This window comes from Pseudoalteromonas sp. UCD-33C (genome assembly GCF_001306895.1).
Taxonomy (GTDB): domain Bacteria; phylum Pseudomonadota; class Gammaproteobacteria; order Enterobacterales; family Alteromonadaceae; genus Pseudoalteromonas.
Map to the genome: position 1 here is coordinate 57,672 of NZ_LJTB01000004.1, position 57,671 is coordinate 115,342.

Here is a 57,671-nt window from a genome sequence, read left to right on the forward strand (position 1 = left end):
TTTTATTGTTATTTTATATGAAAAAGCTATTAAAGCTGTGGTTTCTATTGCACGCATTAAGTGTATTTAATTTATATGCCAATCCAACTAAGCAACTTGAAACCGCATTTGCAACATCGTTGGTTTTAACGGATGGGGACAGTATTACCTTAGGTATGGGTGATTTTGACCCACAAACACTGTTTGACCCACAACATAGCAGTAAAGATGAAGACAGTATCGCGCTTAGAAAAAAACTCAGACTCTACAGTATTCCTTATACTTGGCAGCTTGATAAGCCAATTTATCAACACAAACTAAGTTTGACCAGCAGGGTAAGCTATTTGAATCAATCAGATTTCATTTCGCTATTTGATAATGTGGCTGACGACTATATTTCAGAAACTGTATATAACGGCATGATCGGTTTTAATGCCGAAAAAGCACTTGGCTCTAAATGGTCATATCAATTTGGCTTTAACACTCACTACTTACATTACAACAATGACTATGAGTATAACTCTCCCGAGTCTAGGCGTAACTTTAAGCCTTTAACCGAAAATCTTTACACCAACCTCAATAGTAATGCACTGGTGTTAAACCCAAATGCGACCATGATCTATCGCTTACCTAGGCATTGGGGCTATTACGAGTACAAGCTTAATTTTAATTATTACTATGGTTGGGCACTCTCTCACCCTGATGGGATAAGCAATGCAACACCTGAAACATGGCGCACACTTAATGGTATCAAAGCTAAATTTAACATGTTCAAAATTGGGCTTTTTGAGCAAGCTTTTTACATTAAAGGACAGCGAATCGATTTAGGCGGCGATAGTCGCGCAGCGTTTGGGACCGATCACTTTTATGAATACGGTATCGGCTTTTTATGGGATAGTAGCAAGTGGACCTCGTGGTTTGACAACTTTGGTATCGGCATCAATATTCACAACGGTAGTAGCCTCGATGGTGCAGCTATTGTCTTGTACTTTAACGAAATTTAATACTATTTTTTAAAGACAAAACTTTTAAACAGACTATATTCCTAGACATAATCAAAATTCATGGAAGATTTATATGAAACATCACCTCGCAATCGCTTGTTCAGTACTTGCCTTAACGGCTTGCGATAACCCCCCTGAACAAACAGCTAAAACCCTACCACTGCAAGTAAGTGCAGCAGATACCATTTATTATGGTGGCGATATTCTTACAATGACTGGCGACAAACCCGAATATGCACAAGCAATCGCTACCCAAGGTGAAAAAATCATTTTTGTGGGTGATAAAACTAAAGCACTTGAGCATAAGTTTGGCAAAACAAAGCTGATTGATTTGCAAGGCAAAACCTTAATGCCAGGCTTTGTTGATGGCCATAGCCATGTCTATGGTGTTGGTTTGCAAGCCATGGTAGCCAATGTATTACCTAGCCCAGATGGTGATGCCAATAGTGTTGAGCAAATCGTTAATATTCTTACCGCAGCACAAAATAACCCTGACTACACCACATTTATTGAAAAAACGGGTGCTATTTTAGGCTTTGGTTACGATGATGCTGAGCTTGATAGATACCCAACTAAAATGGACTTAGACCGCGTTAGCACCGAAAAGCCAGTGATCATCATTCATACTTCGGGGCACTTAAGTGTTGCAAACAGTAAAGCCTTAGCCATGGCCGGCATCGACGAAAACACAGACAATCCTGACGGTGGGCTAATTCGTCGTATGGCCAACTCACAAGAACCCAATGGGGTGCTCGAAGAAAACGCGCACTTTGGTTTACTGTTTAAACTCATGCAGTCGTTTGATCCTGACTTACAAGATTTAATGCTGCAAGAAGGGCAAAAACTCTACACAAAATACGGCTACACCACAGCACAAGAAGGCCGAGCAACTCAAGAAGCTTATGATTCGATGGTAAGAGCATCCAAAGCGGATAAGTTTGTCATTGATGTGGTAGCCTATGCCGATATGGCTACCAGCAGCAGTTTTATGGACTCACCCTATAACAGTAAAAACTACACAAATCATTTTCGTATTGGTGGTGTAAAACTTAACTTTGATGGCTCACCACAAGGAAAAACCGCTTGGTTATCTCACCCATACTTAAAAGCACCTGAAGGCCAAGAGCAAGGCTATGCAGGCTACCCTACTTTTAATGATGAACAAGCCTATCAGTATATTGAAACTGCCTTTGCCAATGACTGGCAAGTGATGACTCATGCAAATGGTGATGCCGCTATTGAACAATTTTTAAATGCTGTTGAAAATGCTAATAACAAGCTTGGTAAAAAAGACCGCCGCCCCGTACTTATTCATGGTCAAACTATTCGTCAAGATCAGGTAAACCGTCTTAAAGAATTAGGCATATTTCCATCGCTCTTCCCAATGCATACCTTTTATTGGGGCGACTGGCATGTAAATTCGGTGCTTGGTCATCCCCGCGCCGATTTTATTTCGCCCACCCATGCAGTTCGCAAACAAGGATTAATGTTCAGTACCCATCATGATGCGCCTGTAGCTCTGCCCAATGCACTGCGTGTATTAGATGCAACGGTTAACCGTACAACTCGTACAGATCAAGTATTAGGCCCAGATCAACGTGTTTCTGTGTATACTGCACTACAAGCAATGACAACATGGCCTGCGTATCAACACTTTGAAGAAAGCTCAAAAGGGCAATTAAAACAAGGGATGCAAGCAGATTTAATTATCCTTGATAACAACCCGTTGAAAATAAAGCCTGCAGAGCTACATAACTTACAAGTGATAGAAACCATTAGCCGTGGTGAAACCGTCTACAGCAAAAATTAAACACTTTTCAAGGAGTAACATGAATAAGTTTATACAATTAGCCTGTGCTGCGCTGCTGTCATTTTCAGCATTAGCAGCACAAACAGCTGCTACGCAACTGGATATTTTGAATCTTAAGGCCCAATCTGAGCATGTGCTAACTTCAGGTCAGCCAAGTCAAACCGATTTTGCCAAGCTAAAACAACTTGGTGTTGAGAACATCATCAACCTTCGCGGTGATAACGAAACGAATTGGTCTGAGCAAGAGTTAGTCACTGAGCTTGGTATGAACTATTACCATATCCCTGTGCAATCTAAAGCTGATATTACCATTGAAAATGCTACGAAACTTCAGGCTTTGCTCAATGAGCACCAACAGCAAACCACCTTACTTCACTGCGCGAGCAGCAACCGTGTTGGCGCTCTTGTTGCGCTATACAATGCCATAACCTTGAAAAAGCCAGTTGATGAAGCTGTTGAGATTGGTAAGCAATGGGGCTTAAAAAGCCTTGAAGGAGTGGTAAGAAGTAAAGTAAACGAAGAAGTTGGTCAGCCATAAGCTGACCAACATACTTGCTTTATATTGCCTTTTTCTGGCTTTCTTGTTGTTTCTTGGCTTCAACTTGCTGGAACATTGAATCAACTAATTCGATGATTTTATCGTTTGCATCAATAAACTTATCTAAACCACCACCCGTACGATAGCTTGCCTGAGCAATTGTTTTAGTTTGGTCAACATTAGTGACCCAAATATTGGCATATGCCATATATAGGGCTAAATCCCAATGCCAGTTAGCAACATAAAATGCAATCGCATCACAACCATATGTGTTAGCAGCTGAAATGTCTGTTTGATACGCTTGGTGTTTCATTACATAATTGGCAGGGATAACACGCGTTTGCACATTATGTTTTGCAAAACCAGATTGTAGTGATGTTACAACACCTTCTTTAACTGCTTGGTGCTCTGCAATACACACGGTTTTTGGTTTTTCCGCTTCAAAACGACTTACATCTTGTTTCGCTGCACAACCCGCAAGTACGGTCGCTGCAACTGCAACAGCTGATATTTTTGCAATATTCATTATGATTTTCCTTTTTATAATTTTTTTAAAGCTGCCATGCATAGCTTAGCTTAGTGAAGAAGGTACGTTGATCACGCTCAAGGTTCTTCAATGAATCATCTTGATAACCTTTATCAGAATACCCTAAATAAAACAGTGTCTGCGAGTTAATCTTGTACGAATACACTAACTGACTGCCATAATCGCGGTTAGTTTGGCTTACATCAAATCGATAAGCTTCATTGTTTCGATCGACATCTTCAAACTGCAAAACGAGTTTCAGCATCGAGCGCATATTAAATTTATAATAAACACGCAGATCCGTTAAATTTGCAGTATAAACACGTTCATTTTGCTCGTTATCTAAATAGCTGTAGCTGTGCTCTAGTTGCACCTGCCAATGATCGTTTATATCCCATGTCATCTCAGGTTCAATGCGAACCATAGTACCTAAAGCTGCATTACTATAATCAATTTTGCTGCCATATTGAGCATACAATAAAAAGCTAATGTCACGAATGGGTCTAAAACCGCCATAGATATAACCTATGTTTTGATTAAAAAACTCGCCGGCATAAAACTCATTACGATGAATAAAGCCAATTTCTGTTTGCGACTGCATCTTACCTTTAAAGGTAAAAAAGCCATCGTATTCTTCTTCGAGTAGGTCGCCATTTTGCGCCCATGTTTTATCCCACTCAACATTGTAGCTGTACTCTGTGATTGCATCATCAGCATCGCGATACCATGTTTGTCCACCGCCTAGTTGTACTTGCTCGTAATCAACTTTAGCTTGATAACCCAAATCTGAGCGGTATTCTTTACCTATATTTTCGTAGCTAGCATAGACTTCGTAATCACGCTTAGTTCTTGTAAATTCAATGGCATAAGCTTGATCTGATTGATTTTTATCAATGCCATAATAATCAACTAAAAATTCTGAGTTAGTGGTATCTGTGCTTGCTACTTGATACTGCAAACTATCTGATTGATTAAACCAGTAGCTGCCATCTAAAGATAACACCGTATTATGATAATCATCATTTTCACGGTGAGTGCTCATCACACCAATTGTGCCTTTTTGGCCAATATCAAACTGATAACGCCCCGCTACTGCTTGCGTTTTATCTGCTAGATTAGCAAAGCCAGAACCTTGATTCGTCGGAAGTAAGACACTGGTATTCTGATCGTCAGCGTACATAAAGCCATAGCTGTGCGCGCCGGTTTTACCTGTTAACTTTAAACCCACATCAGGTTCAGCAATCATTCGCGTATATAAAAGTTCTAGTTGGCTGGTATCAAAATAAGAGGCGCCATCTAAAAAGAATGGACGCTTTTCAGCATAATAAATTGAGTAAGTAGTATTTACATCAAGTTCAAGTGAATCTGCCTCGACCTGCGAAAAGTCAGGATTAATGGTGGCATTAATAACCGCATCTTGCGTCACCCCCCAACGTAAGTCCAAGCCCGCTTCAGTATCAATATCACCATTTTGCCAATCACCCGGCACTGTATCTTTGGTATCATGGCGAAGCGCCGTTAAAGTGGGCGTAAGCTGAATGTTTTGGCTCTCTGTCATGTTGGCAAAGCCTGTGAGTTTATCAAACTGGCAAAAGCTACATTTTACATCTCGGTCAAAACCAACATTCGACATTTGATAATACACATCACGCGGATAATTTCGCCAAACGGCAAAACTCCAGGTTAACTCTGTTTGATCTTTTGGAAAGCGTAGTGCAGTGAATGGAATACGCATTTCAACCACATAACCGTCGTCGGTAATTTGCCCTGCACTGTCCCAAATGGCATCCCATGATGGATCTTCCACCCAATCATCAATATCCGTCATGCGCATATCGCCTTGCGCACCAAGAGGGTTTACATAAAACTCATAGCCGGTTCGTTCATCATTGAAGGTATCAATCATCAAGGCAACATTGTCGTCTTGCCAAAGCGTATCACGATCTCGAAGGGCGGCACGAATTTGCGAAGGGTCATTATCTTTTGCAATAAAACCAACATACAAGTATTTACCATCTTCATACATGTAGGCATCGGTTTGTACGAGCGGCGTGCCTTTTTCGGTTGGCTCATTCTGATATTTTAATGGTACTTTTGTGGCGTATTGCCAATGCGACTCATCCATCACACCATCAACGCTAATAGACTCTTTAATATGGGCAAGGGAGAACTCTGCTTTATCAAATGCATTGGCAGAAAAAGGCATACAGGCAACACTAAGTAAAAAAGTAGGGGCGACTATTTTATTTATTATTCTTTTTATGTACTGCATAAACATCCATTTAGACACTGACGCGCTAGAAACGCTACTTGACTGATTTCAAAGCGATTGTAATTCAGTAAGGTACATTTGTTAATCTAATTTTCGGTTTTATGTCATAAAATTTAACAAAATACTCCATTTGTACTACTAACAGGGCCAAAAAAGCCCCATTGCCAAACAGCAATGGGGCTTTTTTATACGTTTGTTATCGGAATTTATTACTTTTTAAGGCTTAATTTATTGCCTTTCAAAGATTTGCGAACATTTGCGATTCGTGAACGGTTCTTTGCACGCGCTTCACCCGTTGCCTGACCCGAAGCCTTATTTGTACGGCTACGACGTAAATGCGACGGCTTTTTACCAATTTTATCAATCAGTACTTCACGGCTGCTTACTTCGTAACCTGGTAAAACAACACGCTTGATGCGCTGTCCGATTAGCTTTTCGATATCGAATAAAGTGTTTTCTTCCTCACGGCTCACAAACGAAATTGCTTGACCCGGCTTACCAGCACGACCTGTACGGCCGATACGATGCACGTAGTCTTCTGCAAGCCAAGGTAGATCGATGTTGATCACACGTGGCAACCCTTCAATATCAATACCACGAGCAGCTACTTCAGTTGCGACCAGCACGCGAACTTTACCTTCTTTAAACTCGCGTAAAGCGCGGCGGCGGTTACCTTGGGTTTTATCACCATGACAAACAACAGCAGGAATCCCGTCAAGATTAAGCTCTTTTACAAGCTCATCAGCGGTTTCTTTCATGTTTACGAAAACAAGTACCTGCTGCCAGTTTTTCTTACCAATCAATTCAGATAAAAGCTCTTGCTTACGGCGCTCTTCAACTGGATAAACAACATGTTGCACTGTTTCTGCAGTACTGTTTGTTTGATCAACACGAATGATTTCAGGCTGCTTTAGTACTTTACTCGCAAATTGTTTAATTGCCGCCGGGAAAGTGGCAGAGAACAATAAGATTTGACGCGCTTCATCACAACCATTAATAACAATTTGCATATCGTTGATAAAGCCCATGTCTAGCATACGGTCAGCTTCATCAAGCACTAAATGCTTAACATTAGCTAAGCTGATGTTACCTAAACGCAGATGATCAAGTAAGCGCCCTGGCGTTGCAACCACGATGTCGACACCTGCTTTCAAATCGTTAGCTTGACCCGCTAGATTGATACCACCAAACAAGCACACTGTTTTGAGTTCGGTGTATTTTGCAAACGCTTTAAAATTATTAGCAATTTGCTCAGCTAATTCGCGGGTAGGTGCAAGCACTAATGCACTTGGTGCATTATTTTCACTAACCGCTGACTCTGATAATTTTTGGATAAGTGGTAAAGCAAATGCAGCGGTTTTACCCGTGCCTGTTTGCGCACTAACAAGTACGTCTTTGCCTTTTCTTACCGCAGGAATTGCACTACGTTGAACGGGAGTAAGCGTTTCGAAATTAAGCTCTTCTAATGCCTGTAAAAGCTCAGAAGAAAAACTAAATGATTTAAAATTCATGCTGTATAACCTGCGGCCATCATATCAAGGGTCGCAAATTATACAGAAAAAAAATGACTTTAGTTAGTTATAACTTAACTAAAGTGCCTTTTAATGCCACGCCAGCAACAAATGTGCCCGCACCACATTGATATTCGGTTTGGCTAACGAACTCACGTTTTTTGTAGTACGACTGAATATTTACAACTGCATTCATGCCTTCACGAACAGCACGCTCTTGTAATGCTTTTAAAGCACTAAGCATTACCCACTCACACGCTTCTCGGTCAGTTTTATTAAATGCGTTGGTTTTCTTGTTGGTGATCACTTCACCATAATTAGTTTTAATGCTGTTATGACTTTGATCAGCGAAATATAGCGGAATATCTAACAGCGCTTGTTTCGCTTTGGTGGTTTCAAGTAATGCTTGTACAGGTAGCGTTTGTATATCATCACGTGCAAAACTGTTTGTTGAAAACAAACAAGCCGCTAAAACACATGCAAGGGTCAATAACTTCATTTAAAAATTCCTTCTATAAAATTTCCATGCAACACCAAAACCAACCGAAACATTATAATCTTGCTTCACGAGTGGGCTTGCATCTTGTTGACTGTTAGCAAGGTGATGATATTTAACAAAACCACCTAACCAATACTTTGGTGTGTCAAAATGTACCCCAATTGATACATCAGCGCCAGAAAAACCTGAACGACTTGAGTATGCTTGGCGAGTTTCATTGCTATGTAAGTCACTCACTCCATAGTAGTAATCAAGGTATTTATCGCTAGCAAAGTTGATATTGCCACGAAACGCTAATGAAAATTGTGAATCCGCTTTTTCGATGATCGGCACTCGATAATACACACTTGGCCCATAACGCCAGCCAATATCATCAATACCTGAGAAATCTGTCGCAATGGCTTTGCGTGCAAACAGGCTTAAATACAAATGCTGTTTAGCGTTTGGTTCACCTATTAGGTAGTAATTAAGTGAAGGCCCTAATTCAAACACCCAATCTAGATCATCCATACCTTCTCGGGCTTTGTTGTCTTCACTGTCAACTGCAAGACCTACGTTGGCAGATAAATCTAAATGGAGATTTTCTTGCTGCCACAAAAAGCCAGTGAAGTTATTACGGTCGATGGCCATTTTATCGCTTTGATAACGAAAATAAGGCACAGGCAATAGGTATTGCTCACTTTCATCTGAACCTAAATAATGCGGGATATCTGCATAAAAAAGGCCTGCACCGAACTCCATTTTTGCAGTGCCCTTTTCTACACTGTCTTGTGCAGCATAAGCATTAAAAGTTAGAATAAATAAAATACTTATGATGCAGCGCTTGATCATGCTTGCCACTTTTTAAAAATTAACGAGGTATTGATGCCACCAAACGCAAAGTTATTGCTCATAATGTAATCTGTTTGCATTTCACGGCCATTGCCCTTGATATAGTCTAAATCAGCACACTCAGGATCGACATCCGTTAAATTGATAGTAGGTGCAAACCAACCATCATTCATCATATTGATACTTGCCCATGCCTCAATGGCGCCACACGCTCCTAAGGTATGACCTAAATAACTCTTTAATGAGCTAATAGGTTTCTTGCCAAGGGCATTGAAAGTCGCCAGAGACTCCGCAATATCACCCCGATCTGTTGACGTACCATGAGCATTCACATAGCCAATTTGGTCGGCAGTAAGCTGTGCATCATTAAGTGCCATTTCGATAGCCACTTGCATAGTTTCTGCGGTAGGTTGCGTCACATGTTGACCATCTGAGTTACAACCAAAACCGACCAGCTCCGCATAAATAGTCGCTCCACGGGCTAGGGCATGCTCATACTCTTCTAAAATGAGCGTGCCTGCACCTTCACCAATAACCAGACCATCACGATTTTGATCGAATGGTCGTGGCGTACTTTTCGCAGCATCATTTTTTGTGCTCGTCGCGTATAAAGTGTCAAATACCGCAGCTTCTGTGATGCATAACTCTTCTGCGCCACCAGCCACCATGGCTTTTTGGCGACCATACTTAATCGCTTCATAAGCATAACCAATACCTTGCGAGCCTGATGTGCACGCAGAGCTGGTAGTGATCACCCGACCTTTTAAGCCAAAAAAGACACCCACATTCACAGGCGCTGTATGCGCCATCATCTGGATGTAACTGGTGGCCGTTACGCCTGTCATTTCGCCGGTTTCCATCATTTTTGCAAAAGCCAATAATGGTGGCGTTGACCCCGTTGATGAGCCAAAAGCAATACCAGTAGAGCCGTCGGTTAGACTTGAGTGCTCTAATAGCCCAGCTTCTTCTAGAGCAAGCTCTGTAGTACGGGTCGACATCATAGCAACACGCCCCATTGAGCGAACTTGTTTACGCTTATAGTGGCTTGGTTTACTAAAATGAGTAACAGGTGCTGCTAGTCGAGTGTTTAGTTCTGGCGCCACATCCCAGTCAGTCATGTACTGGACGGCATTTTCACCTTTTTGCAAAGCGGTTTTAAATTCACCCCAGGTATCACCTAATGCAGTAATGGCAGACATGCCTGTAACAACAACGCGCTTCATTACACCATACCGCCATTCACAGAAATAACTTGGCGGGTGATATACGCGGCGTCATCTGAACATAAAAACGACACAGTACCCGCGACTTCACTAACCGAACCCATACGTTTTAATGGGATCATTTTTAGCATTTCATCAACCGGTAAATCGTCTGTCATTTCGGTTTCGATTAGCCCTGGAGCTACGCAGTTAACGGTGATCTTACGTTTTGCAAGCTCAAGCGAAAGCGCTTTGGTCGCACCAATAATGCCCGCTTTAGCGGCACTGTAGTTAACTTGCCCGCGATTACCGGCAATCCCTGACACTGACGCCATAGTGACAATACGGCCACCTTTACGACCTTGCACCATTGGCATCACCGTTGGATGAACCACATTATAAAAACCGTCAAGGCCAGTACGGATCACTTTATCCCAATCATCACCTTGCATCGCTGGGAACGCCATATCATTCGTGATACCGGCATTACAGATCACCCCATAATACGCACCGTGCTCGGCAATATCAGCTTCAATTTGTTGTTTTGCAAGCTCTCTATCGCAAACATCAAATTGCAATAAGCTAGCATGACGACCAAGCGCACTGATTTCTTCACAGGTTTGCTCTGCTTCAGCCACACCACTGCGACAATGAACAGCAATATCAAAGCCATCGTTAGCTAATCTAAGTGCGATTGCTTTGCCAATACCACGGCTTGAGCCGGTGACTAAAATACGTTTTGTCATTGATTTTCTCTTATAAACTGCATTGGGTCTTGTGGTTGAAACACATTAATTTTTGCTTCTGCTAAGCATGTTTCATCGCTATGTATTTGACACTCAAATACACTTAACCCTGATTCTTCTTGATATAATTTTGTCACCGAGACTTTAAGCGTTTGCTCGTTTTTAAATACCGGTGCATAGGTTTTATATTTGCGCGTACCAATTAAAAAACCGATTTGTACTTCATTTCCTTTGTCTTTTGCCAGCGCACCCGCATAAGCTGCGATAGTTTGCGCCATATATTCACAACCAATATAACTGGCAACCCCATTTAAGCTCTCGTCATAAAACGGGCTTTGTGAACTAATATCCACTTCACAGCAACCTGACTCTTCGCTGTAACTAGATAGGCGATTGAGCAATATCATTGGCTCACTATGAGGGACTACTTGCTCAATTTTATAGCGATTCATTTAGATGTCCTAGTACTACACTGACATTATTGCCGCCAAAGGCAAACGAATTTGATAAACAGGTGTTAATTTCTGCCGTTTCTGGTTGTGTTATTAAGCCAATTTCAGCCAATGATTCGTCTTTTATAACCTGATTGCATACTAATTGATTAAACTCTGGGTAAGCCAAATAAAGCCAACATAAGCCCGCTTCTAAGGCACCTGCAGCGCCTAGAGTGTGGCCGGTCAAATGTTTAGAAGAGCTCACTTTAGTATCTTTGCCAAATACCTCACTGATTGCCAGAGATTCCATCGCATCATTTTGCGGTGTGGCTGTTCCATGGGTATTAATGTAGTCGATATCTGAAGGCGTTAAATTCGCGTCTTGCAACGCCGTTGTCATAGCAGCAATTGCGCCAGAACCGTCTGCAATCGGTGCTGAAATATGGTGGGCGTCGGAGCTTTCACCACCACCTAAAAAGGCAATGCTCTGTTTTGTATGCTGCTCTTTACTCATAACAAATAACGCTGCGGCTTCACCAATATTGATGCCTGCTCTGTCGCCACTAAACGGCTTACAAATTTCATCGCTGATAGACGATAACGAATCAAAGCCATTAATAGTGAGTTGGCACAAGCTATCTACCCCACCACAAATTACCACATCGGCTAAATCGGCACTGAGTAAGGCGCGCGCACTAATAAGCGCCTTGGCACTTGAACTACACGCAGTTGAAATGCTGTAACTTGGCCCCTTCGCAGCGAGTTTTTTGGCAATATAATTGGCAGGTGCGACGAGCGCTTGGTCGTAATAATCAAACTCCTCTGGCCACTTTCCCTTAGCTGCATGGGCAATTCGACCTCTTTCACCTTCTTGAATTGCAGCAGTACTAGTACCAATCACCACAGCAATACGGCTGCTCGGAATGTCTATGTTTGCTAATGTGTCAGCAATTTGCCCCAGCGCTAAATCGATTAGCTGATAAAATCGCATTGATGCTGTTAATGGCAGTTCATTAACCAACCCCACAAAAGTTGGGCGCTGCTCAAATGCAAGCGACGTCACCTCTGTGAGTGTTTGTTTAGGTTGTAAGCTGATACTTTGCATTGTTTGTTGATGACCAACCCCCAATGCACTAACAATACCTAAGTCGTTAAGCCAAAATGGCATAATCAATTAACCCTTTGAAATTTAATTTTGTAATCTCGCTGAAAGTTTACAAGTTCTGTTGCACCGTCTAAATAGCGAATTTCACTAATTAACTGTTCACCTTGATATAAACGCCGTGTCGAGCCTTGTTCAACCAAGTTCAAATTATAAAGTTGCGAGTTCAGCACAGTAACCGGCCAGTGTACTAGCATGATATCAGCAAGAATATAGCGAGGATCAACCGCGTTGATAGGGAGCATTTTTTCGCTTTTAATCGGCCCTAGTGGCGCTTTTTCTAACTGAAAGATTGGCATACCTTGAGCCGTCATAACAGCCAAGTTAATCCCCGTTTCACTGTTTAAACTCAGCTGCGCTAGTAATGTATGCTGCTCATCGCCATGGTGTACTTCAAGTACTTGCTGCCAATTATCGGCAACTAATGACGGCGGTGGATCAAGCAAATAAATCCCTGCATTTGGCGCTAAATCAACACCCGTTTTTACTGCAAATTCACTGGCGCAACTTGCCACTAATATGCTCAAAGATAAGAGCAAAGAGCGTGTTAGTCGCGACATAATTCAACCAGTGTATTTAAGCGTTTGTTGCTTTGTTTTACAAATGGGTTTTGTAAATCCCATGCATAACCAGCAAGAATAGCACTGATCATCTCGCGCACTTGTTGGTTTTTCTCACTGTAAAAAATCACGTCCTGAAATGAGCCATCATACCAAGCACTGACGTAGGTTCTAAAGCAATTAACCCCTTGTTGCAAAGGCTCACTGTAATCGTTTTTGAAATCAACTTGCTCACCACGTAAGTAGCTATCTACTATAGGAGCAACCAATGAAGCTGATTTTAATGCAATCGTCACCCCAGATGAAAATACCGGATCTAAAAACTCACCGGCATTACCAAGTAGTGCAAAATGCTCACCATACAAGCTCGACACATTAGCCGAATAGCCTTTAATAGCACGCGCTTCACCAATTGCTTCACGATTGGCTAATAACTCACTTAAATAGCTATCTTGTTCGATAAATTCATTTAAACCAGCGAGTGGTTGTTTATCATTAAGTTGCTCTGGTTTACCAACGACACCAATGCTTGCCGTACCATCACTAAATGGGATCAGCCAATACCAAATATCTTTATGCTCTGGATGAACATTAATTAAGATTTTTTCGCGGTCAAACTGGGTATCGCTAATATTATCTTTAAAATGGCTGAAAAAAGCCCAACGTACTGGGAAATTTGATGCTGACTCTAAATCAAGTAAGCGAGGTAATACTCTGCCAAAACCACTAGCATCAAGTACAAAGCGCCCTTTAATTTGATAGCCTTGCTGGTTTTCATCCGTAACATCAAGTAAAGCGCCATCCTCACAATCGGTAAACGCTAACACGCTATGTTGGTATCGAATTTCAGCCCCCTGCTGCATGGCACCATCGGCTAAGCATTTATCAAAGTCAGCGCGTTTTACTTGAAAAGTCGTGCCAGGGCCTTCGCTAAATTTCTCGGTAAAATCGATTGTTGTGTGGTCGCCACGACGTTGAAACGCCGCACCATTTTTAAACTGAAAACCAAGCGATTGTGCCTGTGTTTGCACCGCTTGCTCAAGGCCTGCTTCTGCTAAAAAGCTCATGCACTGGGGTAATAAACTTTCACCAATCGAAAAACGCGGAAAGGTTTGCTGCTCTAACACCACTACATGCCAACCTTTTTTCACCAGTAAACTGGCAGCCACGGCACCTGAAGGGCCAGCACCAATAATAACAACATCAGCCTGTTGAACTTGATTATTCACCTATTATTTTTCCTTATTTTTAGGTAATGCAATACTGAGCGGCGCCAGGATATAGATACAAACTAGCCCCACTAATACCGTTAATCCGAAACTGAAAATGGCCGGCGTTTTCGAAACGGCCAACATGCCAAATACCCACATCGATGATGCCGCTGACAAACTAATTGCGAGTACATTGCTCGAGCTTAAATTATTGACCTGATAAAACACCAAGTAATCGATTGCCAACGCTAATATCAATAAACAGCCTAATAAATTAAAAATCGACAGCTGAGATTGCAGCGCACTGCATAGTAGCAGTACAGCCGCGGTTGTTAGTACAAGCACTAACGTTTGTTTACACGCCGTTTTAAAACCAAATTTAACGCTAAAGAGTAATAACGCAAAGGTCATCGCAATGGCCAGTGTCACCAGTAACGAATTTGAGTAATGACTTAAACCTTCGCTTATCATCGCGACTTTATCGTAAACAACTAAATCTGGGTAAGCGTTGGCTAAATCCATCAGCTCGGATTTATTTACACCTGTTACCATAAACCAGCTTGCGGTTAGTGTGTTGTTTGAGATCACTTGGTTAGCGATTAACGGCGCTAACGGTGAATTAAGTGCCGCGTTTAAATCAAGCATTGATGTTGGGAGCTCAACGGGCGTCCCTGTCATTTGGCTAACCACACTCATCGCTTGCTGGGCCGAATGCAGTTGATCGTAGTTTTGCTGTTGTAATTGTTTACTAGGCACTAAGTCACTAAGCATCAAGGCACGGCCATTAAGACCGCGAATAGTTGCTTTTAATGCTTCTTGCTCTACTAATAACTGCTGCGCATTATCAGCAAATAAAATCATGATTTGGCCATTATCTTTACCTAATAAAGACATATGCAACGCTTCGTTTTGCATTAAATCAGCAGGACTTGCATTTAACAGCTTTACATCATCATTAATCACAGGGGGTTTTAGTAAGGCAAAAGCACTCAATAACACTAACGTCAGCATACTGAGTGCGACGCGATAATGCGTTAATCGTTTTAAATAACCACTTAAGCAGTTAGCTAATTGATGCGCAGCAGTGTTAATGGTTAAACCAGCTTGCCAATAAGGCAGTAAAATTCGTGTGCAAAGCCAAGCTGTAACTAGCCCTGCAACAACGAACACGCCCACTTGACTGAGTAACTGCACGGGTGAGAAAAACAAACTCGCGTAACCGAGTGTGGTGGTTAGTAACGACAACAACAGTGCCAGTTTAAGCCCTTGGCTAAAACCTTGCGGCTGCTCGGTTAAATCAAGCATGCCATGAAATGCATAATCAATGGCAATACCAATCAGTGTAACGGCAAACACCATGGTTAATACATGCACCTGACTAAAAATACTGATCAGCGCAATGGTGCCGCCAATAGCGGCGCTTATCACGGTTACAGAGGCCAGCCACAATGCGTTTATCGAGCGAAACACCCACACCACCATCACAATAAGAGCCAGCAAGCTCACCGAACCAAACAAGGTCATTTCAAATTTGGCTTGCTGCGCATTTGCTGCGGTGTGAAATAAAGCACCGGCATAGCGAATTTGTGTATCTGGATAGCGGCCTTCAAGCTCAGCGATATAGGCAACTATCTCATTGCTCAACGCTATTGATTGATTTATTGAAAAGGCATTGTCAGCACTTTGCACAAATAACATTAAATACTCATCACCTTGATAGATAATGTTAATTCGGCCATCTTGCAGCTCAAATTGCTGTATGTGTGTCATTGCCTCAGATAAGAACCCTGCTGTAGCAAGTGTTGGGTCTTGGTTGATAGTACTTGAAACAAAAGGATCAGCGACTTTACTCAACTGACTAAAGTAATACTGTTGAAAGCGATTAGCATCGCCAATAGCTTGTTTATATTCCTCGGAGACTAAATGCCCAGCGTACTGACCGTAAAATGCTGCCAATTGGGAGATTTCGGGTAACTTAAAACGAGGCTCAATGTGTTTACTCGCCAGCCACTGATGTAAATCATCATAAGCTTTTACTTTATTCTCACCCCGAAAAGAAAAGCTCAACTGCTGTTTATTAGCTGAAAAAAAGTGTTCTTCGACTTGCTGTAAACGCGGTTCTGACTTTGGCAACAAAGCCAAAATATCATTATTCAACGTCGGCTGTTTTAGAATAAAAACAACCACTAAGGCGCTAACTAATAGGCTTAGCCAAGCAAGCGTTAGGCCCCATGCTTTCACTGTTTATGCTCATTTTGAGGATAAGCAAAGCGTAACACAGTAAAGTTACCATTTGCTTCTTGAAGACGCACACGGCTCACTTGTTCTGCTGCTACACATAATTCGAACTGACTAAATAGCTGCTTTAGCAAGTTATCTTTAGGCAATAAAGTCTGACAACCGGGCTCTGCATGCTCTGTCATCGTAAATTGCTCAGCAAGTGCCACTTCATCATGCTTTAAAATTGCTTGCAGTAAATTAACGTAAGGCTCTGCACCTTTTTGTAGCTGCGGCTTATCTTGGTCATCCAGGGTATATACTTGCCCTTGCTTGATTAATAGCGTGCTTTTAACCGGAGATTCAACTTGCCAAGTGAGGCTATCTTCAGCAAGTTCAAACGAACCTGTTGATATAAAAGGCTTACTAAACCCTTTAAAATGCTTTTCTTGGCTAAATGTGCCTTGCTCTGTTACTGCGCTTGATGCAAACACAGGAAAAAAAACGAGCACACTCAGTAACAACACGCTTAATCGCATTAAATCACCTTTTGAAGTTTTTCATGGAGTACAGGCGGCGAAACAAACTGCATTTCTTTTTTCTCTATATCAACCGCAACTTGGATAGTCGTTGCTTTGGTTAACTTTTTACCTGTAGCGCAATCAGTGATTACGTAATCGATACGTAATCGTGTTTCATATTCTTTTAAGTACGCATCAACGCGGATTTTTTGTGTAAACAATGCTGAGCCGACGTACTTAATATGCATGTCAATAATCGGCCACGCATAGCCAGACTCTTGCATTTGCACATAATCATAATCAAACAAACGCAGTAATTCGCAGCGCGCGACTTCTAAATAGCGCGGGTAATTACCATGCCATACCACATTCATTGGATCGCAATCATGAAAAGGAATTTCAATCTCAACATGAGTACTCAACAACGAGCCACGACTATGCATATAAACTCCAACGTTTTGTTTGAATAGCGTCTACCGTAAAGCGAAGAACAGCCTCTAGAGGACGGTCTTCATCAAGCAGCGGGAAAAACTCGCTAATGTCTTGATACATACTTTGTACATCACTAGTTAAACTAGCGAATTCAAGCTCACCGCTATTAATACGTAAACGCAAACCTTGAATACTCGCAAGCAAAGTACTTGCAACCACTTGCTCAGTTAGCTGCAATATACGCAAACAATCTCGTGCAGCGATAGTTCCCATGCTCACTTTATCTTGGTTGTGACACTCGGTTGAACGAGAAAACACACTTGCTGGCATGGTCAGTTTTAATGCTTCGGCCGTGTATGCACTGGCGCCAATTTGGACCGCTTTAAAACCATGGTTAATGTAGCGACGCTCATCATTACTCGCCGATAGATTAGAAGGCAAACCATTGTTATAGCGCGTATCAACTAAGGATGCGATTTGTCTGTCTGCTAAGTCGGCTAAATTAGCAACAGCGGTTTTCATGCTATCCATTACCATTGCAATATGACCACCATAGAAGTGACCACCATGCAATACGTGCTCACCTTCGCCATCGATGATTGGATTATCATTTGCCGAATTTAGTTCATTTTCAACCATTTGCCTAAACCACGGCAAACTATCTTGCAGCACACCAATAACATGTGGAGCACAGCGAATTGAATACCTATCTTGTAAGCGGTCAGCATTACGAGGGTGTTCTACATGATTTAGATCACCACGGATCCATGCAGCTACTTGCTGTTGCCCTGGATGTGGCTTCACTGAAAACAAAATATCATCAAAGTGATGACTGTTACCTTTTAATGCAAGGCTTGCAAGGGCTGTTATGCGGCTAGTCAATTTAGCTAAGTAATCTGCTCTATCATAAGCAAGGCATGCCAAAGCTGTCATCACGGCAGTGCCATTCATGACTGCCAGCCCTTCTTTCGGGCGTAGCTTTAATGGCTGTAAGCCTAGTTCTTGCATCACCTCTAGACTGTTTTTAATTTCGCCTTTGTAATACACATCTCGCTCACCAACCATAGCACCGGCTACATACGAAAGCGGCGTTAAATCACCACTGGCTCCTACAGACCCCTCTTGCGGGATCACCGGTACAATATTGTGATTTAAAAAGTCACGTAATAAATTCAACATCTCCCAGCTAACGCCAGAATACCCTTGTGAAAGCGAAGTTAAACGAGTCGCTAAAATAGCGCGCCCTTGGGCTTGATTAAACACATCGCCAAGGCCGCAACCATGAAAACGAGTAAGATGCAGTGGTAACTCATTGACTAAATCAAGTGGCACTTTTACGGTTACTGAATCGCCATAACCTGTGGTAACGCCATATATCACGCCATCATCTTCAAGCAACTTATCTAAAAACGCCACGGCGCTGTCTATTTTATTAGCAAATTGACGGTCTGATGTTAACGCAACAGCACCTTGCTCTAATGCAATATGAACAATATCTTCGATTGATAAACGCTGTTTGCCAAAAACGGTAGTCGAGTGCTCTGACACCTTAGTTCTCCTTGTTTTGACTACGAGACACTTGCTCGTCATTTTGCCAAAAATCATAAAAATTAAACCATTGATACGGATAGGCCGCAGCATAAAAACTGAGCCTTTGCGCATAATCGCTAACAATTTGTTGTAATGTTTGTTGCCTCGTTTTACGCGGTAAAACGAGTTTGTCGGCGTATTTTTCAAAAATCACGCGGTAAAATGTTTCGCCATTGGGCTTTTTATCTTTTAAACAAAACAGATGAAACACCGGGCAATCTAACAGCGCAGCTAAAATAAATGGCCCTTGTGAAAAGGGGGCTGGCTTACCTAAAAAGTCAGCTTCGATAACTCTTCCTGCGGTGGTAGTACTGGTTCTATCACCGACTATCACCACAATTTCACCCTGCTCGACTTTCTCTTTGAGCATAATTGCCATATCTGGGCCAAGATCGGTTACTTGAATGAGGTTTACTGCAACATCCGGATTAATACTTTTCAGTAATTTATTAAATTCTACAGCATGATGCGTAAACACCAATACATTGATTTTTTTACTGTTTCGGTGTTGGCTAAGGGCTCTACATACCTCTAAGTTACCAAGGTGTGAGCCGATAAAAATAGCCCCTTGCTGTTGCTCATCAAGTTGTTTAAACAGCGCTTCGTTGGTGTAAAGAATATTATGTTGCTGAATTCGTCCAAGCCATGCATCTATTTTGTCAAAGGCGCTGTCAGCGAAGCAGCGAAAATGACGAAAGCTATCGCGCCAAGTAACTGCTTTACTATTGCCATTCACCTTGCGCGCTTGGGTTAAGAATGCATGTGACGCTTGGCGGGCAGTTTTGCCAGTTAAAAACAAATAAAACACCACCGGAAACAACACCAACCACAAGCCTTTTCGACCAAATACGCGATAACATACGAGCAATATTTGCATGCCTAAGCGATTGCCACGTTCTTGCATTTTTGACCAATGTTTTACAGCCATTAGCCTGCCACCTTACGCCAAAGCAGCTTAGGTGAGCGTAGCAACATGCCAAAGAATAAACGCGTATGCAGCCACGAAATTCCCACGTTATCGTGTAAGGCTCGAAAATGAGATACGCCATTTTCAGGGTAAATGACCTGGGTTGGCAAAAACGTGACTTTAACACCTTGCCAATAAAGCCTGACTAAAATTTCAATATCAAAGTCCATGCGCTTGCCAAGCGTTTGCTTAGCCATTAATTGTTCAACGGCTGCTAAGGGGTAAACCCGAAAACCACACATTGAATCAACAATATCAAAGCTGAGCGTTTCTACCCAAACCCAAAAATGGGTGATGTAACGACTTAAATAACGGTGCTTAGGCACTGAGCTATCATAAATAGGACAACCACTGATCACCTTGTTAGGTGATGCATTACTTAGTTCAATCAACTTACTAATATCTGCTAACGAATGCTGGCCGTCAGCATCAACCTGAATGGCATGGCTGAACCCTTGCTGATAGGCAGCCATCAACCCAGTTTGAACTGCCCCACCCTTACCTTGATTTTGAGCATGGCTTATCAAGGTTAAAAAATCGTACTTAGCGTTAAGCGTTGCAAATACTTGTTTGGCATCAGCGTCACTGCCATCATCAACCATGATTATCGGCAGCTGTAGCTCTTTTAGCTCATCGAGTACAGCAGCAATAGCATGGGTGTGATTGTAATTAGGAATAACAATACAAAACTGGTTCATGGCTTAATCACAAAATACAATTCGACCAGACGCATGCTGGCCTTTTTCTGATTGATAGCTAAACAAACATTTGCCTTTTGCATTGCGCTCAAGGGTGAGGTTTACCGTCATATCAGGGGTTGTTACTACCTGAAACTTTAACACTTCTAAATCTTGTACTAGTTTGCCAAAACCCAAATATTGCTGAGCATATTTTACTGCCCAATCCAGCTGTACTACGCCTGCTAAAATTGGCGCATCTGGAAAGTGGCCGCGAAAATAATCTAAATCAGCCGCAATGGTTAACGCTAAACTCACGCTAGTTTCTGTTTGTGATAAAACGGCCACCTCTGGGGTCACGTTATTCAGGCTTGGCAAAATACTGCTCCAATGTTTTTAAACTTAATTTAGCTTGGCTGTTAAAAGGAAGTGCATCGATGTAGCGCCATTTACGTGGTAAGCAAATACGTTCAAAGCGGTTTGAGAGGTGTGCTTGTAAAGCGCGGTTAATTGCCAATTTACCCTGTTGTTCAAGCTCTTTATTAGCTTCTTCACTGAGTACAACCACCGCACCAATTTGCACGCGCTTAGCTGGAATAACCACCACTTTTGCTTCTTTTATCCAGTCGTGACTTTGCAGATAACTCTCAAGCTCATCTAGGTTTAAACGTTTTTCTTCAATTTTTATCGTTCTGTCTATACGGCCCAACAGTTTAAATTGACCATTTTTATGAACGAGTGCTCTATCGTCTAAAGGGAAATTCGATTGCTCTAAAATCGCAGAATCTAGCATCAAGCGCCCTTCATGATTCAGCGATAAAAAATTACCATTAAACGGCTGCCATGGTACATCAACCGCCGCCTGTGTAACTTGTCGATAAGCAATACCGCCGGTTTCGGTACTACCAAATACTTGGGTAGCCGGGCGAGCTAACTGGTTAAATAAAGTTTCGGCATGTTCATTGTTGAGTGGTCCGCCAGAGGAAAATAACCACTTAATTTTGTCGCGTTCAGGAATTAACACATTATCAGCACATAAACGACCAAGTTGTGCAGGGCTTGAAACGAGCGCTGCATAACGAATATTTTTTAGTCTTTGCGCAATATGTTCAGGATACTGAATTTGTTCACTATCAATTATATGGCCTTTCGCCAACGGCCAAAGTAAACGAAATAATAAGCCGTAAATATGTTGATGCGAAACGGTTGCTAAAAACGTAAACTGGCTGGGTAAGTCAAATGACATTGAAAGTACTGCAAGCTCTCGATTTAATACCCGCCACGGTTTCACTATCGGTTTAGATTGCCCTGATGAGCCTGACGTATAAAATATAACCGCTGTGTTTGTTGGCCATTGTAAACGGTTAGTTTGCAAAGGCGTGTGACCAAGACTTTGCTCAAGGTTAGTAAATAGCACATCATCATTGATATTGGTCGCATCGCCGGCAAAAAAAGCAGACTGTGCTAGCAATAAACTTAAGGTTTCGTGCTGACCATTAGGTGGCAAAATAACATTATAACCACTACACGCTAAGGCAAATAAGCGCACTGCAAATTGGTAGGTATCAGGATGGAATAACACCACATGGCTGCCAGCTTTAAGCGCTGTGAGCTTACTTTGATAAGCCGCAATATCAGCAAAAAACTGTGTTTGTGTTATTGGCTGCCCTGCAACAACAAATGCAGCGTCTGGGTGAAATTTCAGGTTACTCGCTACCATTACTTTTAACCTTTTGTCTTACAAGCCATTCCACAAGGCCTAAGAGAGCAATCAAAATATAGGCTATTAATCCGTTGTACAGAGTCCATGTCTGTAACGAAGTAAATAGGCTAGTGTATAACGCAATACTGCCATTAATAATAAAAAACGCGCACCATACTTTAGTAACTTGGCGCGTGTAATTAACCCCTTTCTCATCAAGATCAGGCTCTTTAATTCGAGCAAAACTTTCAATGACTGTTGGGCCACTTTTCAACGAATAAGCAAAGGTTATGGCCATTACTGTATTTATAATGACTGGGTAAAGCTTTAAGCCCAGATCACTGTTAAAAAACTGCGTTGTTGCTAAAGCGATAATAGCCAAAATAGAGGCTGGCTTTATCCATGGCATAGATGTCAGTAACTTCTTGCTAAGTAAAAGCCTTAAACCTAACAATACCATCAATACCAAGCTCACTTGCCTTAATGAGATATGCTGTAATCCAAAATACACAATAAATGGGTATAAAGATAAGCATACTAAGAGCAATGTTGTGGTTATCGCTTTGAGCATAGTAATGTTTATGAAACGAGTTTTTCTACTTCGTTTACAACATCTTGCACAGTACGCACTTGCTTAAATGCATCTGGCTCAATTTTCTTACCAGTGATTTCGCGTAGTTTTACAACTAAGTCAACAGCATCAATGCTATCAAGATCTAGGTCTTGATACAGGTGCGCATCTAGGCTGATATCATCAGCATCGATCTCAAATTCATCTACTAAAATGCCCTGTAAAACGTTGTAAATGTCAGCAGCGGTTTTCATGCTTATTCCTACTTCTAAGTCTGTATTATGATTGGTGTTGGTTAATAAATTCTGCCAGTGCATCTACCGATGCAAAATGGGCTTTTGTTTGTTCTGAGTTTGCGTCAATCTTAACGTTAAACTCTTTTTTAATGGCTAAGCCAAGCTCAAGCGCATCGATGCTATCTAGGCCTAAACCATCAACAAACAAAGGTTGGTCATTTTCAATATCATCCACGGTAATATCTTCAAGATCTAAGCTGCTAATGATTAATTGTTTTATTTTGTTCTTTAGTTCAGTCATAGGTGCCTGAGTTCCTCTGAAAAGTAATGTTGCAAATCACGGGTTAATTGTCGTGCTTGCATGGCGGGTTGTTCATTATTAAATGTGTCGTTAAACGTAAATGGGTCAGTGGCAAAGCGCATCTCAAAATGCGCTTTTGTTGCAGCAACGCAATACCATGGTGTGCCTTTGGTCAAAGTGCTGGGCTTCATACTAATCAGCACTGAGGTAATTGGAGCTTTACAACGCGCAGCAATATTCGCAGCGCCACGCTTAAATTTTAGCTGTTCACCTGGGGTTGTGCGGGTGCCTTCAGGAAAGATTATCAGATTATTTCCAGCAGCGAGAGATGCTTCACAATCATTCAGTAACTCTTGCGGGTCTTCATTACTAATATAACCTGTGCCTTTAATTACACCGCGCATAAATGGATTTTTAAATAAGTGTGCTTTGACCACGCAGTCAGCATTTTTAATCACAGATATCAGCACCACAACATCAATTAATGAAGGGTGATTGGCAAGAACTAATTGCCCTCTCAGGTCATGAAATTTCTGTTTATCTTGCACAGAAAAATGGATAGCACCGGTGTAATGCATTAAGGCAACAAAGAATTTAAAACTATAGTGAACCGTTAAACGGGCTTTTTGCTTACGTTTCGCTTGGCAAGGTTCAAATAAACGTTGTAGAGGCAAAACCAGCAAGGTGAGTACAATACCGCCAAAACCAAATACAGAAAAACAAAACCCGGTTGCCAGTACCCGCCAAATTTTATTCAACTTAATGTAAACGTTAGTCGCCATGGTACTGTAGCATCCAAGCTGATTGTTGATGCGAAAGCAGCGATTGTGATCCTTTGCTTGTTAAAGCAGCTGCTAATTGCAAACTCAGTGGTAAACACGAGTCACTTTGAGTATGTTCTGATTCAGGTAGTTTTGTTAATTCAAAATACGGCTTACCGGTCTGCGCTGTTGATAATACGAACGATACACTATGAGCAATTTGTTGCTCGTCGCTAAATGGTAAGTACTCATCTGGTAATACACTTTCGGCATGAGCAATCAAAATCTGCTGTTCAATACCACTATGAACACGCGCAAAACCATCTATCATGGCAGAAATAATGCTGTCTTGGTCACCAGCAATAGCATTCATCGGGGCTTTGTTTTTTGCAATAATCGAGAACAACCCAGTGACAGCATTATGCACACTCAGACCAAATGCGGTCGGAGAAAGAGGTTCTTGTTCGACAAGTGAATGTAACAATTGCGCTGTTTTTGGTAAGTCGCCATGACGCGATGAAAAATTAACAGCTAGCTGCTGATACTCACCTTGCGCTTGATGCATAGTATGAAGCGCCATTTTCATAAATGGGCTTAAGCGGCGGCGCTGCATCGGTGCAACCCAGCTTAAATCAAGGTCAGCAAGATTGAGATGGCTTAATTCTGCTATTTGTTGCTCGGGTGCAACCCATAAACTCAAATTCTCAACAACAAATTTCACAAATATTATTCTTATAACGCCAAACGATTGCTAATTTTACCTATTAGCTACAAAAAAGTAAAACAATGGTGCTTAATTACAGCCGCAATTAAGCACTCATTCATTTTTATCGTAAAATAACGTCTTTTTCGGTTAAAAGTTGTGCTTTTTCACCTACTATATCAGCAACATCGAGTTCGTTAATGTAACCTAAACCGATTTCTTGCTGAGCACTTGTTAGTGGCACATAAGGAAGACGGAACACAGGATTTACCGCGCCTGTCATCATAAGTGCCGTATTGATTGCAATTGGATTAGGCTCGCAGAATAACCAGCCCATAAGTGGTTGTAGTTTTGCATTAAGTGCATCATTTTGCTCATCCATTAACTGACGGAATAAGCCTGGAATAATATTAGATGTAACCGAGATAACACCGTGGGCTTTATGAATGTGTCTTGCATCATGCGCTTCATCGTCATTACCTGACCAACAAGCAATACCTTGCTGTTCATAATGAGCAATACGCTCATTGCCACCGCACTCTTTTACACCGATAAAGTTTTCGTGCTTCGCGAGTGGCTCAATGATATCGGGTGTTAAGTCTTGGCCTGTACGACCTGCTACGTTGTAGATAAACGCAGGACCAATATCAAGTAAACGATTAAAGTGCTCTTTCACACCCGCCAGCGACGTACGTCCGTAATAAGGGTTAATTTGTAGCGCTGCATCCATACCGGTGGCAAAACCATACTCGGTTGCTTTAATCGCTTCTCGCGTATTGTTGCTACCTGTATTACCGACAATTAATAAACGGTCAGAGAATTTGCTAACACTGTGAGCAATTAGCATTAAGTGTTCTTCCCAATTCATTAATTGCCCTTCACCTGTGGTACCACCGACAATAATGCCATCAACACCAGCTGCAATTTGCTGTTCAACAAGGTCGTCATAACATGCAAGATCAATTTCACCATTGGTTAAATAAGGTGTTTTTATAGCGGTGATCAAACTTGCTTGTTTAATTGTTTCTAGGTTGCGCATAACTTTTTTAATGTTTGGAAAATTTGCGCTAGTTGTATCACAAACACAGGCATTTTCCGAGTAGTGTGCTGCAATAAATAAAAATACTTGAGAAAAAATCAAAGTTAAGCCAAAATCAAATACTGTATAAATTAACAGTATTTATTGTGAGTATTTGATAATGCAACTTTCAAAATTTTTGGCAACCTACTTTTATACCACCGAAGAGCTGTGCCATACCCTCTCAATTGATGAGGAAACGCTATCGGCATGGCAACAAAGTAGTTTATTTCCAAAGCCGAGTTATTGTTTGCAGAGTCAATTAGAATGCAGTTCGTATTCGGGCATTTATCAATGCGAAGAATATCAAGACTATTACCCTCGTGGTGCCACTAGTTGGGGGCAATTAATTATCAAACATGACATAAGCTCATCCTGCCAAGCGTTTAATTATTTTGCTCAGCAATATTCAAATCAACTCAGTAAGCTTGCTGAGCAAGGCTTTGCTATCGATGAAGAATTATTTGGCAGTGAAATTGACGAGCACTTACAGCAAGTTTGGCAGCAGTTTTTATGCAGTAAATACGGTGTGCTAACACAAAATGGCTTAGTTGAAGAAGCCGTACAGCTCGATGTGGCTAAGTTATTGATTGATGATATTACTGAACTACGCACTAAAACAGGTTTAAGCGTGGAAGAGCGCCAAAGCTTACATAAGGCGCTCAAATTAATGAACCGCGCGTTAAGTCATGGTACGGGCAACGAAGGTAAAAACACCTTACGCCATCGTTATATTGATGACGTAGTGGCAAAGTACGATCTATCGGTAAAATAACCTCTCATTTTTGCGCTTAAAATGAAGCGAAACTGAATGATCGCACAAAGTTACAACAGTGTTTATTTTGTTATAAATAGGTTAATACAATTTGCTACCTTTGTTTTGTAGGTTTTCATCTGCTTGATCGATAGATTGGTCTGGTTGAGTTATTGCTCTTGTCATATTTGTTATTTTAACAGCTAGCAATAACTTCTTTCTTCCAAACTAATTACATCAAAATAAAGGATGAAAAGATGAAACCTTTTCCAAGGCTTGGTCGCTTAAAGGCGACCTACTTAGCCATGCTCGGCTTATCGATTGCCCAACCAGCAACCGCAGAAGAATCATTTGTTACACAACAAAGTAAAGCGGATGCCCTTACATTCACTTTGATCACTGGGGACAAAGTATCGGCTGTTGTCAATAAAGACGGCAAGCTAGGCGGCATTCGATTAGTGAATGCAGATGGTTCAGATACATTCACCAGTATCTTTAAACGTGGTAACAACACCTATGTTGTTCCAAACCATGCTCAAGCCTTAGTTGATTCAAATGCGATCGATTTAGAGTTATTTAACATTAATAAGTTATATGAATCGGGTTACGATGATGCATCAACCGACGCGCTCCCCGTCATTGTTGAATACCGCGACGGCACCCTTGCAGGATCTGCAGTCCCAGCAACGCTTGCTGGTATGTCATTAACCGGTGAAATTGAGCTAATCGACAGCGCCGCATTTGCAATCAACAAAGACAAAGCAGCGCAAACTTGGCAAACCCTGGTTGCACAAGCTGACGTTGAAGGTATTTGGCTTGATGCTGTCGTTCATGCTCACAAGGTTACCCAGTCAGAAACACTGACTCCAACAGTCTCACTAACCGGCGCATATGGTGAGTCAGCGATTAACTATAATGGCGAAGGTATTAAAGTTGCCGTACTTGATACAGGCTACGACACCGAGCACCCAGACTTACTAGGTCGTGTCATTGCATCACGTGATTTTACGTATTCGAGCAACGGTGTAGATGACTTAAATGGTCATGGAACTCATACAGCCTCAACCGTTGCAGGCAATGGCCATGAGTCAGCAGGCAAATGGGTCGGTGTGGCACCAGCCGCCGATTTAATTATCGGTAAAGTACTTGGTAATACTGGAGGAGGATCAACCTACGGTATTTTAAATGGCATGCAATGGGCGGTGCTTTCAGAACAAGCTGACATTGTAAATATGTCATTGGGTGGCACAGCAACAACCTGTAGTGGCCCATTGGTTGAGATGGTTGAAGCGCTTAGCGATAAGGCTTTATTTGTTATCTCTGCGGGCAATAGCTTTACCCGTGAAACGATTGGTTCACCGGGCTGCGCGCCAAGTGCATTAACCGTGGGTGCTATTGATCGTGATGGCAATACGGCGTCGTTCTCTTCACGCGGTCCATCGCCAGATGGCCACTCAGCAAAACCAGATATTGCCTCGCAAGGTGTCTCTGTGGTTGCCGCGGCTTCTGGTGGCTTAGGTGATACGGCCTACCGCGTGTATTCAGGTACATCAATGGCTGCCCCGCATGTTGCCGGTGGTGCTGCAATTGTAATGCAAGCTCGCCAAAACCTTACGCCAAAAGAAATTAAAGACGTGCTTACATCATCTGTATTTAGTAGTGATTCTCACGTCCTTGAGCAAGGTGCCGGTGCCATGAATATCGACCGTGCCATTGACCAAGCTATTGTGGCCCCTGCAAACCGTGAACTTGGCTACTTTGATAATGCCAATAGTGCATTTACCGAAACACAGATCACGTTAACAAACACCTCTGATGAAAATATTAAATTAAAATTGAAATTAGATTTAATCGGTGAAGATGGCAAAACACAATTACCGGCGACCTTGGCAGGGTTAGATGTTAAATCTGTGACAATCCCAGCCAAAGGTGTTGCTCAAGTCCCTATGTGGATTGACCCTAGTGTGGCACTTAATAACAGTGCTTATGGTGCAATTACAGGTCGTATCACAGGCAAAACCGTTGGCAATACCGACCAACAAGTGACTGTGCCAGTGTCATTTTGGATTGACCAACCTCATGTTAATTTAACTGTTAACCTGACTGATCGCTGGGGTAATCAAGCAGGCTCTCCATCTAAGCTTTACTTAATAAATGAAGAAGATGATTGGGGCAGTCTTGTTAGGCTCACTGGCGGTAAAGCCAATATCGATGTACCTGCTGGTTACTATACGTTGATTGCTAACATTATGACTTACGATAATCCGCAAACCAGCTCTGGTTTAGTAGAATCAGCGGCACAAATGGCTGTATTAAATCGTAAGATTGATGGCAAAACAGAGATTAACTTTGATGCACGTAACGCTCAGCCTGTTACCTTTAAAGCTGACCAGCCTCTTGATCCACAAGGTTATTCGTTTGGCTTTACTTACGCGATTGACGATCAAGAAGTTGCGAAGCTTGCAGCTATCGAAATGGCTCCTGATTACGTAAATGATATGTTTGCATGGTCACAAGGTCATGACGATCGTTTTCGCTCATTTATCACCACCCGCGCGGTAGCTCCAGAAACAACCGTCACAATGCAAAACGGGGTTGAACTTGATTACATCAAACAAGGTTTAGCACTGTCTTTTCACGGTGAGGGCTCTGCAGAAGTCGTGCCAGTAGGTGATGCTGGCTACAGCACTGATTGGAGTCAATTTGAGTTAGACGGCAAAATTGCGCTTATTGCTAACCCTAATTACCTCACGTCTTACATGGTCGGTAATGCGATGAAAAATGGCGCCAGTGGTGTGATCTTTTATCGTCCTGGTCGTGGCGGCCGATATAAAGGGGCAATCACAGGCACACCAAAAGTCCCCGTGATTGGTATTAGTACCGAACAAGGTGAAGCCTTAATGGCAGAAATCGAGGCTGGCAACAATATCGTTAGCTGGTCTGGTATTGCGGCTGAACGCTCACCTTATGCTTATTCAATAAACCATATTGTTGATGGCCGAATTCATTCTGGGCAAATCAATATTGCTGAACATAAAATGCATAAAATAAGTGCGTCTTATCACTCGCAAAATGACGAGCGCCCTGCATGGACTGATGTTATGGCAATGACCAACAGTACGGGGGAGTTCTACTCAACAGGTAGCTCACAGTTAATTATGTTGCCTCATCAACGTGATGAATATTACACAGCAAGTGCAAAAAATGCATGGACGAATGTCGTTATGCCAAACTATAAAATTCAAAGTGGTGGCGCTTATTTTGATGGTCCACGCGCAATGACTGAAGGTGCTGAGCAAAACACCACTTGGTTTAAAGGTCCACGTGCTGGTAGCTTAGGCAGCAGTGGCTCGGCGATTATTAGCCGCGATACCAATGTTCTTTACTTTAACCTTGCCTCGTTTGGCGATGCCGCAAACCATGATGGTATTTTTGGCTTTATGGGTAGCTCAGCCTTTGGTTTAAAAGTAAATGGTGAGCCAGCATCTCCGTATCAAGGTACGTTAACTCTTGAGCCGGGCTCTCATCAAATTACCTTAGAAATGCGTTCTTATGCCCGTGGTGTTGGTGAGCGCTCTCCAATAAATGATAAGCTAGGTTCTCTTTACCAAGGTTTCTATACATTTACGGCTGACGAGCAACAACAAGGTGTTCAGCCAATTTTAGTGCCTATGGTTGATTTACCGGTTGATATTAATAACAGCATGAAAGCGGGTGAAGCGGCTCAAGTTAAATTAACGGGTTTACTAGACGGTGTAGGTGAAGTGGCGCTGGCAGATGTGCAGTTCCAATATGCATACGGCCAAGAATGTACGATTGCTAACGTGCCTGCTTATATCTATTGCCCTGTATCAACGAAGTTCTCAAGCGAAAACTGGTTAGATGCACAAGTTGAACACATTGACGGTGAATGGGTAGCTACGCTCCCTAATACTGGAAACGTCGGTGACTTTGTCCATATTCGAACGATTGTTTCAGATTATGGTTCAAGCCAAGCAGAGCAAATTACCATGCGAGCTTACATGTTAGATTAATTAGTTAGCGCTAATCAGCAAAGCCGCCTTCGGGTGGCTTTTTTAATGTAAAAACAACATGATCAAGTATTAAGAATCTAAATGCTCGTACTGACCACGATACACTTCGAAAGTCTTCACAACGGTGTGTTGCTCTTTACTTAGATTATCAAACCAGGTATCGAAACGCTCATCATCATCTTGTTCACTCAGTGCTAAATACTGTGCCAACAACTCAATAATATCGTTGTGAGTACACGACAAGGTGTCTACATGACTAGCTAAAACAGAATGGTCTTTATCGCGAAGCGTGTTCATTACATTTTGATCTAGTTCTTCACGGCTAGTTTTATCATTCACTTCCATATCCCTCTTTAAAATAAGCACGCATACCTAGTTATAACAGCCTTATCGACAATATCCAGCTTTTTAAATCTAACTGCTTATTGATTGCTCAGCTTGTACAAAATTAAGACAAACCAATATAAATAAGAATCATTTTTATCTTGACCCAAACAGTCAACCACCCTACAATTGCTACATTATCACATAACAAATAGGTGCATTATGAAGCCAAATATCCACCCTGATTACCAGCAAGTCGCGTTTCATGATACAGCGGCAGACAGCTATTTTATTATTGGTTCGACAATCAAAACTTCGCGCACGATTGAACTTGAGGGAAGAACCTACCCTTATGTGCCAATTGACGTATCAAGCGATTCACACCCGTTTTATACCGGTAAGCAAAAAGCCGTTGCAAGCGATGGCCGTGTTGCTGCGTTTAATCGTCGTTTCAAAAACTTAGCTAGCAAATAGTTGCTATAAGGAAAGAACATGAAAGTATTAAGTTCATTAAAAAGCGCGAAGAACCGCCCGGGCTGCCAAACCGTAAAGCGTAAAGGTCGTGTCTATGTTATTAATAAAGACAATCCGCGCTTTAAAGCTGTTCAAGGTAAAAAGAAAAAGCGTTAAAAAAGGTGCCTAGGCACCTTTTTTAAATTAAAGTAATTTTAACTCAATAACTTACTTACCAAATAACAACTCCCAAAAACCTGGCGGCTCATGTAGCTCATGGTATTTCTTACGTAGCTCATCAATAGATTTAAGCGGCGCTTTTGCAGCTTCAAGGCCACGGGTCGTTGCAAGTTGCTTAGCTTGCTTTGCTTGATTTATAACTTTATCAAGCCCTTCTAAAGACGCCGTTTTATGCTGTTTAAAATCAGCTGTTTTGGCAGTCTCTAACAACTCAATAAATTCATCGATAGCGGTATTAAAGGTAGCTAAATCAGTTGCTCGCACTGAGTTTTTATAAGCAAGCCCCATGTTTTTCATATTGGCCTCAAGGTCAATATCGGAGGCGGCACTCAAACTAGAAAAAAACAGCAAAAAAATGACAAGAATTAATTTCATAAGATACTCATGTGTAAAACCTTGTCGCCATTATAAACCGAAAAATGTCACTGGCCTAATACATGAGCTTCTCTTAATTTTCACTAAAATAGTACTATCTAGAAAGCGCATCAAAGAACAATAATTATCATTTATATTACATCAATAATAAATGGTGACAGCACTAACTTAAAACCATATAAATTCATAAGATATTGTAATAAAAAAGCTTATTTATACTACAAATTGCTACGAAGTTTTTATTTGCATAAAATAGGAACAATGATAAAGTGCATCACGTTAACAATTAGAACACTTAGTTAACACCCCAACTCAGGGATAAAACAATAAAGTAACAGGTGAAACAATGATAAAAAATAATTATTTAGGTGCTAGCATAAAGCTTGCTCTATGCTCATCGGCACTTGCCATTTCTAGCCAATCGTTAGCTGCTGAAGAAGAAGGCGCAAAATCAATTGACCGTATCGAAGTAACAGGGTCACGCATTTTACGTGAAGGTGCTATTGCCCCTGCTCCAGTTACAGTGATAAGCGGTGAAGACTTAGTTAATACTGGCGCGGTTAATATTGGTGAGGCACTAAATAAATTACCAGCACTTGGTAATACTTATTCACTATCAAACTCAGGCCGTTTTATCGGTACTGCGGGCCTTAACATTCTTGATTTGCGTAATATGGGCACAGCTCGTACACTTGTTCTTGTCGATGGCAAACGCCATGTTTCAAGTTCTGCTGGTACTCAATCAGTTGACACCAATACAATTCCAAGTGTTTGGGTAGAGCGTGTTGAAATTATCACCGGTGGTGCATCAGCTGTATACGGTGCCGATGCTGTAACAGGCGTAGTTAACTTTATTCTTAAAAAGAATATCGAAGGCTTAAGTGTTAGTGTTACCAAAGGTGCCTCTGAACTAAGTGATTACAAAAACGAAAAAGCAACGTTTTCATACGGTACAAACTTTGATAATGACCGCGGTAATGTTGCCTTTGCTGTTGAATACTCAGGCCAAAATACATTAAATGCGCTTGATCACCCGTGGACTGATGGCTCTTTCTTTAGCTTGCGTAACCCAGCTCAAAATGAAGAGAACAAAGACGATCCAAATTTCCCTGATAAAATTTACACACCAAATGCTGGCTATTATGCGATTAATAATGCAGGTGTTTTTGCATCAAGCAATGGCTATGTTAACTCATTCAACCCAGATGGCAGCCTTCGTGACATTTATATAGGTGACCGAGTAGATGGTCTTGCATGTGCTGACTGTGATTCATTTAACCTTGCTCAATTCAATGAAATTCAGCCAGAATTTGAGCGCTACAACGTAAACTTTAAAGTAAACTATGACGTTGCTGAAGATATGAATGCTTATTTCGAAGCAAAATATGTAAACAGCGAAGGCGAAAGCATTGGCCAGCCAGCATTTTTCTTCTTTAACCCTAATAACAGCATCAAGATTGACAACCCATACCTTGACTCAAGCGTTAAAGATCTAATGGAACAAGAAGGTGTTAGCTCAATCATGGTTAACCGTATGATGACAGATTTAGGTCGTCGTATTGAAAACAACACACGTGAAACAACCCGCTTTGTTGCAGGCTTAAGAGGCACAGTATTCAATGACTGGGAATTAGATGCATCAGTTGTTCATGGCCAAACTGACTTAGAGCGTATTAATGGCGCTAACATGATTATGGCAAACTACTACAATGCTCTTGACGCAGTTGATGATGGCGAAGGTAATGTTGTTTGTCGTAGTGAAGAAGCGCGCGCTGAAGGTTGCGTACCAGTAAACATCATGGGCTTTGGCGCACCAAGTCAAGAAGCGATTGATTACATTAATACAGTATCAACAGGTACTTCTGAAATTACTCAAACAGTAGTAACAGCATCACTTGCAAACTCAGCAATTTATGAATTACCAGCAGGCTATGTTGGTTTTGCTGCCGGTGTTGAATACCGTAAAGAAGAAAGTGAAACTAAAGAGCCTGATAACGCAGTAGGAACGTTCTTTAACGCACTTGGTGAAGACAAAGGTGATTTTGATGTAAACGAGATTTACTTTGAAGCATCAATCCCGCTACTAGCTGACTTGCCACTTGTTCAAGACTTAGTACTAGATACAGCGGTACGTTATGCTGACTATAGCACTATTGGCGATGCAACAAGCTGGAAAGTTGGTTTAGATTGGACTGTGAACGATCAATTACGTGTTCGTGCAACACAATCTGAAGCACTACGTGCGCCAAACATTGGCGAAATTTTCGGTGCAGCGAGCCAAACATTCTACAACGTTGATGACCCTTGTTTAGCAGATAACCTAGATGATTTACAAAACTCAGAAGTTCGCCGTGCAAACTGTGCAGCATTAGGTGTTCCTGCTGGTTTTGAATCAGATTACGATTCACAAACGCTTGAAGGTTTAGTAAGCGGTAACAAAGATGTTAAAGGTGAAGAGTCAACCAGTACTACAATTGGTTTAGTTTACCAACCATCATTCCTAGAAAACTCAGTTGTTACAATCGACTATTGGAAAATTGAATTAGAAGACGCAATTACAACGATTGCTTCTCAAGAAATTCTTGACCGTTGTGTTGACGCTGAAGGCGGTATTAATAACCAATACTGTAATCTAATCACACGTGATAGCAGCTCACATGAAATTACACTTATCCAAAACTCGGTATTAAACGTTTCTGGACAAGAAGTATCAGGTGTTGACTTTGAGTTAGGTTATGACTTTGATGCTCTAGAAGGCAACTTCTCTACACGCTTAATTGGTACTTACCTAATTGAACGTAAAGAGTTCCCATTCCAAGACGAACCTGAAGATTACATCGAGTACGCAGGTACAACGGGTGAAGCTAAATGGCAAGCTAACTTAACTATCTCTTATAAGCGTGATGGTTTCTTTGCAACCTTTGATACACGTTACCTAGATGAAGTAAGCCTTTACACAGACCAAGAATTAGAAGATAACCCGAATCCAAACAGCTTAATGAAGTTTGGTAGCTACGTTATTTCTGACGCAACCGTTGGTTATAACTTCGAAAGCGGCTTTGGTGTGAAAGTAGGTGTTGATAACATCTTTAACCGAGAGCTTCCATTCGGTACAAGAGGCACAGGTTCAGGTAGTGCAAGTTACGACAATATTGGTCGTTTCGGCTACTTAAGACTATCTTACGATTTTTAATCGTTAAAATATTTGGTTCTCTTGGGGCTGCACATTTGTGCAGCCCTTTTTCTATCAGAAATTAAAAAACTATCCTATTCCAATCATTTACTTAAAACCCACCAATTCGCGCTATACTCTTCCCTATCGGCCTTTTAACTTAATAAGACTATGCTCAAAACGGTATTTTTCATTATCTGTCTACTTTGCTTACCGAGTGTTTTTGCCAAGCAAAGAATTATTTTTATAAACCCAGGTCATGCCGATACCAATGTCACAGGCCCATTTTGGTTTGAAGTGTCGCAGTTGATGCGTGATGCTGCCAATGACTTTGATCTCGATTTAACAATTCATTATGCCAACCGAAATCATATTGAAATGAAGTCATTAGTGGCTAATGCGATTAAAGCAAAGCCAGATATGCTGATTTTAGTTGATGAGAAAAGTGTGCTAACCCAACAACTTTTAAGCTTAAAGCACATCTCTACGCCCATCTATTTTTTACTTAACCGCCCATCTGAACAAGAACTAAACCGTTTGATTGATCATGGTATTAATATCGCAGGTAGCGTTGTGCCCGATAACAAACAAGCGGGTCAATTATTAGCTGAAAAACTGATTGAAAAAGCTCAGCACACGGCAAATATTCTCGCGATTAATGGTGATTACACCACCCATGCAGCACTTAATAGAGAGCAAGGTTTAGAGCAAAGTGTTCAAACGCATGATAATGCTAATATCGCCGCTAAAACAGTTGCCAACTGGTCAGCAACACAAGCGTATCGCCAGAGTCTTGGCTACTTTAGCCATCAATCTAACATCAATATGGTTTGGGCTGCCAATGATGCCATGGCATTAGGGGCGATTGCAGCGCTTGATGAGTTAAATAAACGCAAAGATGTATTGGTTGGCGCAATAAATTGGCCACTCAGAGTTGTGGCAGAAAAAATAGACGTCACTATCGGCGGTCATGTCACACTAGGAGCTTTAGCTATAGTAAATGTTCATGATCTACTCAATAATTACGCAACCGGAACTATGCATCATGAAGTGGCCATTTTCAGCCAACATAGCGAACAAACGCTTAAGCTAGTTGAACAAATTCACAGTGATAACTTAGCAATTAACTTTCGCGTTTTCAGTAATGCGAATAAAAATGCCCTTCCCTTCAGTGTTGAATCACTTATTTTAGAGGCAACAAAAAGCGCACTGTAAAGGGCGTTGACAGTGCGCTTTTAAAGAGTTTTAAGGCTATAGTGATTGTAAAAAGCTAATTAACTGAGCTCTTTTTTCACTGCTAAGCTCTGTAAATTCACGCTTACTTTTTTCAGCTTCACCACCGTGCCATAGAATCGCTTCTTCTAGTGTGGCTGCGCGCCCATCATGTAAGAAACCTGCGGCTGGGTTGACTGTTTTCGTTAAACCAATCCCCCAAAGCGGACGCGTTTTCCACTCACGGCCTGTTGCCATAAAATCACGACGGTTATCTGCAAGCTCTTCACCCATGTCATGTAACAACATGTCGGTAAATGGCCAAATTTCTTGCCCTTTTACAGCCGCAGGCGCTGCAATACCGCCCAACAATAAAGCTGCACCATTTGCGGTTACAAAACGGGGCGTATGACAACCAGTACAGTTTAATTCGTTGAATAAACGTGCACCGGCTTTAACATCTTCGTCGGCAACATTACGACGAGCTGGCACAGCAAGCGTTTCTGCGTAAAACACGACCGTATCAGAAAACTCATCACTGGCTTCTGGCAATCCTTGCTCATCAGAACCGGTATCTTGATAGTTAGTACGAGATAAATAACTTTCGTGCATTAATGTATTAGCAATGCTTTCTTCAGGGAACAATGAGTTGGTTACCCCCATGTCACCACGCAGTGCACCTAGTGATTGCTGTCTGACTGATGGTGTACTGGCTTTCCAACCAAATCGTCCAAGTGACACAGGGTTTTCATCACCCGCTTGAGCCTTAACAGCATCAAATACCCAGTTTGCTTTACCTGAAATTCCATCGTTGTCGGCATCATCAACATCTTCAAGCGCTAGAATATCTTGCTCTTCAATCGCTTCAAGCAATCCAAGACCAAAGACAGGCATGCCATTACGGGCACTAAAACGTACATCTTCATTGGCAAGGGCACTTAAACTGAAATTTTCAGGTGAGTCCCATGCATTGTCGATAGTAAATACCGGCTTTTTCAACGTGACAGTACTTCCATCCGGGTAGCTAAACTCCGTGTAATCATAGCTAAGATATACATCAGCTTGGCCACCAAAATTATGCGTTTGCCAGTCTTCACGGGCTTGTAAAATCCCCCGGTGAAAGAGTTGATCCCCAAACCCTTCAACGCCTGTAACCTGACAAAAATCATTGATACTACTTGGCACTTCACACACGCCATCAGCTAAGCTAACGCGTAAAAAGATCCCTGCATCATTCGCTAACTTCACAGTTTGCTGTTCAGCGGTTGGAACAATAGTACTTGGGCGACCATCTCGTTGGTGACAAGCATTACAGTTATTATTATTAAAAACAGGTCCTAAACCATCGAGTTCCGGGTGTGCATCATTCGGGGCTGTCGTAAAGGATGTTTCAAAATTAGCATCGCCAGTTAAGTGAATATCGAGTTCTGAATCACTTAAATTAGGCATAGGTGTAGAGAAACCATGGCCTGAATTATTGGTATCGAGGGCTGTCGCTTCACCTGCCAAGGCAACGACATCAATATAATTTGGATCAGTTTCGCTGCTTGTTGGTGGTGGTGTTGTCGTTTCGGTCGCGCTTTTATCGCTGGTTTTACTTCCACATGCCACTAAAGATATGGCTGTGAAAGCAAATAGAATTGGTTTAATTGCTTTTACATTCATGACGGTATCTTGTAAAGAGGGGAAGCAGATGCTTCCCCAGCGATTATAAATTCCACTCTTTGATAAGTGGCACAACTTCTTCTTCAAGGGTCGCTTGTAATTCACCTAGCGCATCAATCGCTGTTTGAATTCGAACGCGACCAGCATCATCCTTAATCGCTTGTCTAAATGGCATATCATCTGCACCTGCAATGGCATCAATCGCTGCAATCGCTGCTGAAATTTGAGTTTCAACTTTCGCTGCTAGTTCAGCGTCACCGGCATTGATAAATGCTTTAAGACCTGGGCTGTCGTTTTCATCGCTGAATGTGCCTAAAAACACATTTTGTACACCAACAATGTTGTTGCTAAAGTCAGTTAATGAGTTCCAGCTATATTGTGATTCAACCAATGATGTATCAGCTGTGTCTTTGCTAGTACCGAATGGTTCTGCAATTTTACCGTTACCTACCTCATCAACAATACCGATAACACCATTGACTAACTCTTCAATAACACCTAACTCAGATGAGTATTTATCATTGCCCGGTGTTAATAAATAATCTTTATAAGCAGGTTCATCATCCGCATTTGCAGAGATAACCCATGCATCAACAAGGCTTTGTGTATGAATATTAAATACTTCAGCACATGCAATTAAGTATTCCATTTCACGCACAGTCATTTCGTCAATTGACTTATCGTTATCTTCAACGCCATTACCGAATAATAAAAACTCCATGGTGTGGAAACCTTGTACACCATCGTCAAAGTTCTTCACATTATCAGCCGAGAACGTTGTGTTACTTGCAAGTAGTGCTTCTAAATCAGCGGTATTCAGTGGCCAAGTATCAAGATGTGGATCAATTGATAAACTATCAACAGGACCAAAGATATGCGACTCACCTTGCTCCCAGAATACACGTGCATCTTTCCAAGCTTGTTGAGCAGCAGCCAGCGCAGCTTCGTTTTTGTTTTCTAATAATGTGAGTGTCGCGTTATGTAGAACCGTCGCCTTGCTGTTTAGCATTTCGTAACCATCCACAATCACTTGCTCAGTTACGTTTTCAATTAAATCAGTTGCATCATAGCTAAAGCCTGTTACTTCAGTAACGGGTGTGCTTGTGTCTGAAGAATCATCCGAAGAAGACGAACCACATGCAACAAGTGTTGACGCTAAAATGACAGCTGTGATGCTGTTTAATACTGTTTTCATCCCAAGGTTCCTTTATAGTTCTGTTGAAAATTTATAGCCAAGAGAGGCGCTAAAGTGAGTCGTGTCATCGATATCGTCTTGTGCGTAATAACGTTGACCACCCTGAAGTTTTAGAATTAAGTTTTTGTTTGGAAGGTAATTTAAACCAAAGTTAAGCTCACGAATGTCGTAACGATGGATAGCCGCACCACTGGCCACTTCAAGCATTGGGTTGGCATAATCAAACGAGGTAAATACATACAGCGGCGAAGATAAATCAAACAGCCCCTGCATATTATATGCAGCTTCTACAAATGCAGATTCAGCTTTACTACCAAGCTGTGCAAAGCTTCCTGGACGTAGACCCGGCGTTGTTTTATTCGCAGCAGTGATAGCAACTGAGTCCTCTAACTCGCCATATAAGTACTGACCACGGAACACAAGATCATCTAACGTCCATGCACCATGTAACCCGAGAATAGACACGTTTCCATCCGCATCAAGTTTGCCCTGATTGCGACGGTTATCTGAAGTATTTGCCGTATAGTAACTAACACCAAAGCCTTTACCAGCTTTAACATTGCCATAATCAAGGCGTAATGTGAGCGCTAAATCATCTGCGGTGTTTTCTTCAAAGCGTTGCTGTGCACCACCCGCGACCCAATTAGTCGAACGGAAGTATTCAGAGTTAAGACCCGTCGTCACCAATGTTTGCAGTGTAAAGTCAGACCAACGAGAAATTAAGTTAACCCCAGTTTCATGCCAAACTTGCGGGATCATAGTTGCCTCACCCCAATGGCGAGTCGTGGTAAAGTATTGATCTGGCTTATTTAAGTCTGTGCCTAAGCCTACCGGAACATATATATGACCAAACTTGACTGTAAAGTTAGGGTTATATTCATATTCTAGCTGTAGCTTTTCGACAATAACTTCACCACCCGCTTCAACTTCTGATTCAAATTCGCCAAATTCTTCAAAGCCGTCGTATTCAAGCGTGGTACCTGTACCACCATGTTCATACTCAAGTTCAAATTCGACTTTCCATTTATCATCAATTTCATATTCGAACTCAGTAACAACACGCTCTAAATCTGTTGTGGCGCGGCGCTCTGGAGAAGTATCTTGAACGTTGGCAAACACTTCGTCACTTTTGTAAAGCAAAGTACCATAGCTTTTGAAAGTAAGTTTTGACTCTTTTTTGCTTACCGCTGTAGCAACGGGTGCTGCCTGCTCTGTAACAATTGGGGCTTTTTGTTGCACTACAACTTGCTGGGTGTTTTTTGCTTCTAATTGACTTTTTAAATAATCAATCGCTTTTTGTTGTTCAAGGAGTTGTTGTTGAAGTTTTTCGAGTTGAGCTTGCATGTCATCATTTGCAACACTGTAAAGTGGAGTCAAAACCAATGACACAGCGAGAGAGAGTACTGCTTTCTTCATTGTAAAACGCACCTAAAACTAAAAGCAGAATGATAATAGTTGCTTTTTACATTGTAAATGTTGTTAACTATATTTTTTGAGAAAAAAGGTAATTTAGATCAAATAAGTCTTATTCACTAAGATAATTTCACTAAAAATTAGGATGGAGTGATAGATTGGCACCCAAAAAGGTAGTATTGTACTACAATTGAAAATAACCTGTTAACAAGTAAGCCAAACTGATGTGCTTACTTGTTAACGACAGGATTTGCACTATCTAAATAATAGGTTTATTTATTACTGAGCCATACAGCTTGGTATGGGGTTAGCGACATTGTTTGTGTTTGCTCAGTAATTTGCTCACCGCTAATTAAATCTCGCCATTGCTCGGTACCAATCAAATTTAAGTCGGCAAGCGTAAGCGTTTGCGGCTCGTCACTAATGTTATAAACACAAAACATACTTTGCGAACGGTTGATACTTTGTCGCCAAAAACCAAAGAGCCCTTCGCTTAAATGTAACGTATATTGCGTCGCATTAGGGTGAAATGCACTTTGCGCCTTACGAATAGCCATTAGGTTTTTCATCGCTTTAAACACAGTACGATGATGGGCATTTTCATTACTCAGCTTTGCTAGTAAATCTGACTCTTGCCAGCGGTGACGGTTAATCGCTCGGTTATGTTGGCTATTTTCAAAGCGTTCATAATCATTGGTGGTACCGAGTAAGCTATGAATATACAAACCTGGAATACCTTCAAGCGCAAACATAATGGCATGCGCACATAAAAAGCGCGCAACACCCCATTTATCTGGGCCTTTATGGGTACCTTGCAACGCATCAAATAAGGCAATGTTTAACTCATAAGGGGTATTAGTGCCATCTGGGGCGGTACGTAATGAGACTTTACCGCCATATTTAGCCGTAGTATTGACCATTTCGGCAATTTCACTTTGCTCCAACAAGCCTTCAACGGGGCGCAAGCCAATACCATCATGTGAAGCTATAAAGTTAAAGTATGCCGTCCCTTCTTGAGGAGGTGGCATACTCATCATCCAATGTTTTAATGCGGTACTGTCGCCACTGAGTAAGGTATGTAATAACAGCGGTGGTAATGAAAAGTTGTAAATACAATGCGCTTCGTTGGCATTACCAAAGTACGATAGGTTTTCGCGGTTCGGGATATTTGTTTCTGTGATAATAATCACATTAGGCTCAAAATGCTCAATAAGGGTGCGAAGCAGCCTGATCACTTCGTGTGTCTCAGGCAGGTTAATGCAGCGGGTATTGAGTTTTTTCCATAAAAAAGCCACCGCATCAAGGCGGAATATACGCACACCGTTATCTAAATAATGACGAATAATGCTGACAAATTCATTAAGCACATCTGGGTTAGCAAAATCAAAGTCGACTTGGTCATGACTAAAGGTACACCACACATGTTGCAAACCGTCTTTAGTTTCAACCGCCTGTAAAAGGGGTGATGTTCTCGGGCGAACAACTTGCACAAGGTCATCACTCTGGCTTGCCGTTTTAAAATACCCTTTTCCCGGCTCTTTGCCCTGAATAAAGTTTTCAAACCAAACGCTGCGGCTAGAGCAATGGTTGATCACCAAATCTGCCATCAACCTAACATCCGCTGAAATATCACGGATATGTTGCCAACTACCTAACGCTTCATTCACTTGCACATAATTCATTACCGCGAAGCCTTCATCTGAGCTATATGGGTAAAACGGCAAGATGTGCAGTGCATTAAGTTCAGGTAAGCATTGGTTTTTTACAAAGCGATGTAACGTTTGCAAAGGCGGCTCTTCAGGCTTAGCAACGGCTTCATCCGTATTAGCATGACGAATAATCGAATCACCATAGGCAATTAAAATCATGTCTTGCTCATCCCAACGGTTTTTATGCGGCGTTGGGTCTCGAACAGGATCATCACCTAACATGGTATCGATTAATCTATCTGCGAGTTGTTCAAGCGTTGTTGATAGCTCAACCTCGCCGTAGATGCAGCTTAAATGCTGAATAACCCTTTGTTGCAAAAGCTCTAAAGTCACGTGCCTTCCCCGTTAAATATATTCTTTGTTATCAAGCTCTACGGCTTCTTCTAAGCGAGCAAACACCTCTGGCATTGCCGAAGCTACTCGGTTCCAACTCGGCACAAAGGGTGCTTCCATTGGATTTTCTAAAAAGTGCTGACCTGCATTCATAATATTTTGAGCAAACATTTCAACGGCTTTTTCTTCATGATGAATATCAAGTGTTAAGCCATTCATTAACGCATCGTTGTGATAAGTTTCAATAAAATCGAGTGCAATACGGTAATAGGTTGCCTTTAATGAGCGAATCGTTTCTGTCGTAAAAGTCACCCCTTGGGTAGCCAGCTTCCTAAATAAAGCTTTGGTGATATCAATCGACATTTTCGACAAGCCCGCCGCTTGGTTTTCTAGCGATAAGTCTTGGTGTTTGTGATCATAGTTATCAGCAATATCTACCTGACATAAACGGTTATGCGAGTAATTACGATACATCTCTGATAGCACGCCAATTTCTAAGCCCCAGTCACTTGGAATACGAATATCATTAAGTACATCGCGACGGAATGAAAACTCACCCGCTAGCGGGTAACGAAACGAATCCATATATTCTAAATAATCGTTGCTGCCTAATATTGTTTTGAATGAACGCAATAACGGCGTTACTAGCAAACGTGACACGCGACCATTAATTTTGCCCTCAGCGGTTCGCGGGTAAAACCCTTTACAAAATTCATAGTTAAAACGAGGATGAGCAACAGGGTAAATTAAACGTGCTAATAGCGCTCTGTCGTAAGTCAAAATATCACAGTCATGCAGTGCAATTGACTCTACTTTTGAGGTTGCCAACTTATAGCCCATGCAATACCAAACATTGCGACCTTTACCTAGCTCTCGTGGCGCAACGCCCAATTTTTGTAGTTCTTTATCAAGAGCTTGTAAACGCGGGCCATCATTCCAAAGTACCTTATGAGGCTGATCAAGCTCCGCAAAAAACTGCAGTGCATGGCGATATTGGCTTTCATCAGCGCGATCAAGGCCTATGGTAATTTGCGATAAATAAGGCACATGTTTCAGCTCAGCAATAATATTTTGCAGAGCGGGTCCTTCTAACTCACTGTAAAGCGAAGGCAAAATCAGGCCCATTGGGCGTTGTTTTGAAAAGCCCAACAACTCTTTTTCTAGTTCTTCTACTGGGCGGTCAGCAATATTGTGTAAGGTCGTGATAATGCCATTTTGATAAAAATCAGCCATGAGATTGCTCCTGTTTTGCTGCAAAACGCGCTTTGATGATAGTTAACGCAGAAACTTCTTGAACCCAACCTGCTGGGGCTGGTTTTTCGCTGAGCTGCCATGCTTTTTGTAATATTTGTGATTGTACTTGGCTGCCAGGGTTATTGATTAAAATAGCGGTGTCGGCCGCTTTTAGCATGGCGACATCGTTTTGACTGTCGCCAAGCGCTATCACAGTAAATGGATTGCGATAGGCTTTTTTGAACTGATTTAACAGCCACTTTTGTGCAAGTCCTTTATTGTTACCTTTGGTTAAATGGATAAAACGCCCGCCAACAAGCACTTCGTAGCCTGCTTGGCTCATTGCATCTATCAAGCCCTGCTTTTCTTCATCACTGCCCGAAAAACAAACCGGATCTGAGTACTGTCTTTGTAGCGCCAATTCACTTTTATCGACGGGGAGTCCTGTTAACTCGGCTATTTCTTGTGCACTAAATTGGCTAAATAAGCGTACACAATGACTAAATTGGCTCGCATATTGTTTAAGATCTTCATGCAATTTATCGGTACTTTGCGTCATGGCAAAGCGCCAATAACCTTTATATTCATCACAGCCAATCGGCTTTACTTTGAAATAGTCTTTCGGGATATAAACAGCAGCACCATTTTCCACAATAAAGGGCTGGTGATGATCCAAACCTTTTTGAATATCAGTGACTTCAGCAAAGGTTTTGCTGGTGTTAAAAATCACATTGACACCGGTATCATTCAACTTTGCCAAAAATGGTTTGATCACCTCACATTCGTAACTATCGTGATCGAGCAATGTGCCGTCTAAGTCAGTAAAAATAAGTGGCTGAGCAATCTGGTCAGCGAGAAGTTCCATCTTGGTGATATCACGCTCAGTATCGAGCAATAATAACGCATCCACGCTGTGCGCAAGAGTGGCTAAATTTTCCCGCGTAATACGTTCAAAATGAGAGATAAAACGCTTTAAACTCACTTCATCAAACGTGCCCTGCCCCTGGCCTTTTTTGGCAATTAGTTTACGCTCTTGCTCTAAGCGCCACGTATACACATCTTCAAATGAAGGCGCTTTTAACATAATGGTGTAATCGGCCATTGCGAATACATTTTGATATTCATTCGCTAAGCAACTATTTACGCAGCGACGCCAAATGCCGTCGGCATCTTCTAGTTGCTCTAATTCATTTACCGGAGTTTGCAGTTGATAAGGCTGCTGAGGAGTACTGGCTACACACCAGCCTTCAAAAAACACGATATCAATCGGCTTTTGATTACTAGACCACTGGTCTTTTGGCACCGGATCATCAGTTAGTTTATCAAATTGAGGTAATGGCACATCTACTTTACCTGCCAACAAAGCTGATAAGGTTTGTTCCATTAATTGCGTATCATGCGTACCCGGTACACCACGACTCGCAAACAAAGGATGAACATCTTTAGCAAGCTCATTGCGTGCATCACGACTTAAATAAAAGTCATCGATTGATAATGACACGCTATTAAATTCGGTATTGCTATTAACCCAGGTCACTAAGAAATCAGCGAGGGTCGTTTTACCTGAGCCTTGGCAGCCGTTAATCGCCACCAGCATAGGTTGGCCGGTCATTTTTGCGCTTAAGATATCGTGCGCGAGGGGTATAAAAAAATGCTCACTTAAGTATTGATACTTGAGTGGTAACTGATGCTTCGCTAAAAACGGGGTAATATCCACAACATTTGCCTCTTGCATAATCGCTCCTACCAGTATGACATAGAGATAAATGCAGTTAGTAGACCAGTTTTATAATTCCTTATTTTTTAAATGGTTACAAAAAAAGCGCATATTTAATGCGCTTTTTTGGTGCAATATTCAAGCAGTTTTTAAGTTCTAATCAGCTTGTTGCACTGCTTTGGGGAGAACAGCATTTAAGATAATCCCCAAAATTGCGCATAAGCTCACACCTTGCAAACTAAACTCATCACCACCGATATGCATGCCACCAATACCAAACACTAAAATCAGTGCGATGATAGTCAAGTTGCGAGGCGCGGTAAGATCTTCACCTGATTTAACTAAGGTATTTAAACCAACAACGGCGATTGAGCCAAATAGTAAAATCATGATGCCGCCCATCACAGGAACCGGAATAGTTTGTAAACCCGCGCCCATTTTTGCCACAAACGCAAGCACAATAGCGATGATTGCGGTCCAAAGCATCACTCGAGGGTTGAAGTTACGTGTAAGCATTACCGCCCCCGTTACCTCAGAGTACGTTGTATTCGGTGGACCACCAAAAACCGATGCCGCAGAGGTTGCTAAGCCATCTCCCAGTAAAGTGCGGTGTAAACCCGGTTTCTTTAAATAGTCTTTACCTGTTACTTGGCTAATAGCCATCATGTCGCCAATATGTTCAATTGCTGGCGCAATGGCCACAGGCACCATAAATAAAATAGCCTGCCATTTAAACTCAGGATAAGTAAATGCAGGTACCGCAAACCAGTTTGCTTCGGTGACCGCATTAAATTCAACAATACCTATAAATAACGAAGCAAGGTAACCTGCTACCACACCAGCAAGAATAGGAATAAGTTTAAATACACCTTTACCCCATACCGCAAAAATCAGCGTAACCAGTAATGATAAACCAGACACCCAAATGGCTTGCTCATAAGGAACTAATTGTGCACTGCCATCCCCTGCTTTACCCATAGCCATATTCACAGCGACAGGTGCTAAGGCTAAACCTATTACCATAATCACTGGGCCAACAACCACAGGCGGTAACACTTTATGCAGCGCATTCACGCCTTTAAATTTTACTATCAAGCTAAGCGCAAAATAGCAAAAGCCTGCCACCATTAAACCGCCCATAGTTGCGGGAATACCCCACATTTGCACTGAGGCGATAATAGGTGCGATGAAAGCAAAAGACGATGCTAAAAAGATGGGAACTTGGCCTTTGGTAACCACATGAAACAGTAAAGTTCCTAAACCTGCAGTAAATAAAGCCACATTGGGATCAAGGCCTGTCAGTAATGGCACAAGTACCAGTGCGCCAAATGCGACAAACAGCATTTGCGCGCCAGTTAGAATGGTTTTTAACGAAAATGTTTGATGATTTTCCACGTGAGCGCCTTACACTGTGCCAAAAATCTTGTCACCGGCATCTCCTAAGCCTGGAATGATATATCCTTTTTCGTTTAAGTGACTGTCTAAAGATGCTGTGAAAATTTCAACATCTGGGTGGGCTGCAAGGGTTTTTTCTACGCCCTCTGGTGCTGCCACTAATACAATCACTTTAATATCTTTACAACCTGCTTTTTTAAGCATGTCGATAGTTGCAATCATTGAACCACCGGTTGCAAGCATTGGGTCAATAACAAGGCTTAAGCGCTCATCAATTTTACCAACCAGTTTTTCAAAATAAGGCACTGGCTCCAATGTTTCTTCGTTACGCTGAAGACCAACAACACTTACTTTTGCAGCAGGTAATAACTGCATTACGCCATCCATCATACCAAGGCCGGCACGAAGAATAGGCACAACAGTAATTTTTTTACCTTTGATATGTTCTACATCTAATGTTGAACCATCCCACCCTGTGATTTGAACACTTTCTAATGGGAGGTTTTTTGTTGCTTCGTAAGTAAGCAAAGTACCTACTTCAGACGACAGCTCACGAAAACTCTTAGTACTAATACCTTCTGCACGCATAAGGCCAAGTTTGTGTTGAACTAACGGATGAGTAATTACATGGATAGACATAAGTAGAACCTAAATGAGATAAATTACGCCTATTTTAGCGCAAAATAGTCTTCTCGACTGCAAAAAATGCATGTTCACCGCATTAATTCTTTGAATTGGTCTAAAATCATACTAAGAGTTGCAAATATTAATTTTTTTGCAACAACACGCACCGGCAATATTTAACATTTTATTTATTTTGGGCCTGCAGTAATGAAAACGTTTATCTTCACCTCGATACTACTTTTGTGTATTTGCCTACCGGTCCACAGTGAAACTCTCGATATTCAAGTTATGGCAGACTTTGTTCCCCAAGATGGCGGTAACCCTGAAAATGAGGCCACCACGTTTTTACTGGCTGCCGCAGCTGAATTAGGCGATGAAATCAGCCTGCATTTTATACCTGCAAGCCGCTTAAGAGAGTGGCAGCAATTAAGCAAAATGAACAATGTTTGCTTGTACAATAAATTAAAAACCCCAGAGCGTGAAGCTCATGCTGTGTTTAGTCAGTACCCTCTGATGGCATTTCCTTCAAATAAACTGGTGGTATTTAATAAGCCCACCATTCCAGACGCTATTACCCTACTACAAGCTATCTATTACTATGACTTAACAATTGGCGTTATTAAAGGGCGTTCATACTCAGAAGAGATTGATAAGTTTGTCCGTTTAAATGATGAGCACTTTTTTATACTCGATGGGGCAACAAATGCACCAAGGCTCGGACAAATGTTATTTCAAAATAAAATTGATGCCGTTTTAGAATACCAAACTGTATTTAGCAACCGTTATAAACGAGCTCCGGGACTGAGTAGTATTCGTTATATCAGCCTTAAACCAGAAAAAGCCGCCGTGTTTGGTTATATTGCATGCTCACCAACAGAGGTCGGCAAACAAGCAATTGCGCTATTCGATAAATCGCTTAAAACAGAAAAGGTACGCACATTAATTAGTGAGCGCCTGATGGAGTTATTTCACGAAGGTGAAAACACACAAATAGTAAATGCCTTCAATGCAGCGTTTGAGCACTAAGCCGATAAAATCTGCTCCATAACCCAACTTGTGTGTAGTGCGCTCTCACCGGTTGATGGGTGGGGTTGCTGAGCATGAAAATAGTTCGCCATGTTTTCAACATGATATTGTTGAATATGTGCAGGGTTATCAATTACGAACTGTTGTTTACCCTGTGCGTTGTTAAGCTCAATCGGCTTTTCGTCAAAAACACTAAAGCTAAGCTCGCCTTCACTGCCGTAAATCATCACATCATCAAAACGATTTGCTGAAGCAAAGTTCCAGCTCCCGGTGCCAGTAACACCAGATTGATGCTGCCAGTGCGCGGTAATAGCATCGAATGCTGAATATAAGCCTTGTTGATTAGCACATAAACCATGCACCTTACTAAAGTCACCTAAAAGGTAGGCAAGTAAATCAAGACCATGGCTGGCTAAATCGTCAAAGTAACCGCCTCGCGCCACGTTTTGATCTGTGCGCCAGTTGTACTCACCCGATAAATCAAGGGCGTTAGGAGCTTTACTTAAATGCCAACTTACATGACGAGGCTTACCAATGGCGCCTTGTTCAAGTAACTGTTTAACGTGATTAAAGCGTGGTAATGAACGGCGATAATAAGCCACAAATAGCGGCTGTTTAGCCTCTTTAAACGCTGCGACAATGTCAAGGCTATCTTGATATCTTGGCGCCAGTGGCTTTTCGATACAACATGGTTTACCTGCCGCAGCAACTTCAAGAGCAAACGCTTTATGGCTATCTGGCGGCGTGGCAATATACACTGCATCAACACTGTTATCGTTAATGAGTTCGCTTGGCGATGCGAACACCTTTGCAATATTATGGCGATTAGCGTAATAATGGGCTTTTTCTAGGTCGCGACGTGTCACCCCAATAAGCGCAATACCTTTTGCTTGTTGATAAGCAGGGCCGCTTTTCACTTCGGTTACAGCACCACAGCCGATAATGGCAAATCGCATTGGCTTATTCATTATTAATCCTTTATTTTTAAGTAAGTTACAAATTGCTGCTGCATGTAGCCGTTTATTTTTACATGATCAGGGCTCCAACCTGCTAAAAAGCGATAAAAATCGCTCCATGCGTAACACCAAAGAGCTCGCCAACTGCTAACAACATGCGCTGGGTTTACATTCGGTTGATAACGTTTTAGTGCCTGTGTGAGGATGTCAAAATAGCGATTTAAATAGTCATCGGCAACTGATTTTAATGCCGTATCATTAAAGCAACTGCCTAAAAAATACATAACATCAATCACCCCAACTCCCTTGCCAACATATTGAAAGTCATAGCCAAGAACATGTTGATTTTGTGGCGCAATAGCAAAATTGGCAAGCTTAGCATCACCATGAATTAACGTTTGGTAAGGTGACTCACTCAGCGCAGTATCAATAGCGTGTGCCTGCGCTTTTAAGCTTAAATCGCTCATGCGCTGTAGCTCATCAGGCCGCGTTGCTAAATGCCAATAACTACCTCGCGGCCAAAGGCCATCGGCAGAACTTGCTAAATGAAAAGCATGAAAGTGTGCAAGCCAGTCTATAATTGCTTGTATATCGATGTGTGTAGCACTTGCTTGCTGGTAGCCAAGTGCACTGAAATCACTAAATAACAGCGCTTGCTTACTACCCTCTTGTATTGCCTCAATACAGTGGATAGCCGCAGCTTCATGGGGTAAATGCTTAGAGTAGTGCCGATACCAATTAAATTCGACTAAATAAGATTGCCGCTTTCTGGCAAGCGCAAAATCACTTTGTTTTATACGACTATGATTGATCTGACTAGGCACTTCAATCGCTTTAATTACCGCAGCAGCACCATTCATTTGACAACGAATAATCTCACCGCATCCACTCCATACTGATGCAGCTTGCTGTAGCTCTGTAATATTTGAAAAGTGACAAGTAACGAATTGCCTAAGATCCATAACGCTCTGTAATTTATATAAACTGATGGCAATGGTAGGTGAAATTAGCTATTAGCACAACGGCCTATAGGCAATAAAAAACCCGTGCTAAGCACGGGTTTTCGAAGATAAAGTCCTAATACTGCTCAGGACTTGCATTGTTGAATTACTCGTTTACCACACTTTTAAGTGGGTTTACTGGCTTTGCATTGTCATCCAGTAAGTTCATATCAAAGTCGAACTCATCAACACGAATCGCTTTTTCACGTTTCTTGTTGTAATCAATCAGTTTTGCATACTCTTCTTCGTTGATAACACTTGCAACAAGTGCATTATCTAGCGTTTCTGCAAAACGAACGCCCGGCTTAATAGTTTTAGCACGAAGTGCTTTTTTAACTTTCTTAAGTAAATCAAGGCACGCCATTTTCGCTTTGTACGCTTGCTCATTGATGTAATGACCATCACCTTCAATTGGGTTAACCAAGTGAGTGATTTGCGCTTTAAATGCGGTATCCATTTGCGCTTGAGTCGCAAGTTCACGGATTAAATCATCGCTGATCTTAGGCATTTTCATTGAGTAGTTCATCGTAATGAAACGCATAAACTTACGAGTACCACTTGCAGGGAAGTTATCTAAGAACTTATGCAATGCTTCTTCAGCGCTTTGTAATGCAAAGCGAGTCGCATAGTGGAAGTAAGGTGCAGCTTGCTCACGTTCACTGCTTGCTACTTTTTGCTCGTAATATTTAATTGATGCCATAGCAGCGTATAAGAAGCTCATTACGTCGCCTAAACGTGCAGATAACATTTCTGCTTGTTTAAGTTTGCCGCCAAGTACCAATAACGAGAAGTCAGCGTAAACTGCAAGTTTTGCAGATAGTTTGTGTGCTGCTTTTTCGTATTCACGTACTTCTGGTAGTGACGATTTAGCACCCGCAGTAAACGGTAATACGCCTAAACGGAAAGCTCGTAAGCTATTAGCTACGCTGTAACCCACTGTTTTACGTAAGATGCTGTTGAATTCTTTATCTGCATTTTTGTCTTCGCTGTGGATAGACTCAACCATAGTTTGTAGGTAAGGGTGACAACGCATTACACCTTGACCAAAAATCATTAGGTTACGAGTAAGAATGTTTGCACCTTCAACCGTGATCGCGATTGGTTGTGCAACATAACCACTTGCTAATGTATTTTGCGGACCATTTTGAATTGCCTTACCTGCTTGAATATCCATTGCTGAATCAAGCACGTTACGACCAATTTCTGTCATGTGGTATTTAGCAATCGCAGTGACTACAGATGGTTTTAAGCCCATGCCTAAACCTTCTGTTGTTAATACACGCATTGCTTCTTGAAGGTAAGTTTTACCTGCGATATCAGCAAGCTTCTCTTGGATACCTTCGAATTGACCAATCGCCAGACCAAACTGCTCACGTACTGCTGCGTACTCAGAAGCACCTTTGAATGCCACTTGTGATGAGCTAACACCTAGTGCCGGTAACGAAATACCACGGCCTGCACCTAAACAGCTAACCAGCATTTGCCAGCCACGGCCGATGTTCTTTTGACCACCAATGATGAAGTCCATTGGTACAAATACTTTTTCGCCGCGAGTCGTACCGTTGTAAAAACGGATGCCCATAGGATCATGACGATTACCAAGCTCAACACCAGGGTGATCTTTAGGGATAAGCGCACAGGTAATACCTAAGTTTTCTTTACCACCTAGTAAACCGTCAGGGTCAACTACTTTAAATGCTAAACCTAATACTGTCGCAATTGGCGCAAGTGTGATGTAGCGTTTGTCCCAGGTAATTTCTAAACCTAACACTTCTTCGCCATTGAACTGACCACGTTTAACAACACCGATATCTGGAATACCACCCGCATCTGAACCCGCTTCTGGGCTAGTTAGTGCGAAACATGGAATATCACGACCATTTGCAAGACGTGGTAAGTAGTGATCTTGTTGCTCTTTAGTACCAAAGTGAAGTAATAGCTCACCTGGGCCTAATGAGTTAGGGACCATCACGGTTACCGCAACCGCAGAACTCTTAGTCGCGATAGTCGCAACGATTGTTGAGTTTGCATAAGGGCTGAATTCTAAACCGCCGAATGATTTAGGAATAATAAGCGAGAAAAAACGCTCTTTTTTCAAGAAATCAAGAATGTAATCAGGAAGATGAACACCGTTTTGGATTTCAGAATCATCAATCATTGATAATAATTCTTTCACTGGGCCATCTAAGAATGCTTGCTCTTCAGCGCTCAGCTTAGCTGCTGGAACGTCACGAAGTGCATCGAAGTCAGGTTTACCTTGGTAGATTGAACCTTCTAACCAAACATCACCCGCATCTAACGCTTCTTGTTCTGTAATTGAAATACTAGGTAATACTTTTTTTAATTTTGTACGTAAGCTCATAATAAACTCATCCGACCAGATAGTAATACCTACATTACGTCATAAAACGAGCAATAGATCAATTGGTCCAACCAGTTTTTTTAACATTTTTTTATATTTATTTTTTCTTTGCACGCTAAGCACTTGAATACAATGGGTTTACACGTGTACGCTCAAACGCCTTTTTTTATACCGAAATGGTTAACAACTAAAGGCTGAAAACAAAAAGCCCAACTAAAAAGTTGGGCTTAGGTATAAATACTGAAGGAATGGCTTATAGCTCATCTTCGATAGGGAATAACGAAATAAACCACACTTGAAAGCGTCGCCACGAAGACGTTTGTGGTTCTTCATCAAACTGCTCATTACTCACGGTATCGAGCCAAACTAAGTCATTATCTTTAAGCTCGACTTTCCAGGCATACTCAGGCATTTGCGTATCAACCCAGTGGGCCAAAAAGCGGCTAAGTTTTTCGCTTTCGATTAATACGCCCATCTCGGTATTTAAATCAAGCGAGCGAGGGTCGAGGTTCATGGTGCCCACAAAAATCTTTTCATCATCAAAGGTCATGGTTTTTGCGTGTAAACTTGCTTGTGATGACCCGGTTACTTTACGCCCTGCTTTGCGCTTAATGGCCATTAAGTCACTGGGTTTTAACTCCCATAGCTTAACCCCACCCTTTATAAGATCTTCTCGGTACTTTTTATAACCAGCATGCACCGCAGATACATCGGTAGCAGCTAAAGAATTAGTCAGTACAGTGACATCAACGCCCTGCTTTGCCCAATTGGTTAGTAATTTAACGCCCTGCTCACGAGGAATAAAATACGGCGACACAATAATTGCTTTTTGTTTCGGCTCGCCCATTTCTTTAAACAACATTGGCGACATATTGGCCGATTTTTCACTGACGTCGTTCATCACCTTATCGGGGTGATCATAAAACAACACAGACTTTTGCCAATCGAATTCTATTTCATCGTGCAACAAGCGTTTTACAAAGGCGCTTTCGCGTAACTGCTCAACGTAATTACTCTGCTGATTTTGCTCAACATAGGTCGATAAAGTTTTAGTGATATCAATAAGTGATTGCTCATCACGTTCACCGTGCAAGTCTTCAACAGGGTAAGACAGCTGATGATTCCAATATAAATCAAATGCTTTTGATGCCTCTGGCACAATCTCGCCAACACTCATCACATCTAAATCAATAAATTCAGAATGATCTTCAGCCGAGAAATACGCATTACCTATGTTGCGCCCACCGGTGATAAAAATCCGATTATCAACAATAAAGCTCTTGTTATGCATACGTCTTGAAAGCTGGCTAAAGTTGGTAACAAAACCGAGCGCTCTAAAACGACGGTTAGGAAATGGATTAAATAATCGAACTTCAATATTAGGGTGAACAGCCAGTGCAGCTAAATCAAGCTCACTGTCGGCTTGCGATAAGTCATCAAGCAACAAGCGAATTCTTACCCCCCTATCTGCGGCTTTTAATAAAAAGGCCGTAAATAAAATGGTGGTTTGCTGCCTGTGGTATAAATAGTACTGCACATCAATGGTGTGCTCTGCAGAATCAATGAGTGCCAACCTAGCTACAAAGGCATCGACCCCATCTGCTAAAGGATAAAACCCTGATAACCCAGGATGATTATTACCCACTGCATCTCCTATGGTACTGGGTGTATCCGCTGCAATGGCATAGCTTGGTTGAATTGACTCTCGTGAAGGTAACTGCGCACAACCCGCGGTGATTAAAATGAGTACTGCACAAAAAAGTGATTTTAAAGAGTCTATTATCATGGCTTCCTACCAATGACCGTGTGATACACGTATCTGCTTTGTTATAACCCTAATAAATGAAGGGGTTAAAAGCAAATAAAAACTCGTAAGTATGGGGGTAAATTAGAAGAATTAAACAAAGGAAAAATAGTTAAGCAAACATGCTTAAGAGCAAGTAATTACGCTACTTGCTCAGTGATATCTGCAATTTCGATCAGTTTGCGATTAAGAATTTTTTTACAACAACCACAACACTTGCCACACTGGCTACCCACTTGCAGTTCTTTTGATAAATCGCGCATCGTCATAGCGCCATCATCAATTGTTTGTTCGATTTTTTTATCAGTCACACCATGACATAAACAGATATACATGAATGCAAACCACTCTCATTTCTCTTGATGGTCTGCATATTAATCTAAACGGTAATAGTTCGCAATAGTGTTATAGGCAATGTTTGCATAACTTTTATACCAAAATCTCATAATTAGCACACAGCTAAAAATTTTCCCTTATGATTTGGGCAGTTAGTTAAAGGCGAGCAAAGAAAAAATTTCTAACTTTTTTGAGGGGTGGTTTGGAGTTGAAAGAAGGGCTTACACACAAATACAACCCTTACCTTCTAAATTGATATAAAAGTAACTTTAATGAACCCACATATTATTGACTGCGGGAACATCTTAAGTACTACCCCCAAATAATGTGGTACTACATCCAGAATCGTGAAATCCCACACGTTTGCCTGACGCATAAGCAAATAAAGCGAGTGATAACATTTCATCTTTTGCCGTTGCTGTAGGTGGAATGTATACCCCAGCTGAATCGTCTATTTTAATTCTCATGTAACCAAATACGGTCAATTTTTAGATAACCAGATTGTACGCCCCTCATTTGAATTGAAACATTTCTACCTGAAGCTTGCGCCGCTAAAGCTGTTGAATAAAAGTAGGTTGCAAATTCAGGGTGTTGGTTGATATCTATTGCGGCTGCAGAATCATAACTAATATTAAAACCATATTGATTTGGTTGACTCCGTTCAACTGGGGTATCGAAGTACAGTAAGATTATATTTGAAGAGTTTACATATAAACTTTTTAACCTTACCTACATATTTACAATACCCCACTCCTTTATGTTCATGAAAAATAGGTGCAGCTGCATATAAATCAGAAGAAAAAAAGATACAAAAACAAAGGGCAAACATTTAAAACTAACGCCAGTTATTCTAAACCTCGCAAACATTCCCGTAAATATCCACTTTCTACATAAGGTTAAATATCCTTGAAAAGGAGTGCTTGTACTACATAACAATAATGCAACAGCCAATTGATTAAATTTCATAATAATCCTTATTTGTATTTTTAATAAATGCTTCCAGCTATCTTAGATATTCAACAGAATAAATTAAGCAAACATGCTTGCTTGAGCCACTCCACTTTTTATCATCTGACGTTAACCCGCGAATTTTGACAGGTGTACGAGCTTGATAAGCAACGAGCAATGAAGCTAATGTAGCTTCATAACCATTACTTTCTTTACTCAAAAAATACCCACCTTTACATTTAACGCCATTAACTGGTAAAGACACATACACATCGCCATTACCATAATTTGCATAAGTGACTAGCCTACTTATAACTCCAACATCTGAAGGCTCATATAAATTCGCAAATAACATTTGGGGTCATAATAACCCCAGTAAAAATAGGGTCACGTTATTGCAATCCCCTTTACCTTTATTTTGAAAAGGCAAGAAGAAAGACCCTATTAATTCTTTTATCATCTTGAAAATTCAACAAGCTTCCATTTCTTTTTATAAGGATAATAAAGTTGTACACCATTTTCAAAGATTAAAACTATAGAATTATTCGCAGAAAAAAACTCTTCAATACCAAATAAACCATGTATTGATTGGAAACTATTAAGTAACTCATCTTTATAAAGCTCTTCTTTATTTCTAGGCCGTGATTTTATAGCCTGGAGATGAGTCAAGGCTTTTTCTATTGAAAGCTCAGATACTAACTTAGATTCACCGAACACTTTAGTCCCCGAACAATTTCTATACAACTTTGATAGACCGGTATATGAAACCTCATTACAGTTATTAATTTCTTTTAACTCATTTTCGCTTGCACACAACTGTGCACTAATACTGATTAACATTAGTCCAACAAAAAGCTTCATTATACTATCTCCGACCATAATAAGAATTAATTAGTAAATACCTTTCACCTGAGAAGGTATGCTCAAACTGTTCAGGTTTCGACCAAAAGCTCATTTGAATAGATTTGATATTCCACATTGTTGATATATTAATAAATGCTGAAATAGCTCCCTTGAACTTTTTTTCTAGAAACTTAGTCATCAACATTACGTACCTTGCGTCATGACCGCTAAATCTTTGGTTACTACAAAATCCACTGACTTTTAGCAGCCAATCCAATCACCTTAAGCATCTGACCCAAACGATATTGGCAGGGTATTCCGAACAAAGTTGGCGGCAAAACGGTGTCGCAAAGCTCACCTCAATTGCAATTGAAAAGCTTGCGCTTGTCAAAAGCGTTATCAAGATATAGACGAAAATGACCTTGTTGATGGCGAAACATTTTTTAATCAATTGGACTCTGAAGAGATATAGCAGCGCCTGCCAGCTTTGGCACTACACCAAAAAA

General features: G+C 41.4%; 52 protein-coding genes. 10 read left to right on the forward strand and 42 right to left on the reverse strand.

What is annotated here, in order from left to right; translation table 11 throughout:
• Window positions 1-17 precede the first annotated feature (17 nt).
• From AOG26_RS10310 to AOG26_RS10320, 3 genes are all read left to right on the forward strand, one after another.
• On the forward strand, window positions 18-983 hold the full coding sequence (locus tag AOG26_RS10310; protein ID WP_054562400.1) for a Solitary outer membrane autotransporter beta-barrel domain: 966 nt from the start codon (window positions 18-20) through the stop codon (window positions 981-983).
• A gap of 73 nt (window positions 984-1,056) precedes the next feature.
• Complete coding sequence (locus tag AOG26_RS10315) at window positions 1,057-2,793, forward strand: amidohydrolase (protein WP_054562401.1); 1,737 nt, start codon at window positions 1,057-1,059, stop codon at window positions 2,791-2,793.
• Between the two features lie 19 nt (window positions 2,794-2,812).
• Entirely contained in the window at window positions 2,813-3,331 is a 519-nt protein-coding gene (locus AOG26_RS10320; protein WP_054562402.1) for a protein tyrosine phosphatase family protein, read from the forward strand.
• A gap of 19 nt (window positions 3,332-3,350) precedes the next feature.
• Here AOG26_RS10320 and AOG26_RS10325 read toward each other — a convergent pair whose 3' ends face one another.
• The 25 genes from AOG26_RS10325 to dapA all read right to left on the reverse strand — a co-directional run bounded on the left by AOG26_RS10325 (window position 3,351) and on the right by dapA (window position 26,002).
• The gene (locus AOG26_RS10325) at window positions 3,351-3,857 is read right to left on the reverse strand and encodes an Sbal_3080 family lipoprotein (protein WP_054562403.1); all 507 of its coding nucleotides are present in this window, start codon (window positions 3,855-3,857) and stop codon (window positions 3,351-3,353) included.
• 25 nt (window positions 3,858-3,882) lie between these two features.
• Window positions 3,883-6,129: a carbohydrate binding family 9 domain-containing protein gene (locus tag AOG26_RS10330; RefSeq protein ID WP_054562404.1), complete on the reverse strand. Its 2,247-nt coding sequence runs from the start codon at window positions 6,127-6,129 to the stop codon at window positions 3,883-3,885.
• Window positions 6,130-6,338: 209 nt separating this feature from the next.
• Window positions 6,339-7,640, reverse strand: a complete 1,302-nt coding sequence (locus AOG26_RS10335; RefSeq protein ID WP_054562405.1) for a DEAD/DEAH box helicase — start codon at window positions 7,638-7,640, stop codon at window positions 6,339-6,341.
• Window positions 7,641-7,707: 67 nt separating this feature from the next.
• Window positions 7,708-8,139 carry a hypothetical protein gene (locus tag AOG26_RS10340; RefSeq protein ID WP_054562406.1) on the reverse strand — a complete coding sequence of 144 codons (432 nt, stop codon included), beginning with the start codon at window positions 8,137-8,139 and terminating at the stop codon, window positions 7,708-7,710.
• Complete coding sequence (locus tag AOG26_RS10345; RefSeq protein WP_054562407.1) at window positions 8,140-8,970, reverse strand: MipA/OmpV family protein; 831 nt, start codon at window positions 8,968-8,970, stop codon at window positions 8,140-8,142.
• The gene (locus AOG26_RS10350; RefSeq protein ID WP_054562408.1) at window positions 8,967-10,193 is read right to left on the reverse strand and encodes a beta-ketoacyl-ACP synthase; all 1,227 of its coding nucleotides are present in this window, start codon (window positions 10,191-10,193) and stop codon (window positions 8,967-8,969) included. Before AOG26_RS10350 ends, AOG26_RS10345 begins: the two co-directional genes overlap by 4 nt.
• A complete protein-coding gene (gene fabG / locus AOG26_RS10355; RefSeq protein ID WP_054562409.1) occupies window positions 10,193-10,918 on the reverse strand; it encodes a 3-oxoacyl-ACP reductase FabG in 726 nt (241 codons plus the stop codon). Before fabG ends, AOG26_RS10350 begins: the two co-directional genes overlap by 1 nt.
• Window positions 10,915-11,370 (reverse strand): ApeP family dehydratase, encoded by a 456-nt coding sequence (locus AOG26_RS10360; protein WP_054562410.1) that lies wholly within the window; start codon window positions 11,368-11,370, stop codon window positions 10,915-10,917. Before AOG26_RS10360 ends, fabG begins: the two co-directional genes overlap by 4 nt.
• Window positions 11,357-12,520: a beta-ketoacyl-ACP synthase gene (locus tag AOG26_RS10365; protein WP_054562411.1), complete on the reverse strand. Its 1,164-nt coding sequence runs from the start codon at window positions 12,518-12,520 to the stop codon at window positions 11,357-11,359. Before AOG26_RS10365 ends, AOG26_RS10360 begins: the two co-directional genes overlap by 14 nt.
• A gap of 2 nt (window positions 12,521-12,522) precedes the next feature.
• Window positions 12,523-13,074 (reverse strand): DUF3261 domain-containing protein, encoded by a 552-nt coding sequence (locus AOG26_RS10370; protein ID WP_054562412.1) that lies wholly within the window; start codon window positions 13,072-13,074, stop codon window positions 12,523-12,525.
• Complete coding sequence (locus AOG26_RS10375; RefSeq protein WP_054562413.1) at window positions 13,062-14,303, reverse strand: NAD(P)/FAD-dependent oxidoreductase; 1,242 nt, start codon at window positions 14,301-14,303, stop codon at window positions 13,062-13,064. Before AOG26_RS10375 ends, AOG26_RS10370 begins: the two co-directional genes overlap by 13 nt.
• 3 nt (window positions 14,304-14,306) lie before the next feature.
• Window positions 14,307-16,526 carry an MMPL family transporter gene (locus AOG26_RS10380; protein WP_054562414.1) on the reverse strand — a complete coding sequence of 740 codons (2,220 nt, stop codon included), beginning with the start codon at window positions 16,524-16,526 and terminating at the stop codon, window positions 14,307-14,309.
• On the reverse strand, window positions 16,523-17,041 hold the full coding sequence (locus tag AOG26_RS10385) for an outer membrane lipoprotein carrier protein LolA (RefSeq protein WP_054562415.1): 519 nt from the start codon (window positions 17,039-17,041) through the stop codon (window positions 16,523-16,525). Before AOG26_RS10385 ends, AOG26_RS10380 begins: the two co-directional genes overlap by 4 nt.
• Window positions 17,041-17,466, reverse strand: a complete 426-nt coding sequence (locus AOG26_RS10390; protein WP_054554548.1) for an acyl-CoA thioesterase — start codon at window positions 17,464-17,466, stop codon at window positions 17,041-17,043. Before AOG26_RS10390 ends, AOG26_RS10385 begins: the two co-directional genes overlap by 1 nt.
• Window positions 17,459-19,003 carry an HAL/PAL/TAL family ammonia-lyase gene (locus AOG26_RS10395; protein WP_200907864.1) on the reverse strand — a complete coding sequence of 515 codons (1,545 nt, stop codon included), beginning with the start codon at window positions 19,001-19,003 and terminating at the stop codon, window positions 17,459-17,461. Before AOG26_RS10395 ends, AOG26_RS10390 begins: the two co-directional genes overlap by 8 nt.
• A 1-nt stretch (window position 19,004) precedes the next feature.
• Window positions 19,005-19,973 carry an LpxL/LpxP family acyltransferase gene (locus tag AOG26_RS10400; RefSeq protein ID WP_054562416.1) on the reverse strand — a complete coding sequence of 323 codons (969 nt, stop codon included), beginning with the start codon at window positions 19,971-19,973 and terminating at the stop codon, window positions 19,005-19,007.
• Complete coding sequence (locus AOG26_RS10405) at window positions 19,973-20,710, reverse strand: glycosyltransferase family 2 protein (protein ID WP_054562417.1); 738 nt, start codon at window positions 20,708-20,710, stop codon at window positions 19,973-19,975. Before AOG26_RS10405 ends, AOG26_RS10400 begins: the two co-directional genes overlap by 1 nt.
• Window positions 20,711-20,713: 3 nt before the next feature.
• A complete protein-coding gene (locus tag AOG26_RS10410; protein ID WP_054562418.1) occupies window positions 20,714-21,067 on the reverse strand; it encodes an ApeI family dehydratase in 354 nt (117 codons plus the stop codon).
• Window positions 21,051-22,409: an AMP-binding protein gene (locus AOG26_RS10415; RefSeq protein ID WP_054562419.1), complete on the reverse strand. Its 1,359-nt coding sequence runs from the start codon at window positions 22,407-22,409 to the stop codon at window positions 21,051-21,053. The genes AOG26_RS10410 and AOG26_RS10415 overlap by 17 nt, the downstream gene beginning before the upstream one ends.
• The gene (locus AOG26_RS10420) at window positions 22,396-22,962 is read right to left on the reverse strand and encodes a hypothetical protein (protein WP_054562420.1); all 567 of its coding nucleotides are present in this window, start codon (window positions 22,960-22,962) and stop codon (window positions 22,396-22,398) included. Before AOG26_RS10420 ends, AOG26_RS10415 begins: the two co-directional genes overlap by 14 nt.
• Before the next feature lie 8 nt (window positions 22,963-22,970).
• Window positions 22,971-23,216, reverse strand: a complete 246-nt coding sequence (locus AOG26_RS10425) for an acyl carrier protein (protein WP_054554554.1) — start codon at window positions 23,214-23,216, stop codon at window positions 22,971-22,973.
• A gap of 25 nt (window positions 23,217-23,241) precedes the next feature.
• On the reverse strand, window positions 23,242-23,499 hold the full coding sequence (locus AOG26_RS10430; RefSeq protein WP_054554555.1) for a phosphopantetheine-binding protein: 258 nt from the start codon (window positions 23,497-23,499) through the stop codon (window positions 23,242-23,244).
• Complete coding sequence (locus AOG26_RS10435; RefSeq protein WP_054562421.1) at window positions 23,496-24,281, reverse strand: lysophospholipid acyltransferase family protein; 786 nt, start codon at window positions 24,279-24,281, stop codon at window positions 23,496-23,498. Before AOG26_RS10435 ends, AOG26_RS10430 begins: the two co-directional genes overlap by 4 nt.
• Window positions 24,271-24,981: a beta-ketoacyl synthase chain length factor gene (locus AOG26_RS10440; RefSeq protein ID WP_054562422.1), complete on the reverse strand. Its 711-nt coding sequence runs from the start codon at window positions 24,979-24,981 to the stop codon at window positions 24,271-24,273. The genes AOG26_RS10435 and AOG26_RS10440 overlap by 11 nt, the downstream gene beginning before the upstream one ends.
• 106 nt (window positions 24,982-25,087) lie before the next feature.
• Entirely contained in the window at window positions 25,088-26,002 is a 915-nt protein-coding gene (gene dapA / locus AOG26_RS10445) for a 4-hydroxy-tetrahydrodipicolinate synthase (RefSeq protein WP_054562639.1), read from the reverse strand.
• Between the two features lie 160 nt (window positions 26,003-26,162).
• On the opposite strand from dapA, the gene AOG26_RS10450 reads away from it, so the two are divergent.
• A complete protein-coding gene (locus AOG26_RS10450; RefSeq protein ID WP_054562423.1) occupies window positions 26,163-26,816 on the forward strand; it encodes a DUF6058 family natural product biosynthesis protein in 654 nt (217 codons plus the stop codon).
• 236 nt (window positions 26,817-27,052) lie between these two features.
• Window positions 27,053-30,829 carry a S8 family serine peptidase gene (locus AOG26_RS10455; protein ID WP_054562424.1) on the forward strand — a complete coding sequence of 1,259 codons (3,777 nt, stop codon included), beginning with the start codon at window positions 27,053-27,055 and terminating at the stop codon, window positions 30,827-30,829.
• Window positions 30,830-30,898: 69 nt separating this feature from the next.
• On the opposite strand, the gene AOG26_RS10460 is transcribed toward AOG26_RS10455, so the two are convergent.
• Window positions 30,899-31,126, reverse strand: a complete 228-nt coding sequence (locus AOG26_RS10460; RefSeq protein WP_408002938.1) for a hypothetical protein — start codon at window positions 31,124-31,126, stop codon at window positions 30,899-30,901.
• Window positions 31,127-31,375: 249 nt separating this feature from the next.
• Here AOG26_RS10460 and AOG26_RS10465 point away from each other — a divergent pair, with 249 nt between their 5' ends.
• Both AOG26_RS10465 and ykgO read left to right on the forward strand, forming a co-directional pair.
• Window positions 31,376-31,627 carry a type B 50S ribosomal protein L31 gene (locus AOG26_RS10465; RefSeq protein WP_054562425.1) on the forward strand — a complete coding sequence of 84 codons (252 nt, stop codon included), beginning with the start codon at window positions 31,376-31,378 and terminating at the stop codon, window positions 31,625-31,627.
• An 18-nt stretch (window positions 31,628-31,645) separates the two neighbouring features.
• Entirely contained in the window at window positions 31,646-31,783 is a 138-nt protein-coding gene (gene ykgO / locus AOG26_RS10470) for a type B 50S ribosomal protein L36 (RefSeq protein ID WP_054562426.1), read from the forward strand.
• Between the two features lie 51 nt (window positions 31,784-31,834).
• Here ykgO and AOG26_RS10475 read toward each other — a convergent pair whose 3' ends face one another.
• Window positions 31,835-32,221, reverse strand: coding sequence for a cytochrome b562 (locus tag AOG26_RS10475; RefSeq protein WP_054562427.1), 387 nt, complete (start codon window positions 32,219-32,221; stop codon window positions 31,835-31,837).
• A gap of 346 nt (window positions 32,222-32,567) precedes the next feature.
• On the opposite strand from AOG26_RS10475, the gene AOG26_RS10480 reads away from it, so the two are divergent.
• Both AOG26_RS10480 and AOG26_RS10485 read left to right on the forward strand, forming a co-directional pair.
• On the forward strand, window positions 32,568-35,414 hold the full coding sequence (locus tag AOG26_RS10480) for a TonB-dependent receptor domain-containing protein (RefSeq protein WP_054562428.1): 2,847 nt from the start codon (window positions 32,568-32,570) through the stop codon (window positions 35,412-35,414).
• A gap of 150 nt (window positions 35,415-35,564) precedes the next feature.
• Window positions 35,565-36,608, forward strand: a complete 1,044-nt coding sequence (locus tag AOG26_RS10485; RefSeq protein ID WP_054562429.1) for an ABC transporter substrate-binding protein — start codon at window positions 35,565-35,567, stop codon at window positions 36,606-36,608.
• 36 nt (window positions 36,609-36,644) lie between these two features.
• Here AOG26_RS10485 and AOG26_RS10490 read toward each other — a convergent pair whose 3' ends face one another.
• From AOG26_RS10490 to upp, 8 genes are all read right to left on the reverse strand, one after another.
• Window positions 36,645-38,270 carry a di-heme oxidoredictase family protein gene (locus AOG26_RS10490; protein WP_054562430.1) on the reverse strand — a complete coding sequence of 542 codons (1,626 nt, stop codon included), beginning with the start codon at window positions 38,268-38,270 and terminating at the stop codon, window positions 36,645-36,647.
• Between the two features lie 43 nt (window positions 38,271-38,313).
• Window positions 38,314-39,465, reverse strand: coding sequence for an imelysin family protein (locus tag AOG26_RS10495; protein WP_054562431.1), 1,152 nt, complete (start codon window positions 39,463-39,465; stop codon window positions 38,314-38,316).
• A 12-nt stretch (window positions 39,466-39,477) separates the two neighbouring features.
• The gene (locus tag AOG26_RS10500; RefSeq protein ID WP_054562432.1) at window positions 39,478-40,881 is read right to left on the reverse strand and encodes a hypothetical protein; all 1,404 of its coding nucleotides are present in this window, start codon (window positions 40,879-40,881) and stop codon (window positions 39,478-39,480) included.
• Window positions 40,882-41,150: 269 nt separating this feature from the next.
• Entirely contained in the window at window positions 41,151-42,920 is a 1,770-nt protein-coding gene (locus AOG26_RS10505; RefSeq protein ID WP_054562433.1) for a sugar phosphorylase, read from the reverse strand.
• Between the two features lie 12 nt (window positions 42,921-42,932).
• Window positions 42,933-44,153, reverse strand: a complete 1,221-nt coding sequence (locus tag AOG26_RS10510) for a hypothetical protein (protein ID WP_054562434.1) — start codon at window positions 44,151-44,153, stop codon at window positions 42,933-42,935.
• Window positions 44,146-45,888 (reverse strand): HAD-IIB family hydrolase, encoded by a 1,743-nt coding sequence (locus tag AOG26_RS10515; RefSeq protein WP_054562435.1) that lies wholly within the window; start codon window positions 45,886-45,888, stop codon window positions 44,146-44,148. The genes AOG26_RS10510 and AOG26_RS10515 overlap by 8 nt, the downstream gene beginning before the upstream one ends.
• A gap of 138 nt (window positions 45,889-46,026) precedes the next feature.
• A complete protein-coding gene (locus AOG26_RS10520; protein WP_054562436.1) occupies window positions 46,027-47,265 on the reverse strand; it encodes a uracil-xanthine permease family protein in 1,239 nt (412 codons plus the stop codon).
• Between the two features lie 9 nt (window positions 47,266-47,274).
• Entirely contained in the window at window positions 47,275-47,904 is a 630-nt protein-coding gene (gene upp, locus AOG26_RS10525; protein WP_054562437.1) for a uracil phosphoribosyltransferase, read from the reverse strand.
• A 192-nt stretch (window positions 47,905-48,096) separates the two neighbouring features.
• On the opposite strand from upp, the gene AOG26_RS10530 reads away from it, so the two are divergent.
• Window positions 48,097-48,915, forward strand: coding sequence for a hypothetical protein (locus AOG26_RS10530; protein ID WP_160316766.1), 819 nt, complete (start codon window positions 48,097-48,099; stop codon window positions 48,913-48,915).
• On the opposite strand, the gene AOG26_RS10535 is transcribed toward AOG26_RS10530, so the two are convergent.
• The 7 genes from AOG26_RS10535 to AOG26_RS10570 all read right to left on the reverse strand — a co-directional run bounded on the left by AOG26_RS10535 (window position 48,912) and on the right by AOG26_RS10570 (window position 57,183).
• The gene (locus tag AOG26_RS10535; protein WP_054562439.1) at window positions 48,912-49,883 is read right to left on the reverse strand and encodes a Gfo/Idh/MocA family protein; all 972 of its coding nucleotides are present in this window, start codon (window positions 49,881-49,883) and stop codon (window positions 48,912-48,914) included. The genes AOG26_RS10530 and AOG26_RS10535 overlap by 4 nt on opposite strands.
• Window positions 49,884-49,885: 2 nt before the next feature.
• On the reverse strand, window positions 49,886-50,833 hold the full coding sequence (locus tag AOG26_RS10540) for a phosphotransferase (protein WP_054562440.1): 948 nt from the start codon (window positions 50,831-50,833) through the stop codon (window positions 49,886-49,888).
• Between the two features lie 145 nt (window positions 50,834-50,978).
• On the reverse strand, window positions 50,979-53,234 hold the full coding sequence (locus tag AOG26_RS10545) for an acyl-CoA dehydrogenase (protein ID WP_054562441.1): 2,256 nt from the start codon (window positions 53,232-53,234) through the stop codon (window positions 50,979-50,981).
• Window positions 53,235-53,487: 253 nt separating this feature from the next.
• A complete protein-coding gene (locus tag AOG26_RS10550; protein WP_054562442.1) occupies window positions 53,488-55,020 on the reverse strand; it encodes a phospholipase D family protein in 1,533 nt (510 codons plus the stop codon).
• A 158-nt stretch (window positions 55,021-55,178) separates the two neighbouring features.
• Entirely contained in the window at window positions 55,179-55,373 is a 195-nt protein-coding gene (locus tag AOG26_RS10555; protein ID WP_054554573.1) for a (2Fe-2S)-binding protein, read from the reverse strand.
• 1,004 nt (window positions 55,374-56,377) lie between these two features.
• Window positions 56,378-56,677, reverse strand: a complete 300-nt coding sequence (locus AOG26_RS10565) for a hypothetical protein (RefSeq protein WP_054562444.1) — start codon at window positions 56,675-56,677, stop codon at window positions 56,378-56,380.
• Window positions 56,678-56,778: 101 nt separating this feature from the next.
• Complete coding sequence (locus AOG26_RS10570; RefSeq protein ID WP_152966955.1) at window positions 56,779-57,183, reverse strand: hypothetical protein; 405 nt, start codon at window positions 57,181-57,183, stop codon at window positions 56,779-56,781.
• Between the last annotated feature and the right edge of the window lie 488 nt (window positions 57,184-57,671).

Coding starts and splice junctions, on each gene's coding strand:
- AOG26_RS10310 (WP_054562400.1), top strand. CDS start 18: ATGAAAAAGCTATTAAAGCTGTGGTTTCTATTGCACGCATTAAGTGTA.
- AOG26_RS10315 (WP_054562401.1), top strand. CDS start 1,057: ATGAAACATCACCTCGCAATCGCTTGTTCAGTACTTGCCTTAACGGCT.
- AOG26_RS10320 (WP_054562402.1), top strand. CDS start 2,813: ATGAATAAGTTTATACAATTAGCCTGTGCTGCGCTGCTGTCATTTTCA.
- AOG26_RS10325 (WP_054562403.1), bottom strand. CDS start 3,857: ATGAATATTGCAAAAATATCAGCTGTTGCAGTTGCAGCGACCGTACTT.
- AOG26_RS10330 (WP_054562404.1), bottom strand. CDS start 6,129: ATGCAGTACATAAAAAGAATAATAAATAAAATAGTCGCCCCTACTTTT.
- AOG26_RS10335 (WP_054562405.1), bottom strand. CDS start 7,640: ATGAATTTTAAATCATTTAGTTTTTCTTCTGAGCTTTTACAGGCATTA.
- AOG26_RS10340 (WP_054562406.1), bottom strand. CDS start 8,139: ATGAAGTTATTGACCCTTGCATGTGTTTTAGCGGCTTGTTTGTTTTCA.
- AOG26_RS10345 (WP_054562407.1), bottom strand. CDS start 8,970: ATGATCAAGCGCTGCATCATAAGTATTTTATTTATTCTAACTTTTAAT.
- AOG26_RS10350 (WP_054562408.1), bottom strand. CDS start 10,193: ATGAAGCGCGTTGTTGTTACAGGCATGTCTGCCATTACTGCATTAGGT.
- fabG (WP_054562409.1), bottom strand. CDS start 10,918: ATGACAAAACGTATTTTAGTCACCGGCTCAAGCCGTGGTATTGGCAAA.
- AOG26_RS10360 (WP_054562410.1), bottom strand. CDS start 11,370: ATGAATCGCTATAAAATTGAGCAAGTAGTCCCTCATAGTGAGCCAATG.
- AOG26_RS10365 (WP_054562411.1), bottom strand. CDS start 12,520: ATGCCATTTTGGCTTAACGACTTAGGTATTGTTAGTGCATTGGGGGTT.
- AOG26_RS10370 (WP_054562412.1), bottom strand. CDS start 13,074: ATGTCGCGACTAACACGCTCTTTGCTCTTATCTTTGAGCATATTAGTG.
- AOG26_RS10385 (WP_054562415.1), bottom strand. CDS start 17,041: ATGCGATTAAGCGTGTTGTTACTGAGTGTGCTCGTTTTTTTTCCTGTG.
- AOG26_RS10390 (WP_054554548.1), bottom strand. CDS start 17,466: ATGCATAGTCGTGGCTCGTTGTTGAGTACTCATGTTGAGATTGAAATT.
- AOG26_RS10400 (WP_054562416.1), bottom strand. CDS start 19,973: ATGGCTGTAAAACATTGGTCAAAAATGCAAGAACGTGGCAATCGCTTA.
- AOG26_RS10405 (WP_054562417.1), bottom strand. CDS start 20,710: ATGAACCAGTTTTGTATTGTTATTCCTAATTACAATCACACCCATGCT.
- AOG26_RS10415 (WP_054562419.1), bottom strand. CDS start 22,409: ATGGTAGCGAGTAACCTGAAATTTCACCCAGACGCTGCATTTGTTGTT.
- AOG26_RS10420 (WP_054562420.1), bottom strand. CDS start 22,962: ATGCTCAAAGCGATAACCACAACATTGCTCTTAGTATGCTTATCTTTA.
- AOG26_RS10425 (WP_054554554.1), bottom strand. CDS start 23,216: ATGAAAACCGCTGCTGACATTTACAACGTTTTACAGGGCATTTTAGTA.
- AOG26_RS10430 (WP_054554555.1), bottom strand. CDS start 23,499: ATGACTGAACTAAAGAACAAAATAAAACAATTAATCATTAGCAGCTTA.
- AOG26_RS10435 (WP_054562421.1), bottom strand. CDS start 24,281: ATGGCGACTAACGTTTACATTAAGTTGAATAAAATTTGGCGGGTACTG.
- dapA (WP_054562639.1), bottom strand. CDS start 26,002: ATGCGCAACCTAGAAACAATTAAACAAGCAAGTTTGATCACCGCTATA.
- AOG26_RS10450 (WP_054562423.1), top strand. CDS start 26,163: ATGCAACTTTCAAAATTTTTGGCAACCTACTTTTATACCACCGAAGAG.
- AOG26_RS10455 (WP_054562424.1), top strand. CDS start 27,053: ATGAAACCTTTTCCAAGGCTTGGTCGCTTAAAGGCGACCTACTTAGCC.
- AOG26_RS10460 (WP_408002938.1), bottom strand. CDS start 31,126: ATGAACACGCTTCGCGATAAAGACCATTCTGTTTTAGCTAGTCATGTA.
- AOG26_RS10465 (WP_054562425.1), top strand. CDS start 31,376: ATGAAGCCAAATATCCACCCTGATTACCAGCAAGTCGCGTTTCATGAT.
- ykgO (WP_054562426.1), top strand. CDS start 31,646: ATGAAAGTATTAAGTTCATTAAAAAGCGCGAAGAACCGCCCGGGCTGC.
- AOG26_RS10475 (WP_054562427.1), bottom strand. CDS start 32,221: ATGAAATTAATTCTTGTCATTTTTTTGCTGTTTTTTTCTAGTTTGAGT.
- AOG26_RS10480 (WP_054562428.1), top strand. CDS start 32,568: ATGATAAAAAATAATTATTTAGGTGCTAGCATAAAGCTTGCTCTATGC.
- AOG26_RS10485 (WP_054562429.1), top strand. CDS start 35,565: ATGCTCAAAACGGTATTTTTCATTATCTGTCTACTTTGCTTACCGAGT.
- AOG26_RS10490 (WP_054562430.1), bottom strand. CDS start 38,270: ATGAATGTAAAAGCAATTAAACCAATTCTATTTGCTTTCACAGCCATA.
- AOG26_RS10495 (WP_054562431.1), bottom strand. CDS start 39,465: ATGAAAACAGTATTAAACAGCATCACAGCTGTCATTTTAGCGTCAACA.
- AOG26_RS10500 (WP_054562432.1), bottom strand. CDS start 40,881: ATGAAGAAAGCAGTACTCTCTCTCGCTGTGTCATTGGTTTTGACTCCA.
- AOG26_RS10510 (WP_054562434.1), bottom strand. CDS start 44,153: ATGGCTGATTTTTATCAAAATGGCATTATCACGACCTTACACAATATT.
- AOG26_RS10515 (WP_054562435.1), bottom strand. CDS start 45,888: ATGCAAGAGGCAAATGTTGTGGATATTACCCCGTTTTTAGCGAAGCAT.
- upp (WP_054562437.1), bottom strand. CDS start 47,904: ATGTCTATCCATGTAATTACTCATCCGTTAGTTCAACACAAACTTGGC.
- AOG26_RS10530 (WP_160316766.1), top strand. CDS start 48,097: ATGAAAACGTTTATCTTCACCTCGATACTACTTTTGTGTATTTGCCTA.
- AOG26_RS10535 (WP_054562439.1), bottom strand. CDS start 49,883: ATGAATAAGCCAATGCGATTTGCCATTATCGGCTGTGGTGCTGTAACC.
- AOG26_RS10540 (WP_054562440.1), bottom strand. CDS start 50,833: ATGGATCTTAGGCAATTCGTTACTTGTCACTTTTCAAATATTACAGAG.
- AOG26_RS10545 (WP_054562441.1), bottom strand. CDS start 53,234: ATGAGCTTACGTACAAAATTAAAAAAAGTATTACCTAGTATTTCAATT.
- AOG26_RS10550 (WP_054562442.1), bottom strand. CDS start 55,020: ATGATAATAGACTCTTTAAAATCACTTTTTTGTGCAGTACTCATTTTA.
- AOG26_RS10555 (WP_054554573.1), bottom strand. CDS start 55,373: ATGTATATCTGTTTATGTCATGGTGTGACTGATAAAAAAATCGAACAA.
- AOG26_RS10565 (WP_054562444.1), bottom strand. CDS start 56,677: ATGTTATTTGCGAATTTATATGAGCCTTCAGATGTTGGAGTTATAAGT.
- AOG26_RS10570 (WP_152966955.1), bottom strand. CDS start 57,183: ATGAAGCTTTTTGTTGGACTAATGTTAATCAGTATTAGTGCACAGTTG.